The organism is Pseudomyxococcus flavus (genome assembly GCF_050038885.1).
Classification (GTDB): Bacteria; Myxococcota; Myxococcia; order Myxococcales; family Myxococcaceae; genus Myxococcus; species Myxococcus flavus.
In genome coordinates, this window is the sequence record NZ_CP143624.1 from 1,377,143 (window position 1) to 1,434,093 (window position 56,951).

Annotated in this window: 46 protein-coding genes (2 of these 46 running past the window's edge); 26 read left to right on the forward strand and 20 right to left on the reverse strand. The window is 69.9% G+C overall.

Annotation, left to right across the window (positions count from 1 at the left end):
* The 8 genes from VZL07_RS05690 to VZL07_RS05725 form a co-directional block, all read left to right on the forward strand.
* A protein-coding gene (locus tag VZL07_RS05690) for an ATP-binding protein (protein ID WP_426754316.1) crosses the window boundary here: on the forward strand, positions 1 to 589 show its 3' portion. 2,384 nt of this gene lie to the left of the window's left edge; only the last 589 of its 2,973 coding nucleotides appear in the window; its start codon lies off the left edge, out of view; the stop codon is at positions 587 to 589.
* Complete coding sequence (locus VZL07_RS05695; RefSeq protein ID WP_426754317.1) at positions 586 to 1,971, forward strand: sigma-54-dependent transcriptional regulator; 1,386 nt, start codon at positions 586 to 588, stop codon at positions 1,969 to 1,971. The genes VZL07_RS05690 and VZL07_RS05695 overlap by 4 nt, the downstream gene beginning before the upstream one ends.
* 134 nt (positions 1,972 to 2,105) lie before the next feature.
* Positions 2,106 to 2,933 (forward strand): hypothetical protein, encoded by an 828-nt coding sequence (locus tag VZL07_RS05700; protein WP_426754318.1) that lies wholly within the window; start codon positions 2,106 to 2,108, stop codon positions 2,931 to 2,933.
* 154 nt (positions 2,934 to 3,087) lie between these two features.
* Positions 3,088 to 4,194, forward strand: coding sequence for a hypothetical protein (locus VZL07_RS05705; RefSeq protein ID WP_426754319.1), 1,107 nt, complete (start codon positions 3,088 to 3,090; stop codon positions 4,192 to 4,194).
* A 27-nt stretch (positions 4,195 to 4,221) separates the two neighbouring features.
* A complete protein-coding gene (acs, locus tag VZL07_RS05710; RefSeq protein WP_426754320.1) occupies positions 4,222 to 6,186 on the forward strand; it encodes an acetate--CoA ligase in 1,965 nt (654 codons plus the stop codon).
* A gap of 16 nt (positions 6,187 to 6,202) precedes the next feature.
* Positions 6,203 to 6,487 (forward strand): DUF485 domain-containing protein, encoded by a 285-nt coding sequence (locus VZL07_RS05715; protein WP_426754321.1) that lies wholly within the window; start codon positions 6,203 to 6,205, stop codon positions 6,485 to 6,487.
* A 7-nt stretch (positions 6,488 to 6,494) separates the two neighbouring features.
* A complete protein-coding gene (locus tag VZL07_RS05720) occupies positions 6,495 to 8,123 on the forward strand; it encodes a sodium:solute symporter family transporter (RefSeq protein ID WP_426754322.1) in 1,629 nt (542 codons plus the stop codon).
* Positions 8,124 to 8,171: 48 nt separating this feature from the next.
* Positions 8,172 to 8,999: an ion transporter gene (locus tag VZL07_RS05725; protein ID WP_426754323.1), complete on the forward strand. Its 828-nt coding sequence runs from the start codon at positions 8,172 to 8,174 to the stop codon at positions 8,997 to 8,999.
* A 6-nt stretch (positions 9,000 to 9,005) separates the two neighbouring features.
* Here the strand turns inward: VZL07_RS05725 and VZL07_RS05730 are convergent, their stop codons facing one another.
* Entirely contained in the window at positions 9,006 to 9,536 is a 531-nt protein-coding gene (locus VZL07_RS05730) for a transposase (protein ID WP_426754324.1), read from the reverse strand.
* Positions 9,500 to 10,045 carry an IS630 family transposase gene (locus tag VZL07_RS05735; RefSeq protein WP_426754325.1) on the reverse strand — a complete coding sequence of 182 codons (546 nt, stop codon included), beginning with the start codon at positions 10,043 to 10,045 and terminating at the stop codon, positions 9,500 to 9,502. Before VZL07_RS05735 ends, VZL07_RS05730 begins: the two co-directional genes overlap by 37 nt.
* 227 nt (positions 10,046 to 10,272) lie before the next feature.
* On the opposite strand from VZL07_RS05735, the gene VZL07_RS05740 reads away from it, so the two are divergent.
* The 4 genes from VZL07_RS05740 (at position 10,273) to VZL07_RS05755 (ending at position 16,660) form a co-directional block, all read left to right on the forward strand.
* The gene (locus VZL07_RS05740; protein WP_426754326.1) at positions 10,273 to 10,983 is read left to right on the forward strand and encodes an MBL fold metallo-hydrolase; all 711 of its coding nucleotides are present in this window, start codon (positions 10,273 to 10,275) and stop codon (positions 10,981 to 10,983) included.
* A gap of 1,217 nt (positions 10,984 to 12,200) precedes the next feature.
* Positions 12,201 to 14,213 (forward strand): FG-GAP repeat domain-containing protein, encoded by a 2,013-nt coding sequence (locus VZL07_RS05745; protein WP_426754327.1) that lies wholly within the window; start codon positions 12,201 to 12,203, stop codon positions 14,211 to 14,213.
* A 208-nt stretch (positions 14,214 to 14,421) separates the two neighbouring features.
* Entirely contained in the window at positions 14,422 to 15,990 is a 1,569-nt protein-coding gene (locus VZL07_RS05750; protein ID WP_426754328.1) for an HsdM family class I SAM-dependent methyltransferase, read from the forward strand.
* A gap of 115 nt (positions 15,991 to 16,105) precedes the next feature.
* The gene (locus VZL07_RS05755; protein ID WP_426754329.1) at positions 16,106 to 16,660 is read left to right on the forward strand and encodes a superoxide dismutase family protein; all 555 of its coding nucleotides are present in this window, start codon (positions 16,106 to 16,108) and stop codon (positions 16,658 to 16,660) included.
* A 57-nt stretch (positions 16,661 to 16,717) separates the two neighbouring features.
* Here the strand turns inward: VZL07_RS05755 and VZL07_RS05760 are convergent, their stop codons facing one another.
* Together VZL07_RS05760 and VZL07_RS05765 are read right to left on the reverse strand one after the other, a co-directional pair.
* Complete coding sequence (locus tag VZL07_RS05760; RefSeq protein ID WP_426754330.1) at positions 16,718 to 18,997, reverse strand: glutamine amidotransferase; 2,280 nt, start codon at positions 18,995 to 18,997, stop codon at positions 16,718 to 16,720.
* Positions 18,998 to 19,024: 27 nt separating this feature from the next.
* Positions 19,025 to 19,783 carry a DUF4159 domain-containing protein gene (locus VZL07_RS05765; protein ID WP_426754331.1) on the reverse strand — a complete coding sequence of 253 codons (759 nt, stop codon included), beginning with the start codon at positions 19,781 to 19,783 and terminating at the stop codon, positions 19,025 to 19,027.
* A 57-nt stretch (positions 19,784 to 19,840) separates the two neighbouring features.
* Here VZL07_RS05765 and VZL07_RS05770 point away from each other — a divergent pair, with 57 nt between their 5' ends.
* The 4 genes from VZL07_RS05770 to VZL07_RS05785 all read left to right on the forward strand — a co-directional run bounded on the left by VZL07_RS05770 (position 19,841) and on the right by VZL07_RS05785 (position 23,942).
* On the forward strand, positions 19,841 to 20,104 hold the full coding sequence (locus VZL07_RS05770) for a molecular chaperone DnaJ (protein WP_426754332.1): 264 nt from the start codon (positions 19,841 to 19,843) through the stop codon (positions 20,102 to 20,104).
* A 32-nt stretch (positions 20,105 to 20,136) separates the two neighbouring features.
* A complete protein-coding gene (locus VZL07_RS05775) occupies positions 20,137 to 20,841 on the forward strand; it encodes a hypothetical protein (RefSeq protein WP_426754333.1) in 705 nt (234 codons plus the stop codon).
* 79 nt (positions 20,842 to 20,920) lie between these two features.
* The gene (locus tag VZL07_RS05780) at positions 20,921 to 22,354 is read left to right on the forward strand and encodes a hypothetical protein (protein WP_426754334.1); all 1,434 of its coding nucleotides are present in this window, start codon (positions 20,921 to 20,923) and stop codon (positions 22,352 to 22,354) included.
* A 19-nt stretch (positions 22,355 to 22,373) separates the two neighbouring features.
* A complete protein-coding gene (locus tag VZL07_RS05785) occupies positions 22,374 to 23,942 on the forward strand; it encodes a beta-ketoacyl synthase N-terminal-like domain-containing protein (RefSeq protein ID WP_426754335.1) in 1,569 nt (522 codons plus the stop codon).
* 18 nt (positions 23,943 to 23,960) lie between these two features.
* Here VZL07_RS05785 and VZL07_RS05790 read toward each other — a convergent pair whose 3' ends face one another.
* Entirely contained in the window at positions 23,961 to 24,512 is a 552-nt protein-coding gene (locus VZL07_RS05790) for a hypothetical protein (protein WP_426754336.1), read from the reverse strand.
* Between the two features lie 85 nt (positions 24,513 to 24,597).
* Positions 24,598 to 25,704: a sigma-70 family RNA polymerase sigma factor gene (locus VZL07_RS05795; RefSeq protein ID WP_426754337.1), complete on the reverse strand. Its 1,107-nt coding sequence runs from the start codon at positions 25,702 to 25,704 to the stop codon at positions 24,598 to 24,600.
* A 68-nt stretch (positions 25,705 to 25,772) separates the two neighbouring features.
* On the opposite strand from VZL07_RS05795, the gene VZL07_RS05800 reads away from it, so the two are divergent.
* Positions 25,773 to 28,184 carry a DEAD/DEAH box helicase gene (locus VZL07_RS05800; protein ID WP_426754338.1) on the forward strand — a complete coding sequence of 804 codons (2,412 nt, stop codon included), beginning with the start codon at positions 25,773 to 25,775 and terminating at the stop codon, positions 28,182 to 28,184.
* A 4-nt stretch (positions 28,185 to 28,188) separates the two neighbouring features.
* On the opposite strand, the gene VZL07_RS05805 is transcribed toward VZL07_RS05800, so the two are convergent.
* Positions 28,189 to 28,704 carry a helix-turn-helix domain-containing protein gene (locus VZL07_RS05805; RefSeq protein WP_426754339.1) on the reverse strand — a complete coding sequence of 172 codons (516 nt, stop codon included), beginning with the start codon at positions 28,702 to 28,704 and terminating at the stop codon, positions 28,189 to 28,191.
* Between the two features lie 71 nt (positions 28,705 to 28,775).
* Here VZL07_RS05805 and VZL07_RS05810 point away from each other — a divergent pair, with 71 nt between their 5' ends.
* From VZL07_RS05810 to VZL07_RS05825, 4 genes are all read left to right on the forward strand, one after another.
* Positions 28,776 to 30,005, forward strand: coding sequence for a Glu/Leu/Phe/Val family dehydrogenase (locus VZL07_RS05810; RefSeq protein WP_426754340.1), 1,230 nt, complete (start codon positions 28,776 to 28,778; stop codon positions 30,003 to 30,005).
* Positions 30,006 to 30,088: 83 nt separating this feature from the next.
* Entirely contained in the window at positions 30,089 to 31,306 is a 1,218-nt protein-coding gene (gene ilvA / locus VZL07_RS05815; protein WP_426754341.1) for a threonine ammonia-lyase, read from the forward strand.
* A gap of 57 nt (positions 31,307 to 31,363) precedes the next feature.
* Positions 31,364 to 32,752 (forward strand): peptidase MA family metallohydrolase, encoded by a 1,389-nt coding sequence (locus tag VZL07_RS05820; protein ID WP_426754342.1) that lies wholly within the window; start codon positions 31,364 to 31,366, stop codon positions 32,750 to 32,752.
* A 126-nt stretch (positions 32,753 to 32,878) separates the two neighbouring features.
* Complete coding sequence (locus VZL07_RS05825; protein WP_426754343.1) at positions 32,879 to 39,694, forward strand: DUF6982 domain-containing protein; 6,816 nt, start codon at positions 32,879 to 32,881, stop codon at positions 39,692 to 39,694.
* Positions 39,695 to 39,815: 121 nt separating this feature from the next.
* On the opposite strand, the gene VZL07_RS05830 is transcribed toward VZL07_RS05825, so the two are convergent.
* Together VZL07_RS05830 and VZL07_RS05835 are read right to left on the reverse strand one after the other, a co-directional pair.
* Positions 39,816 to 40,430 (reverse strand): YceI family protein, encoded by a 615-nt coding sequence (locus VZL07_RS05830; RefSeq protein ID WP_426754344.1) that lies wholly within the window; start codon positions 40,428 to 40,430, stop codon positions 39,816 to 39,818.
* Positions 40,431 to 40,461: 31 nt separating this feature from the next.
* Entirely contained in the window at positions 40,462 to 41,328 is an 867-nt protein-coding gene (locus VZL07_RS05835) for a dioxygenase (RefSeq protein ID WP_426754345.1), read from the reverse strand.
* A 142-nt stretch (positions 41,329 to 41,470) separates the two neighbouring features.
* Between VZL07_RS05835 and VZL07_RS05840 the strand changes: the two genes are divergently transcribed.
* Positions 41,471 to 43,108 (forward strand): sigma 54-interacting transcriptional regulator, encoded by a 1,638-nt coding sequence (locus tag VZL07_RS05840; protein WP_426754346.1) that lies wholly within the window; start codon positions 41,471 to 41,473, stop codon positions 43,106 to 43,108.
* Between the two features lie 18 nt (positions 43,109 to 43,126).
* Here the strand turns inward: VZL07_RS05840 and VZL07_RS05845 are convergent, their stop codons facing one another.
* The 7 genes from VZL07_RS05845 to VZL07_RS05875 all read right to left on the reverse strand — a co-directional run bounded on the left by VZL07_RS05845 (position 43,127) and on the right by VZL07_RS05875 (position 51,295).
* The gene (locus VZL07_RS05845) at positions 43,127 to 43,855 is read right to left on the reverse strand and encodes a DUF1751 domain-containing protein (RefSeq protein WP_426754347.1); all 729 of its coding nucleotides are present in this window, start codon (positions 43,853 to 43,855) and stop codon (positions 43,127 to 43,129) included.
* Positions 43,856 to 43,997: 142 nt separating this feature from the next.
* Positions 43,998 to 44,195: a hypothetical protein gene (locus VZL07_RS05850; protein ID WP_426754348.1), complete on the reverse strand. Its 198-nt coding sequence runs from the start codon at positions 44,193 to 44,195 to the stop codon at positions 43,998 to 44,000.
* 161 nt (positions 44,196 to 44,356) lie between these two features.
* Positions 44,357 to 44,572: a hypothetical protein gene (locus VZL07_RS05855; protein ID WP_002638788.1), complete on the reverse strand. Its 216-nt coding sequence runs from the start codon at positions 44,570 to 44,572 to the stop codon at positions 44,357 to 44,359.
* Positions 44,573 to 44,601: 29 nt separating this feature from the next.
* A complete protein-coding gene (locus tag VZL07_RS05860; RefSeq protein WP_426754349.1) occupies positions 44,602 to 45,798 on the reverse strand; it encodes an acetyl-CoA C-acetyltransferase in 1,197 nt (398 codons plus the stop codon).
* 75 nt (positions 45,799 to 45,873) lie between these two features.
* Positions 45,874 to 46,521, reverse strand: a complete 648-nt coding sequence (locus VZL07_RS05865) for a hypothetical protein (protein WP_426754350.1) — start codon at positions 46,519 to 46,521, stop codon at positions 45,874 to 45,876.
* Between the two features lie 123 nt (positions 46,522 to 46,644).
* A complete protein-coding gene (locus VZL07_RS05870; RefSeq protein WP_426754351.1) occupies positions 46,645 to 47,301 on the reverse strand; it encodes a 2-hydroxychromene-2-carboxylate isomerase in 657 nt (218 codons plus the stop codon).
* A 415-nt stretch (positions 47,302 to 47,716) separates the two neighbouring features.
* On the reverse strand, positions 47,717 to 51,295 hold the full coding sequence (locus tag VZL07_RS05875) for a protein kinase domain-containing protein (RefSeq protein ID WP_426757242.1): 3,579 nt from the start codon (positions 51,293 to 51,295) through the stop codon (positions 47,717 to 47,719).
* 384 nt (positions 51,296 to 51,679) lie between these two features.
* Here VZL07_RS05875 and VZL07_RS05880 point away from each other — a divergent pair, with 384 nt between their 5' ends.
* From VZL07_RS05880 to VZL07_RS05895, 4 genes are all read left to right on the forward strand, one after another.
* Positions 51,680 to 52,342: a S1 family peptidase gene (locus VZL07_RS05880; RefSeq protein ID WP_426754352.1), complete on the forward strand. Its 663-nt coding sequence runs from the start codon at positions 51,680 to 51,682 to the stop codon at positions 52,340 to 52,342.
* Positions 52,343 to 52,452: 110 nt separating this feature from the next.
* Positions 52,453 to 52,785, forward strand: coding sequence for a hypothetical protein (locus tag VZL07_RS05885; RefSeq protein WP_426754353.1), 333 nt, complete (start codon positions 52,453 to 52,455; stop codon positions 52,783 to 52,785).
* A 146-nt stretch (positions 52,786 to 52,931) separates the two neighbouring features.
* Positions 52,932 to 53,345: a response regulator gene (locus VZL07_RS05890; protein ID WP_426754354.1), complete on the forward strand. Its 414-nt coding sequence runs from the start codon at positions 52,932 to 52,934 to the stop codon at positions 53,343 to 53,345.
* A 372-nt stretch (positions 53,346 to 53,717) separates the two neighbouring features.
* Positions 53,718 to 54,128, forward strand: coding sequence for a DUF488 domain-containing protein (locus tag VZL07_RS05895; RefSeq protein ID WP_426754355.1), 411 nt, complete (start codon positions 53,718 to 53,720; stop codon positions 54,126 to 54,128).
* A 6-nt stretch (positions 54,129 to 54,134) separates the two neighbouring features.
* Here VZL07_RS05895 and uraH read toward each other — a convergent pair whose 3' ends face one another.
* The 4 genes in view from uraH to allB are tightly spaced (at most 22 nt apart) and all read right to left on the reverse strand, a layout consistent with a single transcriptional unit that may run on beyond the window.
* Positions 54,135 to 54,479, reverse strand: coding sequence for a hydroxyisourate hydrolase (gene uraH, locus VZL07_RS05900; protein ID WP_426754356.1), 345 nt, complete (start codon positions 54,477 to 54,479; stop codon positions 54,135 to 54,137).
* Positions 54,476 to 54,988, reverse strand: coding sequence for a 2-oxo-4-hydroxy-4-carboxy-5-ureidoimidazoline decarboxylase (gene uraD, locus VZL07_RS05905; RefSeq protein ID WP_426754357.1), 513 nt, complete (start codon positions 54,986 to 54,988; stop codon positions 54,476 to 54,478). The genes uraH and uraD overlap by 4 nt, the downstream gene beginning before the upstream one ends.
* On the reverse strand, positions 54,985 to 56,007 hold the full coding sequence (gene alc, locus VZL07_RS05910; RefSeq protein WP_426754358.1) for an allantoicase: 1,023 nt from the start codon (positions 56,005 to 56,007) through the stop codon (positions 54,985 to 54,987). Before alc ends, uraD begins: the two co-directional genes overlap by 4 nt.
* Positions 56,008 to 56,029: 22 nt before the next feature.
* Positions 56,030 to 56,951: the 3' portion of an allantoinase AllB gene (gene allB / locus VZL07_RS05915; protein WP_426754359.1), read on the reverse strand. Its footprint extends 449 nt past the window's final position; 922 of the gene's 1,371 nt are visible here — the last part of the coding sequence; its start codon lies off the right edge, out of view — the gene reads right to left on this strand; it ends in the stop codon at positions 56,030 to 56,032.

A 56,951-nucleotide genomic window follows, 5' to 3' on the forward strand; every position in this document is an offset into this window, starting at 1 on the left:
CGCCGGCCTCATCCTCCAACAGTGCCGGCGCATCGACGCCATCGTCCGGACGCTGGTGGGCTTCAGCCACGACGGCACGGTGGGAGGACAGGCGCGTCCCTTCACGCGGGTCGCCGTGGCGCCGCTGCTCGGCGAGGCCATGGAGCTGGCGCGGCTCGCGCGCAAGCAGCGCGGCGTGAGCTTCGAGCACCGCTGCCCGGAGGGCCTGGAGGTCCAGGGCGATGCCCAGCGGCTGGAGCAGGTGCTGGTGAATCTGCTGACGAACGCCATGGACGCGTCCCCGGAGCGCGGTGTGGTGGAGTTGGAGGCCGACCTCCATGACGGCGCGGTGCGGCTGCGCGTCATGGACCGCGGGCCTGGGATTCCCGCCGAGCTGGCGCAGCGGGTCTTCGAGCCCTTCTTCACGACGAAGGGCCCCGGCGAGGGAACGGGCCTGGGCCTGGCGCTCGCCGCGGGCATCGTCCGGGAGCACGGAGGAACGATGCAGGTGGACAGACGGCAGGGGGGCGGAACTAGCGTCGTGGTGAGCCTTCCGGAGCCACGCCGGACGGAATCGAGCGTGAAACCCGAGCGGAGGGCCCCGACATGAGCCGCATCCTGGTCATCGAAGACGAGCCCATCATCCGCACCGAGCTGCGCCGGCTGCTCGTGCGCGCGGGGCACGACGTGTCGGAGGCGGGCTCCGTGCACGAGGCGGCGAGCGACTACGCGCTGGACTCGTTCGACCTGGTGCTGTCGGACCTGCGCCTGCCGGGCGCCCCGGGGACGGACATCATCGCCATGTGTCCGGGCGTGCCCGTGCTCATCATGACCAGCTACGCCACGGTGAAGTCGGCGGTGGACGCGATGAAGCTGGGGGCGGTGGACTACATCGCCAAGCCCTTTGACCACGACGAGCTGCTGATGCAGGTGGAGCGGGTGCTGCGCGAAGGCCTGCTGACGCGGCAGAACGCGGCGCTGAAGCGCGAGGTGGAGCAAGCCCACCCTGTCAGCGGCATGGTGGGGAGCAGCCCCGCGATGCGAGAGGTATTCGAGCGCGTCCGCAAGGTGGCGCCCTCCCCGGCCACCGTGCTGGTGCTGGGCGAGTCCGGCACCGGCAAGGAGCTGGTGGCCCGGGCGCTTCACGCCCAGAGCCCCCGCGCGGAGGGCCCCCTGGTCGCGGTGAACTGCGCGGCGATTCCCGAGGGCCTGCTGGAGAGCGAGCTGTTCGGCCACGAGAAGGGGGCCTTCACTGGCGCGCAGGCCGCGCACCCGGGTTTGGTGGAGGCCGCGCACGGCGGCACCCTCTTCCTGGACGAGATTGGCGAGCTGCCCGCGCCAGCGCAGGCGCGCCTGCTGCGGATGCTCCAGGACGGCGAGGTGCGGCGGGTGGGCGCGACGCGGCCGCGCAAGGTGGACGTGCGCATCGTCGCGGCGACCCACCGGGACCTGCCACGCCGGGTGCAGGAGGGCGCCTTCCGTCAGGACCTCTACTTCCGCCTGCGCGTGGTGGAGATTCGCCTGCCCCCGCTGCGCGAGCGCACCGAGGACGTCCCCGCGCTGGCGAAGCACCTGCTGGAGAAGGCGAGCCGCAAGGTCGGACGTCCGACGCCGAGCCTCGCTCCCGAGGCCCTGGCGGCGCTGACCTCGCACCCGTGGCCAGGCAACGTGCGGGAGCTGGAGAACGCGCTGGAGCGCGCCGTCATCCTCGCGGACGGGCCCGTCGTCACGGCGGGGCTGCTCGCGCTGGAGCTGCCGGACACCTCGGACGGCTTCGGGCCTCCCTCCGAGGCCGCCGACACGAGCACTGGTGTTGGCGCTCCGGAGGAGACCACCGGCTCGCCAGACTCCATGGAGGAGTACTTCCGCCGCTTCGTCATCGAGCACCAGGAGCACATGGGCGAGACGGAGCTGGCGAAGCGGCTGGGCATCAGCCGCAAGGCGCTGTGGGAGAAGCGCCAGAAGCTGGGCATCCCCCGCACGCGCGCTTGAGGCACGCTTCCTGGGCGGCCGTCCAGTGGCCTCCAGTCCCATGCGCGCGTCCGCCAGGGGCAGCGCACCGGCACGGCGGAACGTGCGTAGCCCGCAGTGGCTAGCATTCCCTCCCTCACATCGCAGGGGGGCGCATGACCAAGAGTGTACCTGGCACTGTCGACGGCGCAGGCAAGCACGCGGGGGACGTCGTTGGGGCCATTCCTCGCGCGGAGTACGGGAGGCTGGCGGTGCTCACCACGGCCATGCCCTTGGCTGTCCTCGCCACCAACTGGTACCTGCCGCCGGGTTGGAACCTGGTGGGAACGATGGCCGTGCTCACCGGGTTTCTGCTGGTCCTGGGCAAGGCCATCTCGGGCGTGCCGCTCGCATTGCTCATCAGCGAGCGCAACCTGATGAGCCTCTCCCGGTTCCAGGCGCTCGTGTGGACCGTGGTCGTGATGGGCGGCTACCTGACGATGACGCTCACGCGCGTGAAGACCGGCGGGCAGAGCGCCGTGGGCGTCACCATCCCCCAGGAGCTCTGGATTGCCATGGGCATCTCCACCACTTCGCTGCTGGGTACCCCCCTGGTGCTGGGCGGCAAGCGCGCGCGCAGCCCAGACGAGAAGCTGGTGCAGAACACCTCTGTCCAGCTCGCCGAGCCGACCACGGACATCGATGCGCACCGCCAGGGCGTGCTCTACGCCAACCCCGACATGACCGACGCGCGCGTGGCGGACATGTTCCAGGGGGACGAGGTGGGCAACACCGCGCACATCGACCTGGCCAAGGTGCAGATGTTCTATTTCACGCTCATCGCCGCGATGGGCTACTTCATGGAGGTGGCTAAGGCGGTGCTGGGCGGCGCCACCGACAAGATGCCCGAGGTGTCAGAAGGCATGCTCGCCCTGCTGGCCATCAGCCATGGTGGATACCTGCTAGGCAAGGCGGGCGACCACTCGAACTCCAAGCCCACGTGACGCCGCGCGCGAATCGTTACGGCGCGGTGCACAAATCGTTACCGCGGTAACGCGCACGTCACCTTCGGTAACGCCCTGACGCGCCGGGCCAACCTGCAAGCTCTTGAATCTTCGAGTGCGGCGCGTTGGCAGACGCGTTGCTCTGGGGCGGGGCATGCGCACTGCCCCCGCACGCATGCTGTCGCTCATGGCCGCGCTCGCGGTCCTGCTGTCAGCCGCTCCGTCGAGCGCATTCAAGATTCCCTTCAGCGAGGAGTCCTATCTCAACGTCGCCATCCTCCTGCAGCCGCAGCTCCAGCTTGTCGACGAAGGCGCGCCGTCCGGCGGGCTTGGCACCGACATGTTCCTGCGCCGCACGCGCCTGCTCTTCTTCGGCAACATCACCAAGCGCCTGTCGTTCTTCGCCGAGACGGACCAGCCCAACTTCGGCAAGAACGGCGACTGGAACGTCGCCTTCTTCATCCAGGACGCGTTCATCTCCTACGAGGTGGCGGACAAAATCTGGATTGACGCGGGCATGCTGCTGCCGCCGCTGACGCGCCATGTCCTCCAGGGGGCCATCGCGTTGCAGGCGGTGGACTACCACTCCAACCTGGTCCGCTGGGCCCCTGGCGTGGGCAAGGTGTGGCGGGACATGGGCGTGCAGGTGCGCGGCTTCGCGGGGCCGCTGGGCTTCCGCGCCGCCATCTTCAACGGCGTCAACGGCAAGACGACCCCGGAGGGCACGGTGCTCAATCCGGACGACCTTCCCCGCGTCACCGCGATGGCGCGCTGGAACTTCTTCACGCGGGAGGAGGACCTCTTCTTCCAGGGCATCTACTTCGCCTCGGAGCCGCGCCTGTCGGTGGGCATCGGCGCCGACTACCAGCCGGACGCGGTGGCCACGGCCTCCGGGCTCCATGACTCGCTGGGCACGGCCGCGGACGTGTTCCTCGACGTGCCGCTGGCGAACGACCAGGAGCTCGTCTTCAACGCCACCCTCTTCCACTACCGCCAGGGCCTGGACAACCCGCAGAGCGGCACCGGCTTCTACGCGGAGACGGGCTGGCGCTTCGGCAAGTTCCAGCCGGTGATTTCCGGTGAGTACTTCAACGCGCGCGTGGCGGGCCAGGACCAGCTCGCGCTCAGGCCCGGCTTCAACATCTGGTTCCAGAAGCACACGTTCAACCTCCGGACCGAGGTCGCCGTCGCGTGGACGGGCGACCTCTCCCAGGCGCGCGCCTCCGTGACGGGCACGAGCCAGCTGCAGCTCTTCTACTAACCCTCCTCCACTCCAAGGATGCTGACGATGGCCCAGACGCAGGACTCGCTCATTCCCACGAAGGACGCCTTCAGCCGCAAAGCCCACGTGAAGAGCCTGGAGGACTACCAGCGGCTCTACCGGCGCAGCCTCGAGCAACCCGAGGCCTTCTGGGGCGAGATGGCCGAGCAGCTCACCTGGTTCCACAAGCCCGAGTCCATCATGAACGTGGACGCCGAGCGGGTGGACTTCTCCTGGTTCGGCGGCGGCAAGCTCAACGCGGCCTACAACTGCATCGACCGGCACGCCCGGGAGCGCCCCGGCAAGGTCGCCATCGTCTGGGCGAAGAACGAGCCGGGCGAATACGAATCCATCACCTACCGCGACCTCCAGCACCACGTGGGCCGCGTGGCCAACGTGCTCAAGGCGCACGGCGTCCGCAAGGGCGACCGTGTCTGCATCTACCTGCCCATGGTGCCGGAGCTGGCCTACACCATGCTTGCCTGCGCGCGCATCGGCGCGGTGCACTCGGTGGTGTTCGCCGGCTTCTCCTCGGAGGCCCTGCGCGAGCGCATCCTCGACTCGGGCGCCAAGGTGCTCGTCACCGCCAACGAAGGGCCACGTGGGCCCAAGTTCGTGGCCACCAAGGCCATCGCGGACGAGGCCGTGGAGGGCCTGTCGCTGGTGGAGTCCATCCTCGTCGTGCGCCGCACGGGCAAGGAAGTGCCGATGCTCGACGGCCGCGACTACTGGCTGGACGCGGAGATGGCGAAGCACCGCGGCGTCTGCCCGGCGGAGTGGATGGACTCCGAGGACCCGCTGTTCATCCTCTACACTTCCGGCTCCACGGGAAAGCCCAAGGGCGTGCTGCACACCACGGGCGGCTACCTCGTCTATGCGGCCACCACGTTCCGCTACGTCTTCGACATCCAGCCGGAGGACGTCTACTTCTGCGCGGCGGACCTGGGCTGGGTCACCGGCCACAGCTACATCCTCTACGGGCCACTGGCGAACGGCACCACCACGGTGATGTTCGAGTCCACGCCCACCTTCCCGGACGCGGGCCGCCTCTGGCGCGTGGTGGACGACCTCCAGGCCACCATCCTCTACACCGCGCCCACCGCGCTGCGCTCGCTCATCAAGGAGGGCGATGTGTGGGTGAAGAAGTCTTCGCGCCAGTCGCTGCGCCTGCTGGGCAGCGTGGGCGAGCCCATCAACCCGGAGGTCTGGCGCTGGTACCACGACGTCGTCGGCGAAGGCCGCTGCCCGGTGGTGGACACCTGGTGGCAGACGGAGACGGGCGGCATCCTGATTGCGCCGCTGCCGGGCGCCACGCCCACCAAGCCGGGCTCGGCCACCCTGCCCTTCTTCGGCGTGGAGCCGGTGTTGGTGGACGACGAGGGCCGCGTCATCGAAGGCAACGGCGTCAGCGGCAACCTGTGCATGGCGCGCTCGTGGCCGGGGCAGGCGCGCACGCTGTACGGCCACCACCAGCGCTTCAAGGAGACGTACTACGCGCGCTTCCCCAACCTCTACTTCACCGGCGACGGCTGCCGCCGTGACGAGGACGGGTACTACTGGATTACCGGCCGCGTGGACGATGTGCTCAACGTCTCCGGACATCGCCTGGGCACCGCGGAGGTGGAGAGCGCGCTGGTCGCCCACGAAGCCGTCGCGGAGGCCGCCGTGGTGGGCTTCCCGCACGACCTCAAGGGCACGGGCGTGTGCGCCTTCGTCACGGTGAAGCCGGACTGGCAGGAGTCCGGCTCCGAGCAGATGGTGGGCGCGCTCAAGGAGCAGGTCCGGCATGTCATCGGGCCCATTGCCACGCCGGACCGGGTGGTGCTGGTCAACGGCCTGCCGAAGACGCGCTCCGGGAAGATTCTGCGCCGCATGCTCCGCAAGATTGCCTCGGGCGAGGTGGAGAACCTGGGTGACGCCAGCACGCTGGCGGACCCCGCGGTGCTCGACGAGCTGCTCGCCAAGGCGACCCCCTCACAGGCGAAGCGCTGACAGGAGGAGAACCCGCATGTCCCCGAATCCGAACGAGGAAGCGCTGGAGGCACTCGCGGCGGCGCGCTGGCGCGTGGCCGGCGTGCTCACCGTGGCCACCCTGGCCGCGTACCTGGGCTTCATCCTGCTGGTGGCCTTCGACAAGCCGCTCATGGGGCAGCAGCTCGCCCCCGGCCTGTCCATCGGCATCCTGCTGGGCGCGCTGGTCATCGTCGCGGCCTGGGCGCTGACGGGCATCTACATGCTGTGGGCGAACGGGAAGTACGACCGCGCCCTGCACCAACTCCGCGGTGGGAAGTGAGGCAGGCATGAACCCGGCAGAAACGACGACGCAGCTCGGTCAGCCCAACGCGACGGCCATCTTCTTCTTCCTCGTCTTCGTGGGCATCACCCTGGCGATTACCTACTGGGCGGCGCGCAAGACGAAGACGACCTCGGAGTTCTTCGCCGCGGGCGGCGGCGTGAGCGCGGCGCAGAACGGCTTCGCGCTCGCGGGCGACTACATGAGCGCCGCCAGCTTCCTGGGCATCGCGGGCCTGGTGGCCACGTCCGGCTTCGACGGCCTCATCTACTCCGTGGGCTGGCTGGTGGGCTGGCCGGTGGTGACGTTCCTCATCGCCGAGCCCCTGCGCAATCTGGGCAAGTACACCTTCGCGGACGTGGTGGCCTACCGGCTGAAGCAGACGCCGGTGCGGCTCTCCGCCGCCGTGGGCACGCTCACGGTGGTCAGCTTCTACCTGATTGCGCAGATGGTGGGCGCCGGCAACCTCATCCACCTGCTGTTCGGCCTGTCCTACGAGACGGCGGTCGTCATCGTGGGCGCGGTGATGATTCTCTACGTGCTCTTCGGCGGGATGATTGCCACCACGTGGGTGCAGATCGTCAAGGCGGTGCTGCTGCTGGCGGGCGCGACCGGCCTCGCGGGCGCGGTGCTGTACAAGTTCGGCTTCAGCCCCCTGCGCCTCTTCAACGAGGCCGCCACCCAGTACGGCCCGGAGGTGCTGGCCCCCGGCAAGCTGGTGAACAACCCGCTGGAGGCCATCTCCCTGGGCGTGGCGCTGATGTTCGGCACCGCGGGCCTGCCGCACATCCTGATGCGCTTCTACACGGTGCCGGACGCGAAGGCGGCGCGCAGCAGCGTGTTCTACGCCACGGGCCTCATCGGCTACTTCTACCTGGTGACCTTCATCCTGGGCTTCGGCGCGTCGGTGCTGGTGGGCCGGCAGGCGATTACCGGAGTGGACAAGGGCGGCAACATGGCGGCGCCCATGCTGGCGGAGGTCGTGGGCGGCACGGGCTTCCTGGGCTTCATCTCCGCCGTCGCCTTCGCCACGATTCTGGCGGTGGTGGCCGGTCTGACGCTGTCTGGTGCGGCGGCGCTGTCGCATGACTTGTGGTCCAGCGTGGTGCGCAAGGGTCAGGCGCCCGAGCAGGAGCAGCTCAAGGTGGCCCGGCTGGCCAGCCTCTTTCTGGGCATCCTGGCCATCGTCCTGGGCGTGGCCTTCAAGGGGCAGAACGTGGCGTTCATGGTGGGGCTGGCCTTCGCCATTGCGGCGAGCGCCAACTTCCCGGCGTTGCTGCTGTCCATGGCGTGGAAGAAGTTCACCACCCAGGGCGCGGTGGCCAGCATGCTGACGGGCGCGCTCACCTCGGTGGTCTTCATCTTCCTGTCCCCGACGGTGCAGGTGGACCTGCTGGGCAACAGCTCCGCGCTGTTCCCGCTGCGCAACCCTGGCGTCGTCACCATCCCCCTGGCCTTCCTGGTGGGCGCAGTGGTGTCGCTGCTCTTCCCCGAGCAGGAGTCCGCCGCCCGCTTCGCCGAGGTGAAGCACCGGATGCACGTGGGCGCGCCTCAGCAGGCCCCGGCTGTCGTCCCGGTGCCCGCGAAGCCGGCCACGGAGCGGCCCCGGCCCACTGGCAGCGAAGCGGAGGCCTGACAGCGAGCGTTTCGTTTCCAAGGGACACGGGTCGCCTACACTGGGCCCGTGTCCAAAGTCTCAGAGCAGGGTCCCACCGAAGGCCTCCGCGGCCGACTGCACGAAATCATCTTCGAGGCCGAGACGCCCGCCGGCAAGGCGTTCGACGTGGCCCTGCTGTGGGCCATCCTCTTCAGCATCATCGCGGTGATGCTGGAGAGCGTTGCCTCGGTGCGCGCCCGCTTCGCGAGCGTGTTGCTCGGCATCGAGTGGTTCTTCACGGGCCTGTTCACCCTGGAGTACCTGCTCCGGCTCTTCTCCGTCAGCAAGCCGCTGCGCTACGCCCGCAGCTTCTTCGGGCTGGTGGACCTGCTGGCGATCCTGCCCACCTTCCTGAGCGTGCTGATTCCCGGGGCGCAGTCCCTGCTGGTGATTCGCGTGCTGCGGCTGCTGCGCGTCTTCCGCGTGCTCAAGCTGACGCACCTGCTCGGACAGGCGGAGGTGCTGCTCACCGCGCTGCGCGCCAGCCGCCCGAAGATCACCGTCTTCCTGGGCACGGTGCTGACCATCGTCGTCATCATGGGCGCGCTGATGTACGTGGTGGAGGGCCAGGAGAACGGCTTCGACAGCATCCCTCGCGCCATGTACTGGGCCATCGTCACGGTGACGACGGTGGGCTTTGGCGACATCACGCCAAAGACGGTGCCGGGACAGTTCATCGCGTCCATCCTGATGGTGATGGGCTACGGCATCATCGCGGTGCCCACGGGCATCGTCTCCGTGGAGCTGGCCGCCGCCACGCGCCATGCCGTAGACAACCGGGCGTGCCCCGCCTGTGGCCAGCAGGGGCATGATTTGGACGCCCAATTCTGCAAGCACTGCGGGCATGGGCTTTAATCCCCTTCAGGTAAGTCCGCGAAGGGATAGCCCTGCGTGGTCGAAGAAGCCACGCAGGGCCGCATGACGGCGACCGAGGCGGACAAACGCCGCGCGCACCTGCCGATGCAGGTCCGTCACCGACTCGGGCGTGGCGTTGAGCATGGAGAGCTTCACCTGGCTGTTGCAACCCTCCTCGGGATTGAGCTCTGGGGAGTAGGCGGGGAGCTCCTCCAGGACGATGTCCTCGGAGTGGGACTCGACGAAGTTCTTCACCTCATGCGAGCGGTGGACGCCGAGCCTGTCCCACACCACCACCAGCGGACGGCCCACCTTCCGGTGGAAGTAGCGCAGCGCAGTCACCACCTCGGCGCCATGCACGCTCCCCTCGAAGTGCCGCGCGTAAAGCCGAGCCCGCCGCCGCTTGGACGGGGCTACCAGCGCAACGACGCTGGATACCTCACGCCTCTTCGAGACGCGCCGGAGTTGAGGTGGATGGCCTACCGGGGCCCAGGTGGTACTCAGGCGGGCCCGAAACGTACTACTCGTCTCGTCCACGCAGGCAACGGCTGCCCCTCGGCGAGCAGCCCCCTTTCGATGCGTGGCCAGTCTCGTCTCAGCCAGGCCTCCACCAGTGCGTCGTCTCGCTCACGCGCCTTGGGCTTGGGCCGCTGGACCGACAAGCCCAGCCGGTGCAGCGGCTCGGCTAGGTAGTTGGGGTGGTAATGCACCGCGAAGCGGCGATGGATGAGTTGGGCGACTCTCTTCAGCGTCCACCGCTCAGTGGCAAAGCCTGCTGCCTTGGCCCCTGCCTCCAGCAACCGCTTCACCTCCTGCCATTGCTGGTCCGTCAACTTCGAGGGGCGCCCTGGCCGCGGCCGTGTCTTCAGGGCCTTGAGGCCCTTTTCCTTCAGGCTCCGGGCCCATTCGCACACCGTGCTCGGGCTGACGCCCAACTGGCGTGCAACCTCCGCCTGCGTGTAGCCGCCGCTCCTGAGCAGCCGGGCGGCCTCCAACCGGCGCTCCTCCAACTGCTCTGCCGTCAGCCTCCTCGGCTGCCACGCCATGAGAAGCCTCCTGCCTCCTCATGGCGTAACCTCCTTTACCCCTCGGGGACTTCCCTGAAGGGGATTAAGCTGGGAGATATTCTGGGGATCCTGGTCAGTGCCACGGCAAGGCGGGCAGGCCTCTCCGTGGCTGACCGGAGACGGAACCAGCGCTCCCTGGCGGTCGTTTCACCGGGAAGGGCGAATCTTTTCAGCGGCGCCCTGGCTCTGACGCCCTGGAGGGACGAATGCTCTTCCGACAGCTCTTCGATACGACTTCGTCGACGTACACCTATCTGCTCGGGGATACGACCAGCGGCACAGCGCTGTTGATTGATCCGGTCGCGGAAAAGCAAGAGCGCGATCTCACGCTGCTGCGGGAGCTTGGCCTCTCGCTGACCCATGTGCTCGACACGCATGTGCACGCGGACCATGTCACCGCGTCCGGGCTGCTCCGGGCTCACACGGGCGCCAAGGTGGTGGGCGGCGCGGCCGGGGCACCGTGCGCCGACATCCATGTAAGGCATGGCGACACGCTGCGCGCCGGGGCCTTCTCCTTCCAGGTGCTCGCGACACCGGGCCACACGGATGACAGCGTGAGCTACCTGCTCGGAAACCGCGTCTTCACCGGGGATGCCCTACTCATTCGAGGCAATGGTCGGACGGACTTCCAGAACGGGAACCCCGGCACACTGTATGACTCCATCACCCAGGTGCTGTTCGCGCTGCCGGACGAGACGCTCGTGTACCCCGCGCATGACTACAAGGGGATGACGCTGACGACCATCGGCGAGGAGAAGCGCCACAACCCGCGCGTCGCCGGACGGAGCCGCGAGGACTTCATCCAGCTCATGAACAACCTGGAACTGCCCAAGCCGAAGCTCATCGACGTGGCCGTTCCCGCCAACCGCGCTTGCGGACTCACGGATCCCAGTGAGTCGATCTCAACCACCCACTAGAGAGCCAACGAGCCCTCGTGGCCCATCCATTGAGCGTACTGCAACGCCGCTCCGTGACAGCGAAGGGGCGATGCCTGCACGGAGCCTTCGCACCATCAACTCCTTCCAGTTACCCGCGAAGGTTCTAGCCGCGTGCCCTGTCAATCGGCCGCACCGAAAGATTCACTTTCCACGTCAATAAGGAAGCCTATGGAGGGGGCATGCCAGCGGAGAGCCGCGCGCGATCCCCCCACCCTAGTCGAGGCCCGTCCATCTCGCTGGACGCAGGTCCTCGCCCCCGGACGCTTCCGCTCGGCTGAGGTCCCGCCGCTGCGCAAGTGAGGCGCATTCCGCCAAGAAGACGCACGAACACACGCGCATTCTTCTGGCTCTAAAGCGAGCCATGTGCGTGTTGCGCCAATCACTTCATCATCTCGCAGTACGCCCCAAGCACGGTTCTTGCAAAATAATGCGCTCCCCGGAATCCACCTACAAATCCACGGAGGAAGCACGAAGAGCCCGCGCAAAATGACAGATACGACTCCGTCCTCGGACCGTTAGAAGTTCACCACATCATCAGAACGCCGGCGACATCCCCCTAATAGATGCCAATCCCTTCACGCGATTCGCACCACCGCCTCAAGCAGGCGCAGAACCAAGAAATCCGCTCACTGCCTCACCGCAACACAAACGCAATTCCTTCATCCACCGAGGAGCGCACATTGACATTCCATCCCGCCCCTTCCGCCCACTGCCTCAGACCACTAGGGCTCCCTTCAGCATTGCTCAGATTCATTGCCTCACTGGCGACAGTGGCAAGCATGGCCCTCTCCTCGCAGGCACTCGGCGGAGAATTCACCCGAGAACTGGCGGCAGAGATTCCCACATGCAACAACTGCCTGAGTTCGAATTCTGGCTCATTAACCATTCACTACTCATGGGGATACACGAGCGAAACAAGCAGCATCACTTACACTGGATACGCCCCCACAAACGCGGTCGTTGACACGATCTATCTCGCAGGTCCGCCATCGGGCCACTCCGTACTCATCAACAGGATTGACCTCTCTCACCTGGGATGGGTCGACGAGCTTGTTGTGAGGACCTTGAATGGAACTTACTGGTATCCCACTGCAGCGACCCCGCTGACCTCCCCCTGGGCTGGCAGGCTCGTCCATAGCGGACAGTGGACAGCCCTGCTCACATACGCGGCGGCAACGCCAGACATGCGAGTCAACATGAGTCTCGTCATCGCCTGGAGCGTGCCCTCCACGGGAGGAGATGGGGGGACCGGTGGTGATGGTGGAACCGGGAACGACGGCGGCACAGGGAGCGATGGCGGCACTCCAGGAGTCGGGATACCTGAGTATCCAGATTTCAATGGGGACGATCTTACCGACCTCCTCGTTTATGCGCCGCGACACGGCACCGCCCATCTTCGCTATGGAAATACCAACCTCGGCCCGCTGACCTATGCGGCCGACTCTTTCGAGAGCTTCGACCACGGCGCCAAGTTCATTCCTGGCGACTTCAACGGCGACGGAAAGACTGACGTACTCAACTACAACACAAAAACAGGCACTCTTGGAGCAAGACGCGGCAATTCTAGCGGCAGCGCCCTTTCTCCAGTCTTTACACACACAACACTCTCCACCGATCTGGAGTTAATCCCCGGCGATTTCAACGGAGACCGAAGAACCGACATCTTTATCTATCACACGACCACAGGCGCCACCGAGATTCGATTTGGCAGCGCGGTCGCCGACTTGCCGGTCCCGTCGCTTGCCACGCAGGACCCATGGATTGCAGGACACACCCTCATTCCTGGCGACTATAACGGCGACGGAAGAACTGACATTCTCATCTACTCTAGTGCTGGCACCATCCACATTCGTTACGGCAATGCGACCGGCGGAATCCTCTCGCATGGGTCGTCCGCACCACGCACGGCGCCCCCAGGCCTCAAGCTCATTCCCGGCGACTACAACGGCGACGGCAGATCCGACATTTTCGTCTACCAGTCAAGCACTGGGGCGACGAACCTTTTATTTGGAGCGGCTTTCGGTGATTTCATCATGTCGACTGCCTATCAAGGCACGCTCCCTCTTGGAATGACACTCGTCCCTGGCGACTTCAACGGCGACGGGGAAGCAGATGTCTTCGCCTACGACATGAACAGCGGCAGCGCCGAGATTCTATACGGCAGTGTCTCTGCGGCTCCGGCGCGGTCCCCAGCAACTCAGGCCTCATGGCCCGGTGGGCTCGAGTTGATTCCAGGTGACTACAATGGAGACGGAAAGACCGATTTGCTCCTGTACCACCCAGACTCAGCTGGCGCCGAGGTCGCGCTTGGTAACTCCGCGGGAGGTGTCTTATGGTACGCCCCCAATTCTCATGAAATCTGGGCTTCCGATTTCCTGCTGATGGGAGGGTACCGACACTGGGTCACCCCACGCATCGGTATCCTGAAACAAGGCGGTTTGCTCTACGTCAAGGAAGGTCCGCTGCATGCGAACTGGAACCTCGTGGCCGAGGCCGTCTCTTCCTTCGCCTTTAGTGGCGACCGCATCGCAATCGTCAAAACCAATGGAGAGGCATATATCAAAGCAGGAGCATGGGACGCCCCATGGACATGGCTGGGCTCCAACGTCAAGGCCATCTCACTCACAGGTTACTACGCCAGCCGCATTGGCATGCTGAAGACCAACGGCGAACTCTTCATCAAAGAGGGGCGACTCAGTGAGAACTGGAATCGGGTAACCGGCGACGTCGCATCCTTCGAATTCGCAGTCGATCGCATCGCCATCGTCAAGATGGACGGCGAAGCCTACGTGAAGGCAGGCGCCTGGAACGAGGCCTGGACGTGGCTTGGGTCCAACGTCAAATCTATCTCGCTGAACATGGACTTCACGCGGCGCATCGGCCTTCTGAAAACCAATGGGGACTTCTTCGTTCAGGAAGGAGAGCTTGACGCCCCCTTGACCCTGCTAACCAGCGACGTCCAGTCCATGGACCTCGGGCGACGCCGCATCGGCATCGTGAAGACGGATGGGGAAGCCTTCATCAAGGAAGGTGATTTGGACGCGCCTTGGAACTGGCTCAGCGGAGGAGCCGAAGTGCTTCATCTACAAGGCTACGGCATTGCGGTTCTCTCGAATGCCGGCGTGGTCCACGTGAAGGAGGGCCCCGTCGATGCTCAATGGACGATGATGGGCGGTGACTGCGAGGACTTCGCCATCACGCCCAGATAGGCGCTCCCACGTAAGAGCAGGCCTCCTCCGGCGACATCCAGCCGGAGGAGGCTCCTTGCGCAGGCATCCACGATCAGCCTGTCACAGCCATGCATCTGCGACTGCAGGGCATGTACGTTGATGCCAAGCGCACAACTCGCTGAAACATCGAGCCTGAATGCGGGGTCCGGACGTTCACTCCGAACCACGCTGGGTAGGATGCGGGGCCATGCCTCGCACTGCGCACAGGCCGCTGGAAGTGGATGAGGAGAAGCTCGTCCTTCAGTTCCCCAGCCTGGATCGCAAGGCCGTGGGCGCGTTCTTCACACCAGCACCGCTGGCGGAACGCACACTCGCCCTCGCGCTCCAGCACGTGGGCGAAGGGCCGCTCACGGTGGTGGACCCCTCCTGCGGCGCAGGAGCGTTCCTCACCGCCGCCGCGCGGCTGCGGCCCGGCGTCCGGCTCTGCGGCCTGGAGCTGGACCCCGAGGTCGCCCGGCTGTGCCAGGCCCGCGTGCCCACCGCCACCGTGCACGCGGGGGACGCACTTCGCGAAGGCCTGGAGCCGCTGCTCGCCACCACGCCGCCGGACCACATGGAGCTGTGGGTGGGCAACCCGCCCTACAACGGCACCTCGTCCGTGCTGAAGGACCCCGCCACCTATGCCCGGCTGCGCGCGCTGCTCCCGCTGGCCCTGATGCCCGGCACCAGCCTGCGAGACGACTTCGCCTTCTTCCTCCTCGTGGCCGCGCACCGGCTGGCCACGCGTCCCGGCGCGCTCGCCTTCATCACCCCGGCGAGCTTCCTCGACGCCTTCATGTACGCGCCGCTACGCCAGTCGCTGCTGGAGACGCTCTCCCTGCGCGAGGTGGTGGACCTGGGCCCCGGCGCCTTCGCGGGCACGCAGGTCAGGACGTGCATCACCGTGTGGAGCTCGCTCCCGGGCCCCCACACGCCGCCTCGCTTCGAGCGGCGCGGCAACGGACAGAGCTTCGTCCCCGAGGCCCCCGAGTGGCGGCTCGCCCCCACCGCGCCCGAGGCCTCCGCCCTGGACGCCCGCTGGCGACAGAATGGCGAGCCCCTGACGCGGCTCGTCCCGGTGAGCCTGCCCGGCGTGAAGACGCGCTTCGACGAGCTGCTCGTGGACGCGGACCCGGAGCGGCTGCTCGCGCGCGTGAGGGACTTCGCCGCCACGCCCGAAGCGTCCCTGGCGGAGTTCGCGAAGGCCCACAACCTCCCCGAAGCCTTGATGCCCAAGCTGCGTGCCCTGAAGGCCGGGCCGCCGCTGGAGGTGGACCCGAAGAACGTGCGGCCCTTCTACCGCTACGGCGGCGCCCGCCACCGCGGCACCGTACCGCCCGAGGCCCGCGCGTACTGCTACCTGGACCGGCGCCTCGTGCCCCGAGGCGACCACCGGCTGCGCGGCGCCTATGACCCGCACCTGGGCGCGGTGAAGCTGCTCTTCAACGTGCGCGAGCTGCCCCTGTCCGCCGCGCTGCTGGAGGACGAGGGCTGCGTCCACGACCACCGTCACGCGCGCTTCGCCCCGCTCTACGTGCCCCAGCGCCTGCGGGACGAGGGCCTGGGCCTCACGCGCTCGGTGAAGACGCTGGACGAGCTGGGCCCGCTGGTCCCCAATCTGTCGCCGCGCGGACTGGCCTGGGCCGAGCGCCTGGGCGGCCCCCTGCCGGCCTTCCAGGCCCTGGTGCGCTTCCTCAATGGGCCGGAGGTCCAGGGCATCTGGGCCCCGGCCTTCGGTGCCTCCCGGGTGGTGCCCGTCCCCCTCACGGAGGACTGAGCGCTGCAAGGCACTTGGCTCGCATGCCCGCTTGCTTTCTTCAGCGGCGAGCACGAGCAACCGCTAGTGTCCACCTTCGCTCCGTAGCGCATTACCCAAGGAGGAAGGCACACCCATGAAGATTCGAGCCCTGCTCACCGCCGCCGCGCTGACCGCCACCCTGCCCGCCCTGGCCCAGGATGCCGCAGGGACGCCGCCCCCGGCGGAGAAGAAGACGCCTCCCAAGGGCCAGACGGCCAAGGCCCTGCTGAAGGATGCCCAGGGCAAGGACGTGGGCGAGGTCACCTTCGAGCAGACCAAGAACGGCGTGCTCATCAAGGGCAAGCTGAGCAACCTGCCGCCGGGCCAGCACGCGTTCCACGTCCATGAGGTGGGCAAGTGCGAGGCGCCCGGCTTCACCACGGCCGGCGGCCACTTCAACCCGACCAAGAAGGCCCATGGACTGCTGGCGCCGAAGGGGAAGCACCACGGCGACCTGCCCAACCTCTACGTGAGCCAGGACGGCACGGTGCAGTTCGACATCTTCTCCCAGAACGGCCTCACCGTGAAGTCCATGTTCGACAAGGACGGCTCCTCGGTGATGGTGCACGCCAAGGAGGATGACTACCACTCCGACCCGACCGGCGACGCGGGCGGCCGCATCGCCTGCGGCGTGGTGGAGAAGTCGTAGTCCGGCAGCGCGCCGGAAGCGGCAGGTGCCTCTCCCTCATCCGGGAGAGGCACCGCCTCACACGTAGCCGAAGCGGCGGCGCGCGAACCACTCCGCGCCGAGCAGCGCGATGAGCGCCACCAGGTAGTACCAGCGGTCCCACAGCGGCTGGTCCCGGGCGCGCCCCACCTCCACCACCGGCGGATCCAACAGCGGCACCTCCGGCAGGCCATCCTGCGGCAGCGAGTACGACTTGCCGCCCGTCACCTTCGCGATCTGCGCCATCAACTCCGGCCGCACCGAGGCGTCCGACAGCTCGGGCCCCACCGCGCGCACGGCCACCGCGTCCTCGCCCTTGCCCAGGTCCGTCTCGCCCTTCTTCGCGCTGGCCAGCAGCTTGTACGGCCCGGGCTCGGGGGGCTCGAACTCCAGCCGCACCACGCCGTCCGTGCCCGTGGTCCCCGTCTGCACCGCCACCGGCCGCTGCGTCGCGACGGAGAAGAGCTCCACCCGCACCTGCGCGTCCTGGGCCGGCTGGTAGTCCGCCATCCGCGCCTGGACGACGACGCCCACGGGCCGGCCCGGCTCCACCGACGGCGGGTCCGCCGTCACCTTCAGCGTCGTCAGGTCCGGGTCCCTCACCAGCCACCGCAGCGCGTTGCCCCAGAAGCGGTCATACGCGCGGCTGGGCGAGCCATCCTTGTGCGCCGCGAAGGCCCAGTACCAGGACGCATCCGTGGCCATCACCAGCGAGCGGCCCCGGCCGTAGTCCCACACCGCCACCAGCGGCGCGTTCTTCCCGCCCACCGTCAGGTGCGGATGGTCCATCAGCACCGTGGCGCCCGGGCGCGCCTGCGTGAGGTTGGCGCCGGGAATGGGCGGCAGCTCGGCCCACGCCGCCTCCGTGCTGGCCGCGCCCATGCCAATGGCCGTCACCGGGTGACGCAGGCCCTCGGGCGTCAGGCGCGGCTTGAAGGGCTCCGGGTTGGCCGGGCCCGCGGCCGCCACGGGCAGCGCCTCCATCAACGTGGGCATGGTGGCGCGGCCCTCGCCCAGCACGCTGTCGCCGCCAATCATCACGAAGGCGCCGCCGTTGTGGACGTAGCGCTCCAGGTTGCGCTCGTACTCGGCGATGGAAAGCGACGGGTCCGAGTGCCCGAAGTTCTGGAAGATGACGACGTCGAAGGTGTCCAGCTTCGTGTCGAAAATCTCCTCCATGGGGAACGGGATGAGGGACAGCTCGCGCTGGTCGTTCACCACGCCCGGGTCGTCCGACAGCGTCCGGAGGATGTAGAAGGACACCAGGTCCACGTTGGCGTCCTGGCGCAGGAGGCCGCGCAGGTAGCGCTCGTCCCAGGAAGGCCGGCCCACCACCAGCAGCACGCGCACGCGGTCCCGAATCACCTTGAGCGTGAAGGAGCGGGTGTTGTTGTCCGCCACCGCTTCGCCCGGGAAGGTGGGCACCGTCACCGTGTAGACGAAGCGCCCCGTCTGGTCCGGCGTGAAGGTGAAGGCCACGGGCTTGACGTCGTCCGCGGACTCCATCCGCACCACCTTGTTCGCGACCGTCTTGCCTTCCTGGCTGAGCACCACCGGGATGTCCTGCCCGGCGAAGCCGCGGCCGTGAATCTCCACCTCGACGGTGAGCGAGTTGCGCACGAAGGCGAAGTCATCCACCTTCAGCCCCTCCACGGCGACGTCCTTGAGCGTCTCCTGCCCCACGGTGAAGGTGGAGACGGGGACGTTCAGGTCCGCCAGCGCCGCGCGCGCCCGGCCCACCACGCCCGCCTTGAGCTCGGTGTTGTCCGCGCCGTCGCTGAACAGCAGCACGCCGGACAGCTTGCGCGAGCCCTGCCCCGCGCCCGCGGCGGCGCGCACCGCGGCGAGCAGGTCCGTGGTGCCCGCGCGCGCGGGCGTCTTCAGCGAGTCGACCGTCGCCGGAGCCAGCTCCGGGTCGAAGCCGTACACCTCCACCGTGAAGCGGTCCTGCAGCTCCGCCAGCCGCGGCGCAGCGCGCTCCAGGAAGGCGGCCACCTCCTCGGAGCGCGTGCGTCCGCCCACCTCGGCGGGGAAGCTCATGGACGCGGAGCGGTCCACCAGCACCGCCACGCGGTTCTTCATCCGCGCCACCTGCAGGTGGCGGATGCCGGGCTCCAGCAGGAAGAAGAGCGCGGCCACGCCCGCCCCGGCCCTCAGGGCCCAGAGGAGGACGCGGCGCCCGCGCGAGGGCTCGCGGCGAACGCCCCAGGCGGCCAGCGCCACGCCCAGCACCAGGCCCAGGGCGAGCAGGACCAGCGCCCACGGCGGCAATGGCGAGAGGGTGACGAGCTTCCAGGCGTTGAACGTGGGGGAGTTCATCCAGGCTTTCGGCGGAGGGCCTGTGCTTCAGCGCCGCTTGTTGAGGATGAGCGGCAGGTGGACGGCATCGTCCTTGTAGTCCAGGCAGAGGGCATACATGCAGACGTTGATGCCCAGCCGCACCGCCAGCTCGCGCTGGGGCTCGCCGCCCGGGGAGACGTCGAACTCGTAGTCGCCCGACTCGTTGCGGCTCCACGCCCCGGCCAGGTCGTTCTGCGAGTACAGCACCGCGGCGCGCTTGCCCAGGTTGCAGCCCATCAGCTGGGGCTTGTTGAGCAGCCGCCCGGGCGCCGCGTCCAGCAGGAAGAAGGACTTGAACACCACGTGCTTCGAGGGGACCTCCGCCAGCGGGCTCTGCGGCAGCACCCGCGCCATCTCCCGGCGGAAGGACGCGTCGAAGCCGGCGCCGTCGCTGGCGTCGTTGGCGTCCGCCAGCATGAAGCCGCCGTAGGTCAGGTAGCGCCGCAGGTTGGCCACCTCCGCGTCCTCCAGCGGGGGGAACTCCCCCTCGCCGCCGAAGTAGAGGAACGGGTACTCGAAGAGGTCCGGCGAGCTGAGGGGAAAGGGGCGCGCGTCCGGCACGACTTCCACGGAGGTGCGGCGCTGCAGCTCCCAGGCGATGCGGCGCAGACCGGACAGCCGCGTGTCCCAGCGGCCCTTGTGCCGGGCCACCGCGGGGATGAAGCGGTTCTTCTCACCGAAGGCATGCGCCCGCCGGGCCAGCAACGGGGCGAGCGCGGCGGTGCCGAGCAGGAGGTTTCGACGGGTCAGACGCCGCGCGGACATAGGGCGTATCTATATACCGTCGACGCAGATACGCATTCCCCGGTATAGAACCGCATCATGGCGAAAGGCGGACAAACGCCCCCGGCGCCCGGCTCGGCGGAGGTGCAGGCCGCCTGGGCCCGCAAGGAGGCCGGCGACGTGGCCGGCGCGCGGCGCGACGCCGAGCGAATCCTCGCGGGCACCCCCTCCCCCGAGGACCGCGCGGAGGCGGAGGCGCTGCTGCGGCGCACCGCCACGCCGCGCGCCCTGTACGGCTTCGCGCTCCTCGGCGCCGCCGTGTTCGTGCTGCTGCTGGTACTCGCAATCGTCCGATACGCGTAAGCTCCGGCGGACCGCATCAAGGAGAATCAGCGATGGAAGGCCTCCTCCAGGCCCTCGGGGCGTACCAGACGTTCAACCCTCCCGGCTGGGTGGCCATCTACCGGCTGCTGCCCATGTGGGCCGGCATCGTGTGTTGTGTCGTGGGCGTGACGTTGCTCGTGGCCGGCGGCGGCAGGCTGTTCCGCGTGCTGGCGGGCCCCATCGGCGCGCTGCTGGGCCTGCTGTGGACGCCCATCATCGTCCTCAAGCTGGGCCTGCCGGACGTGGCCCGGATGGCCACCATCGTCGCCGCCGTGCTGATGGCGCTGGGCTTCCTGCTGCCCACGGCCATCACCTTCCTGGGCGTGGGCGTGCCCCTGGGCCTGCTGGCCGGGCAGATTGCCGGACAGCAGGACTTCCTCCTGGGCTTCGTCCCCGGCTTCATCATCGGCGGCCTGGTGGGCGCGCTGCTGCAACGCGCCGTGGCCGCGGTGGTGGCGTCCGCGGTGGGCGGGTGGCTGCTCGTCATCGGGGCGCTCTCCGCGTTGCACCAGTTCGGCAGCGTGGTGGAGGCGGTGGCCAGCAAGCCCTGGGGCGTCATCATCGCCGCGGCCCTCTTCGCCGTGGCCGGCGCGGTGTACCAGCTGGCCGTCCGGCCTTCCCCCGAGGAAGCGGACAAGCTGCGAGCCGAGAAGGAACGGGTAAAACAGCGCCAGGCGGAGCAACATGCGCTCGAAAAGCGGTGGGGGGTCAAGTAACCCCCGTTCCCCTCTGGCCGCGCTTTACGTCCACCTGCCCGGGGCGTAGATTCCGCCGCCTTTCCCCCCGGAAGGATTGATGGGTCAGGCCAGGCGCAAGGAGAAGCAGGACCAGTCCCCCACGGAGCCCGCTCCCCGGCAGGAGCCTCCCACGGGCACCGCGTGGGTGAAGCCGAGCGGACTGACGCGCAAGGGGTGGGCCGGGCTCGTCGGCCTCATCCTCGTCATCCAGTTCCCGCTCATCCACTACGCCCTGATGCGGGGCGAGGCGAAGGTGTCGGCGAAGCTGCCCTACGCCCAGGACTTCTCCGACCCCGGCGTGGTGCGGCGCGACTTCTTCTCCACCGGAGGCTACTGGCGCGTGGTGCAGGGCGAGCTGCTGGCACCGGGCGTGAAGAACAACCCACTCTGGCTGCAGGCGCCCCTGCCGGATGACGTGGCCGTCGAGTTCGACGTGCGCTCCGAGCTCCCCGCCGGGGACATCCGGCTGGAGCTCTTCGGCAACGGCGTGGACCCGTCCTCCGGCTACATCCTGGTGCAGGGCGGGTGGAACAACTCCATGTCCGTCATCGCCCGGCGGGACATGGGCGCGCCCTCGCTGGACGTGCTCCGGCGCCGGGCCGCGCGCAAGGGCCAGGAGAACGTGGACCTGAAGTCCAGCGGCATCTTCAAGAAGGACACGAAGGTGCGGGTGGAAGCGCGGGGCATGCCGGTGCAGGCGGGCCGTACGTACCACTGGCGCGTCGAGCGCCGGGGCTCACTGCTGCGCTGGTTCGTGGACGGTGAGCTGATGCTGGAGCTGGATGACCCGTACCCGCTCAAGGGGCCGGGCCAGGACCGGCTGGGCCTGTCCGGCTTCGAGTCGCAGATCTTCTTCGACAACCTGAGGGTGGACACCCCGGACCGGCTGCCCTTCACGCCGGCGCAGCGCGCCCCCACGCCACCTCCGGGCCCCTTCGCGGACGACTTCAACCGCGACACGCTGGGCGACGCGTGGAACGTCACCAACCCCTCCGCGGTGAAGCTGGTGGACGGCGCGCTGGTGGTGGAGCTGATGCACAACCGGCCGGTGTGGCTGAAGCAGCCCATTCCCACCAACGCCGTCATCGAGTTCGACGCCTGGACGGACAGCCCGGAGGGCGACATCAAGGTGGAGGCGTGGGGTGACGGCCGCTCCTTCTACGCGGGCGACCTGCGGCTGCAGTACACCGCCACCGGCTACGTCTTCATCTTCGGTGGCTGGCGCAACAGCCAGTCCGCCATCGCCCGGCAGAACGAGCACACGAACGACCGGGCGGTGCGCGACGGCGCCGCGGTGGTGCCCGGCAAGCGCCACCACATCAAGATTACCCGCAGTGGCGGCACCCTGGCGTGGGAGCTGGACGGACAGCCCTTCCTCACGCTCAAGGACCCCGCCCCGCTGGAGGGGCCGCGCAATCAGTACTTCGGCTTCTCTGGCTGGAAGACCCGGGTCCACTTCGACAACTTGAAGATTCAGCCGCTCGCCCCCTAGCGGCGAAGGAAAGTCACACGTGCGCAGAGTAGGCATCTTCGGCTGGGGCGTCGTCGCCCCCCGGTCCAGGAACATCGAGGCGTTCGAGCGCAACCTCTCGTCCGCCGAAAGCTGGCTGTCGCCCTTCAACGGGTTCGGCCCCGACAACTTCCTCGTCGGCATGCCGGAGTTCGACCTGGCCGACTACAAGCCCTGGATTGATGCCCGCTTCCCGGGCAGCCGCTTCTCGCAGCTCGAGCGGAAGATGGGCATGCCGACGCAGTACGCCATCGGCGCCTTCATCCAGTCGCTCTCGCAGAACCCGGGGCTGGAGCAGGAGCTGCAGGCCCTGGGGCCCCGCGCCCACGCCTACGTGGGCACCGGCCTGGGGGACCTGCCCACCATCCGCTCCATCTCCCTGGACCTGTACCGCGCCCAGCGCCGCTGGGACCGCTTCTGGTCCGCGCCCGAGCGCAACAGCGCCCTGCGGCAGTGGCGCGAGACGCAGGAGCCGCTCCCCGGGCTGCCGCCCGAGCCGTCCACGGTGGACGAGGCCACGCGCGACGAGGCCGAGGACGCGTGGTGGCAGTTCTGGGCGGCGCGCTCGCCGGAGCTGCGCGAGTACCTGGCGGAGCTGCGCGAAATCGAGGCCATTGGCGTGCCGGACGACGGCGACGTGGAGTCCGCCAAGCTGGCCGTCATCAAGGAGAAGCGCACCCGCAACGCCAGGCTCCAGAAGAAGTGGATGGCGCCGGAGCCACCGTGGAACGCGGTGTCCTCCAACGTGCTGTGGAACATCCACAACACGCCCGCCTCGCAGATTTCGATGATGGGGCGCATCACCGGCATGACGTTCGCCCCGGTGGCCGCCTGCTCGTCCTTCGGCTACGGGCTGCGGCTGGCCATCAACGCCATCCAGTTGGAGCAGGCCAAGGCCGTCGTGCTGGGCATGACGGACCCGCCGCCCATGCCCCTCACGGTGGGCGGCTTCTACAACGCCCGCGTCATCTCCGCGGACGCCGCCATCTCCAAGCCCCTCACCGCGCTGCGCGGCACGCACATCGCGGGAGGCTCGGTGGTGTGGGTGCTCGGTGACCTGGAGCACTTCACGGCCAAGGGCTTCAAGCCGCTGGGCATGGAGCCCATCGCGGTGGGCGTCACCGCGGACGCGGACCACATCATCACCCCGTCCAAGGAAGGGCCCACGCTGGCCATCCGCGAGGCGCTGGCCGCGTCTGGCTGCGCCCCCGAGGACGTGGGCAGCTGGGATTTGCACGCCACCGCCACGCCGGGCGACTTCCTGGAGGTGCAGAACCTGCGCGACGTGCTGCCCGACCAGGTGCTGATTACCGCGCGCAAGGGCACCTTCGGCCACGGCATGTCCGCGGGCGGCGGCTGGGAGCTGACGGCCCAGTACCTGGGCTACGGCCAGGGCAAGGTGTTCCCCACGCCGCTGAAGGAAGCGGAGCTCAACAAGCAGATTTCCCGCGTCCACGGCCGCTTCGTCTTCGACGAGGCCGTCGCGGCGCCCGCGGGCTGCGCGGGCAAGCTGTCCATGGGCGTGGGCGGCATCAACGCCTGCGTCATCTCCCGCCCCTGGCCGAAGTAGGGGCGGCGCGCCGCGAGGTTACGGGTGGGCGGCCAGCGCTTCCGCGTCGAAGCGCGCGGCCGCCTCCGGGTCGCTGCGGCGGAGGATTTCCAGCTCGATTTCCAGGTCGCGGAAGTAGTTCTGCTGCGTCGGCAGCGTGCCGCTGGCCTGGTTGTTGGCCACGGCCTGGACATAGTCCGCGTCCGAGTTGATTTCCTTGTCCACGTAGCCCACGCCCACGTACTGGCTGAGGCGGTCGCCGCGCATCACCCGCAGCGCCGTCCCGCCGCTAGCGAGGACGATGCCCTGCACGAGGAAGCGGGACGCGGTGCCCGGCCCCAGGCTGCCACCGCCCGAGTCCAGCCACTCCGTCTCCAGCACGTAGCGGCCCGGCATCTCCTTCCAGGAGTAGCCGTGGCTGCGCAGCACCTCCTGGACGTGGGGCCACAGCTCCGCCAGCTCCTGGCGGTAGACGTGGTTGGCCGCCTTGTCGCGCAGGTAGTTCTTGCGCAGCGAGTTGGAGCAGCCAGAGAGCGCCACCAGCGTGGCGACGGCGAGACACACTCCCGCGAGGCGATGCGTGCGGTGCATGAGGGCCCCCTTCCAGGTTCGAGGAGAACGGCCGGGCTGGCGCATCATATCGCCAGTCACCGGCCGAACACCCTCCCCCCCGCCGTCAGGCCTTGGGGCTGGCCACCAGGTCGAAGTCCGGGATGTGTTCGCGCATGAACTCCCGCATCCGGTTGACGAGGGCCGCCTCGATTTGCCGGGCCCGCTCGCGGCTGACGCCGTACTTGTCGCCGATGTCCTGGAGCGTGAGGGGCTCGTCGGAGATGAGCCGGTTCTCGAAGATGAAGCGCTCCTTGCCCTCCAGCGTCCGGGCGAACTCGGACAGCTTCTCGCGGAAGAGGGCCTTGAGCTGCTCGGCGCCCAGCCGCTCGTCGGCCGGCATGGAGGTGGACGGCAGGTAGCGGTCCGCCCGGGTGGCGCGCGAGTCCTCGTCGTTGCCCAGCGGGGCGTCGATGGACATCTCGTCGTGCCCCAGCCGCTGGTCCATCTCCACCACGTCCTGCTCGGTGACGTTCAGCCGCTCGGCGAGCAGCTTCGGGCTGGGCTCGAAGCCCTGGGCGATGAGCTTCTCCTGCTCCTGGCGCAGCTTGAAGAAGAGCTTTCGCTGGGCCTCGGTGGTGCCCAGCTTCACCATCTTCCAGTTGTCCATGATGTAGCGGAGGATGTACGCGCGAATCCACCAGGCGGCGTAGCTGCTCAGCTTCACGCCGCGCTCGGGGTCGTACTTCTTCACCGCCTGCATGAGCCCGATGTTGCCCTCCTGCACCAGGTCCAGCAGGGACAGGGGGTTGCGGTGGTACTCGTGGGCCAGCTTGACGACCAGGCGCAGGTTGGACGCCACCAGGCGGTAGGCGGCATTCACGTCGCCCGACTCCCGGTAGTGCCGGGCGAGCTGGAGCTCCTCCTCCCGCGTCAGCAGGGGGTGGCGCTGAACCTCGGCCATGTAGGCCTGGAGCGGATCCCTGGGCGAGAGGCCCGCGTCACCGGCGCGAACGAGCGCCCGGGCGGGCACCAGGGGCGCGCTCAGGTCGGCCTCCGGCTCGACCTCCGCCAGCTCGGAGGCATCCGGCTCCAGGGAATCCGGGTCCGCCTGGGCCTCGGCTTCCGCCCCTTCCACCTCGGCGTCCACGACGTCGCCAGCCCCTGGCGCGGCCGGCCGTTTCACGCGGGGTCGGGGGGACGTACCTTTGGTTCTTTTCCTCCCATTCGCCATGGGGGCTCCATACAGCAAAGTGCCGCGATTGTTGCCACAGGGTAATGCAGGGGCTATGCCCATGCTTGATGAGCGACATCCAAGAGCCCAACGTGCCGGAGAGTCCGGCGCCTGACGAAGCCCCGACGCGTCCCGCCGAGTACATCGCGGACATCGGCTTCGACGACATGAACCTGTCAGAGCCCATCCGCCACGCACTGGCGGAGCGCGGTTATACCAACCCCACGCCCGTCCAGGCCCGCGCCTTCCGGCCCGCCATGGAGGGAAAGGACCTCATCGTCCGCAGCAAGACGGGCACCGGGAAGACGGCCGCGTTCGGCCTGCCCCTGCTGGAGAAGATTCCCGCCGACGAGCGCCGCGTGCGAGCGCTCATCCTCTGCCCCACCCGCGAGCTGGCCCTCCAGGTGGCGGACGAGCTGAAGATGCTCGCCAAGCACAAGGGCCTGAAAATCGCGGCCATCTACGGCGGTGCCTCCATGAAGCAGCAGGAGGACGCGCTGGAGGAAGGCACGCCCATCATCGTCGGCACGCCGGGCCGCGTGTTCGACCACATCAACCGCGGCAACCTGAAGCTCGACGCGTGTGACCACGCCGTCCTGGACGAAGCGGACGAGATGCTCAACCAGGGCTTCTACGAGGAGGTCACCCGCATCCTCGACCGCTTGCCCAAGACGCGCCAGGTGCTGCTCTTCAGCGCCACCGTCCCCACGGACATCCAGAACCTCATCGCGCGCTACACGACGAACGCGGAGACGCTGCTGCTGTCCGGCGACGTCTTCACGGTGGAGCACATCCACCACATCCGCTACGACGTGTCGGACGCCTTCCCCAAGCCGCGCAACCTCATCTACGTGCTGGAGAAGGAAGAGCCGCAGAACGCCATCATCTTCTGCAACACGCGCGACGACACCGCGCTGGTGACGGCGGTGCTCAACCGCAACGGCTTCGACGCGGAGCTGCTCAATGGCGACCTGCCGCAGAAGGAGCGCGAGCGCGTCATGGGCAAGGTGAAGCGCGGCGAGGTGGCCTTCATGGTCGCCACGGACATCGCGGCGCGCGGCATCGACATCTCCGGGCTCGAGTACGTCATCAACTACTCGCTGCCGGAGGACCCGGCGGTGTACCTGCACCGCGTGGGCCGCACCGGCCGCATCGGCAACAAGGGCACCGCCATCAACCTCTTCTCCGGGCGCGAGCTGGCGACGTACACCGCGCTGGAGAAGAAGTACGGCATCAAGTTCGACAAGCGCGAGATGCCGGCCCCGGAAGAGGCCATGCGCCTGTGGACCGAGCGCCACGTGCGCGAAATCCAGGAGGCCGCGGGCGGCTCCGTCTTCGAGGGCTTCCTGCCCCTGGCCGCGCAGCTCAAGCCGCGCGCGGACGCCGACGACCTCATCGCCTTCCTGCTGAAGTACTTCTTCAGCCACCTGCGCATGGAGAAGGCCGCGGCCGCCCTGGCGGCGGAAGGGCGCGAGCCGGCGCAGGAGCGCAAGAGCGAGGGCCGCGAGGGTGGCGGCCGGCGCGAGCGCGGCGAGAAGCGCGAGCGGCGGGAGCGCGAGGACCGGCGCGAGAAGCGCGGTGAGTCCGCGGAGCGCGAGCGCCGTCCCCGCCGTGAGGAGGCCCGGCGCGAGCGCGGCGTCGAGGGTGGCCGTGCCTCGGCGGCGGCGCTGGAGGCGGGCCCCGGTGAGTCGAAGCTGTGGGTGAACCTGGGCACGGCGGACGGCCTGGGGCCGGGCAGCATCGCCACCGCCCTGGAGGACGCGGGCGCCCCGGTGGGCAAGCTGGTCCGCGCCGAGCTGCGCCCCACCTTCGCCTATGTCTTCGTGGCGGAGGAGGACGCGGCCGCCTTCGAGGCGCTCAACGGCAAGCAGCACGGCGCCAAGACGCTGCGCGTGGAGAAGAGCAAGCCGCGCTCGGAGCGCGAGGCCACGCCCCGCCCGCCGCCGTCCCCGGACGCGGGCCCCGGCGAGGTGAAGCTGTGGGTGAACCTGGGCTCGGACGACGGCATGGACGAGGCGAAGCTGCCCGCCGCGCTGGAGGCCGCGGGCGCGCCGGCCGGCAAGGTGCTGCGCGCCCTGCTGCGCCCCACCTACGGCTACGCCTACGTGGCCGAGGAGGATGCCCCCGGCTTCGAGGCCGTCAACGGCAAGCCCCACGGCGAGAAGGCGCTGAAGGTGGAGCGTCACCGCCCGCGCGGCGCGCGCCCGGAGCGCCGTCCCCGTCAGGAGCCGCTGCCGGAGATTCCCGGGCAGACGCGCCTGTGGGTGGGCCTGGGCAAGCAGGACGGGCTGGACGAGGCGGGCGTCACCGCCGCGCTGGAGGCCGCGGGCGCGCCGGCCGGCAAGGTGCTGCGCACCGACCTGCGCCCCACCTACGCCTATGTCTTCGTCGCCGACGAGGACGTGGCGGCCTTCGAGGCGACGCATGGCAAGCCCCACGGCGAGCGGACGCTCAAGGTGGAGCAGGCCAAGCGGAAGTAGTGCCTCAGGCGCCGCCGGTCCCCGGACCGGCGGCCTTCCTGCGCCGCTCGCGGTGGTAGTGGGCGGCGCACAGGCCCCGGGCGAGCACCGGCTTGTCGCAGCCGGGCTCGCCGCAGCGGGCTGGCTCCGGCCGGGCGGGCCCTGCGTCCCCGGCACCCGCCGGGCGTGGCTCGCTGAACATCACCTCGGCCACCGTCAGCAGCCGGTCCACGTCCGCGCGCGACAGGCCTTGGGCCCGGACGAAGTCCTCCAGCCGGTGGACGCCCGCGTCCTGGGTGTCCTCCAGGCGCAGCAGCTCGTGTAGCGGGAGCTGGAGCGCGGCGGCCACCTGGAGCAGCGTCTCGTAGCTGGGGCTGCGCTCCCCCCGCTCCAGGAGGGACGCGAAGGACACGGAGATGCCGCAGCGGGCGGCGAAGTCCTCCTGGGTGAGGCCCCGCCGCTCCCTCAAGGCACGGATGCGCCGGGCCAGGCCCTGGAGGTGCCCGCTCACGGTGGAAGCATCCGGCGGTTCGGGAGGCATGGCCATTTCCTATGGTAGCGCACCCCTTCTGTTAAGGTCTCGCGCGCCGCCATCCAGGAGTTTGCCGACACATGAGCGCCGTCGAGGGTACCAACTACTACTTCCGCAAAGCCGCGCGGATCATGGACGTGGGAACCCCCATCGAAACGCTGCTCGCCACGCCGCTGCGCGAGGTGAAGGTCCAGGTCTCCATCGAGATGGACTCCGGGGAGATTCGCACCTTCCTCGGCTACCGCATCCAGCACGACAACAGCCGCGGGCCCATGAAGGGCGGGCTGCGCTACCACCCCTTGCTGGACCAGGACGAGTGCGCGTCGCTCGCGTCGCTGATGACGTGGAAGACGGCCGTGGTGAATGTCCCCTACGGCGGCGCCAAGGGCGGCATCGCCTGCGACCCGTCCCAGCTGAGCATCAAGGAGCTGGAGCGCCTCACCCGGAAGTTCGTGGACCAGGTGCAGGACGTCATCGGCCCCACGCGCGACATCCCCGCGCCCGACGTCAACACCAACCCCCAGGTGATGGCGTGGATCATGGACCAGTACTCGCGCTACCACGGCCACTCGCCGGCGGTGGTGACGGGCAAGCCGCTGGAGCTGTACGGCTCCAAGGGCCGCGAGGCGGCCACCGGCCGCGGGCTGCTCTACGTGGCGCGTGAAATCCTGAGGGACCTGGGCCTGCCGGTGAAGGGCACGCGCTTCGCGCTCCAGGGCTTCGGCAACGTGGGCAGCCACACCGCGCAGCTCCTCTGGGAGGACGGCGGCGTGGTGGTGGCCGTGGCGGACGCGCTGGGCGGCGTGCGCAACCCGCAGGGCCTGGACATCCCCTCCCTCTTCGAGCACGTGAAGCGCACCGGCACGGTGACGGGCTTCAGCGGCGGTGCTTCGTGCAGCAACGACGACGTGCTGGGCGCGGACTGCGAGGTCCTCATCCCCGCGGCGCTGGGCCACGTGCTCACCCGCGAGAATGCCCACGCGGTGCGCGCGAAGCTCATCATTGAAGGCGCCAACGGCCCCACCCAGCCGGAGGCGGACGAGGTCTTCGAGAAGCGTGGCATCTTCGTGGTGCCGGACGTGCTCGCCAGCGCCGGCGGCGTGACGGTGAGCTACTTCGAGTGGGTGCAGAACCTCCAGCACCTGTCCTGGGAAGAGGACCGCGTCAACGCCGAGCTGGAGAAGTCCATGAAGGAGGCCTACGAGCGCGTGGCCCAGGTGGCCCGCTCCCGGAAGGTGTCCATGCGCACGGCCGCTTACATCCTCGCCATTGGCCGCGTGGGCAAGGCCACCGTGCTGCGCGGCATCTGACGCGCCGCAGAAAGCACGCAACGAGACAGGCCCATCCCGCCTGTCTCTTCCGCCCGGGGCGCGCTTCCGATAGAGGCGCGCCCATGGTCACCCTCCAGGACATCCAGGCCGCGCGCGAGCGCCTCCGCTCGGCCATCCGCCCCACGCCGTGCCCGCAGTCGGACTACTTCACGGAGCGGACGGAGTGCGCCGCGGTGTTCTTCAAGCTGGAGAACCTGCAGCGCACGGGGGCCTTCAAGGAGCGCGGCGCCCTCAACAAGCTGCTGACGCTGACGGAGGACGAGAGGCGCCGGGGCGTCATCGCCGCGTCGGCCGGCAACCACGCGCAGGGCGTGGCGTACCACGCGCGGCGGTTGGGCGTGGATGCCACCATCGTCATGCCGGAGCGCACCCCGCTCATCAAGGTGTCGCGCACGAAGGACGACTACGGCGCGCGCGTGGTGCTCAAGGGCACCAACTACGACGAGGCCTACGCCGAGGCGCTGCGCATCCAGAAGACGGAGGACCGCGTCTTCATCCACCCCTTCAATGACGCGCACGTCATCGCCGGCCAGGGCACCATCGGCCTGGAGCTCTTGGAGCAGTGCCCCGACCTGGAGGTGGTGCTCGTCCCCATTGGTGGCGGCGGGCTCATCTCCGGCGTCGCGTGCGCGCTCAAGGAGACGCGGCCGAACATCCGCGTGGTGGGCGTGCAGGCGGAGACCATCGCCAGCATGAAGGCCTCGCTGGAGGCGGACGAGCGCGTCGTCCTGGCCAACGCGGGCACCACCATCGCGGACGGCATCGCCGTGAAGCGCGTGGGGGACCTCACCTTCCCCATGGTGCGCAAGTACGTGGACGACGTGGTGGCGGTGGACGAGGAGGAGATTGCCGCCGCCATCCTCACGCTCCTGGAGCAGGAGAAGAGCGTGGTGGAGGGCGCCGGCGCGGTGGGACTGGCGGCGCTGCTCAGCGGCGAGGTGCCCGCCGCGAAGGGCCGGCGCACCGCCATCCTCCTCAGCGGCGGCAACATCGACATGAACGTCATCAGCCGCATCATCGAGCGCGGCCTGGTGAAGGCCGGGCGCCTGGTGCAGCTGGAGGTACGGCTGCCGGACCGGCCCGGCATGCTCGCGAAGCTCACCACGCAGGTGGCCGACCTGCGCGCCAACGTGGTGGAAATCCATCACGAGCGCGCCTTCTCCAAGGCGGGCCTGGGGGAGGCCATGGTGGAGGTGACGCTGGAGACCACCGGCCCGGCGCAAATCGAGGAGCTGGAGCGCACGCTCCAGCGGCTCGGTTGGCAGGTGGCGCGCAAGTAACGCCGTCCGGCGGCAGGGCCTTGCGCCCGCGCGCCCGAGTCCGGCGATACTCGGGGCATGAGCCCTGCTGCCCTGCTCTCCGCCCTGCTGCTGACCGCCGCTCCTCCTTCGCCCGCGCAGAAGGCGAAGTCGCTCGCCGCCAGCCGCTCCTGGGAGGAGCTCTACCTGGCCTTCTCGGCTGGAGACGCGAAGGACGTGCCCGCCTCGCAGCGCGGCGCCGTCTCCGCCGCGCTGCACAAGGGCTGCGAGGCCCTGAAGAACGAGGACCCGGTGATGGCGTACTCGCTGGGCGAGCGCGCCGCAGTCTACGAGGCGTCCGCCGGTGCGCTGCGGTGCCTGGCCTGGACCGCGCGGAAGACGGACCAGCGGGCCGCCGCGGAGGCCGCGCTGCGCAAGGGCCTGGAGAAGCACCCCAGGGACGGCGCCTTCGGCCTGGAGCTGGGACGGCTGTTGATGGAGGAGCAGGACGCGGTGGGTGCGGTGGCGGTGCTGGAGAAGGTGCCGGCCCGCTCGAAGGAGGCCGCCGAGGCGAAGCGGCTGCTCCGGCAGGCCCGCGCCAAGGCGAGCGAAGAGGGCGCCGCGCGGCGGGAGGCGGAGCGCCTGGAGCAACGGATGAACGGCACCGCGACCGGGCGGCCCGCCATGGTGGACGTCCAGCCCGCGGTGGCCGGTGAAGGCCGGGGCTCCACGCGCTCGGCCAGCCTCAACTACGAATCGGGCACCGGGCCGGACGGCATGCGGACGCGGTCGAACAGCCGCTTCGTCATCAAGTACTTCAACAACCAGCGCGACTTCGGCCAGCGCGCGGAGTACGAGGGCCGCGTCGTCGCCGCGCTGGACGAGGCCTATGACTTCACCCGCAGCCTGCTGGGCGAGGTGCGCCAGGCGCCGGTGGATGTCGTCCTGTACACACTCGCGGAGTTCCAGACGCACTTCGGCGCGGCCCGGGCGCGCGCCGTCGCCGGGCTCTATTCCGACAACGCCATCCGCATCAACGACGCCGCGGAGCTCTCGCAGCAGACCCGGGCCACCCTGGTCCACGAGTACGTGCACGCCGCGCTGGACGACTTCTGCGGCGGCTATGGTGGCAACCTCCCCGTCTGGCTGAACGAGGGCCTGGCCGAGTACGTCGAGTGGCGCTACCTGGGGAGCGAGGACCCCGACCGGACGGTCCGCAACTACCTGGCCCAGGCCGCCAAAGCGGACAAACTGCCCAGGCTGGCGCAACTGGAAGGCCAGTCACTCATCATGCAGCGCAACCCCGCCGTGGCCTACGCCACCTCCGCCGTCGCCGTTCGCGAGCTGGTGAAGCGGGGCGGCACGGGCCGGTTCCTCACCCTTGTCCGCGAGGTGGGACAGGGAAGACCCATCGACGAGGCGCTGACGGAGCACTACGGCCGGACGCGGGCGACCCTCGACCAGGATGTCCGGGACGCTCTCCAGTAGGGGAGGCTGCCGGCCGGGCACAGGCCATTTGGTTTACCCGTTCCCGGGAGTCCCCTAGACTCGCAGCCCCCTCTATTTACGCTGCGGCAGAAGCCCGGTTGTTCGCTGTCCGCAGCAAGGTGACGGATGTCGGACACGCGCGCGGCGATGAGAGAATTCCGCTTCCTCGACGAGAAGCGGAAGCTGGGAAGCCTGTCTCCCGTGGAGGAGGCGCGCTGGAACGAGCTGCGCACGCACCTGGGCGTGGACGGCGCTCCAGTCGCAGACGCCTCCACCTGGCAGCAACAGGCAGCTCCCCAGGGCTACTACGCCGCTGATGGCCAGTGGTATCCCTACCCCGCTGGCTACGAGCAGCAGCCCCAGGGCTACTACGCCGCCGATGGCCAGTGGTATCCCTACCCCGCCGGCTACGAGCAGCAGCCCCAGGGCTACTACGCCGCTGATGGCCAGTGGTATCCCTACCCCGCTGGCTACGAGCAGCAGCCCCAGGGCTACTACGCCGCCGATGGCCAGTGGTACCCCTACCCCGCCGGCTACGACCCGAATGCCCAGGCCTACGCGCAGCAGGGTTACGACCCGAACGCTCAGGCCTACGGCTATGACCCGAACGCTCAGGCCTATGCGCAGCAGGGCTACGACCCGAACGCCCAGGGCTATGCCCAGCAGGGCTATGACCCGAACGCGCAGGCCTATGCGCAGCAGGGCACCGAGCCGAATGCACAGGGCTACGCCGGCGGCTGGCAGGCTGATCCGCAGGTGCAGCAGGCCTACCCCGCCGAGCCGGCCCCTCAGCCAGCGGTGGAGCCGGACAACCTCAGCCTGTCGGACGACATCGACATCCCCGCGCTGAGTGAGCCGGCGCCGTGGATGACGCCGGGCGGCAGCGGCCAGACCTCGGCGCAGGACGCGCTGCGGGCTCGGCCGGAGTCGGCGCCCGAGAGCACCCAGCCCGCCGAAGAAGCGGTCACGGAGCTGTCCGCTGACGATGCGATGGAGGACCCCTCCGCGTCGTTCGCGGACGTCACCGCGGACCTGCAGCAGGCCCCGCAGGCGGAAGCGGTCCCTGTCGCGGAAGATGACTTCTCGGATGTGCGCCCCGAGCCGGAGGTGCCTGCCGCCGCCGAGCCCGAGACCTCGTTGGAAGCCTCGTTCGCCGACCTGTCGATGGAGGTCGAGTCCGCGCCGGACACCCCCGTCACGGCCGGAGAGGAGCCCCCGGGTTCTGTCGAAGTGGAGGTGCCCTCCTCCGAGGTCGAGCTCCTCGACGCCTCTGCCGAGAGCGAGCCGGTGCTGGCCCAGGAGCTGGCTCCCGCGCCCATCGATGATGCCTGGGCCTCCGCCCCCCTCGCCGTTGAGGCCGAGCCGACGGAAGTCGCGGACGCAGGAGACCTCATCGACGTCGCCGCCATGGCGGAGCCTGTTTCGGCCTCCGAGGCCCCGGACGCGGAGATCGCGCTCGACGCCACCGACATGGTCGACGCCTCGGCTTCGGAGACCGAGGCGGCGCCGGATGCGTGGGATGCAGGCGCCACGGCCACCGAGGCGTCCGACGTTGCGAGCACGGCGGTGCCGTCGGGACTCGGCGCGCCGCACACGGAGAATGCGCACGCGGCCGATGCCGCCGAGGTTGCGCTCGAGGCGTCCGACGTTGTGAGCGCGGCGCCGGCGGAACCCGATGCGCTCCACACGGAGGCGTCGCATGCGACCGATGCCGCCGAGCTTCCGCTCGAGGCGTCCGACGCCGCCTCCGCCGAGCAGGAGGTGCAGTCCTCCGAGATTGCCCTGGACGTGTCCGACGTGGCCTCGGCCGAGCCCACCGAGATTGCGCTCGACGCCTCCGATATGAGCGAGGCTGCGAGCGAGCCGGTTGCCGAAGCAGCCTTCATGGCCCCCGACTCGGGCGACACGGTGCTTTCTGCCGAGCCGTCCGATGATGCAGCGCTCCACGCGTCCGATGTGGGGCATGACGCCTCCCAGCCTGCGTTCGACGCTTCGCCTGACTTCGCCACGGGGGTCGATGCCGCCGACGCGGCTGTCAGCGCTTCGGACGTCGTGAGTGCTGCTGCGCACGGCACGGCTGAGACGACGGGCGAGGCCTCTCTGGAGACGCACGCCGATCTCGCGATTGAAGGCGGCGACCTCTCCGCTGTCGAGGCCGCTCCGACGACGACCTTCGATGCGAGCAGCGCAGCGCCTGACGCCGAGCCCAGCCCTGAGGCTTCGCCTTCGGAGACGTCCACGTACGATGTCTCGGGCTTCAGCGCAGCGGCGAGCACCGAGGCGATGGTTGAAGCCTCCGATGCGCACGCCACCGAGCTGACGTTCGAGGCTGCGGGTGCCGGTGCTGCCGCGGACTCGCAGCCCGAGGAAATCGCGCTCGATGCGTCCGACGTGAGCGCGCCCGAGGAACCGCCGGAGATCGCACTCGATGCGTCCGAAGTGGCGGCCATCCCGCAGCCGACGGAAGTCGCGCTCGCCGCCGCTGGCGCCTCGGAGGCCACGACGAGCGAGCCCGCCGCGGAGATTGCCCTCGACACCGCCGACTTCGCCGATGCCGAGAGCGCGTCCCATGAGATCGCGCTCGACGCCTCCGACGTGAGCGAGGAGTCCCCCGCGCAGGGCGCAAGCGTCCCCACCCTGGAGCTGGACGCGGCCGAGGTCGCCAGCGAAACGCCTGCGCTCGAGGTCATGGACGTCGAGTCGGCCCTCGAGCACGCGGTGTCCACGACGCAGCCCGAGGGCCATGACGCACTCAGCGAGCCCCCCACGCTGGACGTGGTTGACGTCAGCGCCGACGCCGCTCCTGAAGTGGCGTTCTCGCAGGGAGCCGCGCCGTTCCCGACCTCGGACGTGTCCTCGCTCGAACTCCGTCCTGTGCAGGTGGGCCCGGACCTTCAAGCCGACACGCTCACGGTCGCGGGAGATCCACCGCATCCGTCTGCGCGCCACATCGCGACCGCGCCTTCCGCCGAGGAGATGTTCGACCTGAGCGGGAGCCCCGAAGAGGCCGTGCCTCTCGCCGCGGCAAGCGACTTCGTGGGCCAGGGGCATTTCGCTTCGGCGGATGCGCGGAGCGTTGAGCTGCCGGAAAGCGACTCGGACGCCATCGAACTGCAGGCCGACTGGGCAGAGCCCTCGAACGAGGCCCAAGCCGCATGGGTGGCGCCTGGCGAGACTGTCACGGCCACCCAGTCCGACTGGGCCGCAACGTCGGCGGATGCCACGTCCGGGGATGTCCAGGCCGAGTGGGCTCCGACCTCCACGGACGCGGCTGCTCCCGAGACGCAGGCGGCGTGGAACGCGGACACCCACGCCTCGGAGGCCCAGCCGGAATGGGCGACCGCGTCGACCGACGTTCCCGTGGAGGGCACGCAGCAGGAGTGGGCAGCCTCCACTGCGGACCATGCGTCCGACGGCGCCCAGGCTCCGTGGGCGACGACCGAAGAAGCCGCTCCAACGGAAGCACAGCCTGAATGGGTGATGCCCGCGGAGGCCACACCGGCGGAGCCCCAACCCGAGTGGGCCACCACAACGAATGGCGTTTCCGCAGACGCCCAGCCGGAGTGGGCCGCGACCGCTGAAGACGTCTCGGCCGAAGCTCAGCCCGAGTGGGCCACCACGACGGATGGCGTTTCCGCCGAAGCCCAGGCCCCGTGGGCCGCGACCACTGATGACGTCTCGGCCGAAGCTCAGCCCGAGTGGGCAGCCACTGCTGACGGCTCCTCAGCCGAAGCTCAGCCCGAGTGGGCTGCCACCGCCGACGGTTCCTCGGCCGAAGCTCAGCCCGAGTGGGCAGCCGCTGCCGACGGCGCCTCCGGCGAAGCTCAGCCCGAGTGGGCAGCCGCTGCCGATGGCGCCTCGACTGAAACTCAGCCCGAGTGGGCAGCCACCGCTGAAGGTGCCTCGACTGAAACTCAGCCCGAGTGGGCAGCCACCGCTGAAGGTGCCTCGGTAGAGACTCAGCCCGCGTGGTCGGCTACGGCTGACGGCTCCTCGGCCGAAGCTCAGCCCGAGTGGGTAGCCACTGCTGACGGCGCCTCGACCGAAGCTCAGCCCGAGTGGGCTGCCACCACGGAAGGCGTCTCCGCTGAAGCCCAGCCGGAGTGGGCTGCAACGACGGATGGCGCTTCCGCTGAAGCCCAGCCCGAGTGGTCCTCCTCCACGGAAGGTGTCTCCGCTGATGCGCAGCCTGAATGGGCCAGCACGGACGCGGCTTCCACGGAAGTGCAGGCTGAATGGTCCACGGAGGCTGCGCCCACTGAGTTCCAGGCCGAGTGGTCTGCCTCCTCGGAAGCGGCCCCCGCCGAGGCTCAGTCTGGATGGGCGCCAACCGCCGAGCCCCAGCCTGAGTGGGCTGCGCCCGAAGCCACCACGTCCGGCGACGCTCAAGCCGAGTGGGCTGCGGGCTCCGATGCCGCCGGCGCCGCTCAGCCCGAATGGGCGACGCCCGCGGATTCGGCTGAGGGAGAGGTACAACCGGAGTGGGCGACAGACACGACCGATGCCGCGCAGCCGGAGTGGGTGACGCCCATCGAGGCCACTCCCGCCGAGCCCCAGCCCGAGTGGGCCGCTGGCGCTGACGCCACGGCCGCGGTTCAGCCCGAGTGGGCTACGTCCGAAGCCACCGCGGCGATTGAGGCGCAGCCTGCGTGGTCCACGGACTCGCACGCCACGGCCGAGGTCCAGCCCGAGTGGGCTACGTCCGACGCGACACCGACGATTGAGGCCCAGCCCGAGTGGTCGGCCGGCGCTGACGCCGCGGCAGCGGTTCAACCCGAGTGGGGTGCGTCCGACGCGACACCGACGATTGAGGCCCAGCCCGACGACGGCGCCGCGTCCGAGTGGGGCGCCCCCGAAGGAACAGCGACGACCGAGCTCCAGGCCGAGTGGGCTACGCCCGATGAGGCCACCTCCGCAGACGCGCAGCCCGAGTGGGCATCTGTTGAGCCCACCCCCGCTGACGCACAGACGGAATGGACCGCGACCGAGAACGCCACCCACGCGGCACAGCCCGAGTGGGCTGCGCCCGAGGCCACTGCGTCAGCGGAGGCACAGGCGGAATGGGTCGACACCTCGGTGCAGGACTCGACCGAGGCCCAGCAGCCCGAGTGGAGCGCAGCTCCTGCCGAAGCGGCACCTGTGCAAGGCCACGGCGAGTGGTCTGCTCCCGCGGCGCCGGCGCCCGAAGCCAGCTCTGCCGAGTGGGCCCCCTCCCCCGCTGACGCCACGTCTGGCGTGACGCCGTCCGAGTGGGACGCTTCCTCCACGGAAGCCGAGGCCATCGAGGTGCAGACCGAGTGGGCCGAGCCGGCGGAGACCATCGAGGCGCAGCCGGAATGGGCCACGACGGAAGCGTCCAGCGCTGCGCCCGCGGAAGTCCCCACCCAGTGGGCGCCCTCCGCGGAGGCCGCTCCCGAGGAGGTCCACACCGAGTGGGCGGACGCCCCTATCGAAGAAGCCCCCGTGGAGGTGCAGGCGGAGTGGACTGCCCCTGCGCAGTCCGACGGCGCCGAGCCGACGGTGGAAGCCGCCTCGACCTCCGCCTGGGCCACGCCCGCGGTGGAAGGCGCGCAGGCGGCCTGGGCGGAGCCGGGCGCGGCAACTGACCAGCCGGAGTGGGCCACGACTGCGGCGAACGGCGCACAGGCCTGGGAGCCCCCCATCGAGGAGGTTGCGCCCGAGGCCGTCCAGGAAGAGTGGGCGGCCCCCATCGAAGAGGCCCAGCCGGAATGGGCTGCCTCCGAGCCCGCCGCCACGCAGTCCGAGTGGTCGGCGTCCCCTGAATCCGCGCAGCCGGAGTGGGCCGCCCACACCGAAGGCACGCAGGCTGAGTGGGCCACGCCCGAAGCCGAGGAAGTCCAGGCCGAGTGGGCGGAGCCCGCGGCCACGCCCGCAACGGAGTGGGCCTCGTCGAGCACGGCCAACGCCTCCACCGACTGGAGCGCCTCCGCGGGCGACGCCCAGGCCAACGCATGGGCCTCCGCCACGCCGGAGGCCTCCGAATGGTCCGCGCCCCACCATGCGTCCGCTGGCTGGGATGCGACTTCGGCCACGGGCGCCGAAGCCGCACCGGTGGAGCTCGAACCGGAGTGGGCCACGCCGCAGGCCGAAGCCACCCCCGAGTGGTCCGCTGAGCAGTCCTCGCCCTGGAACCCGCAGGCCACGCCCGCCGCCGCTGAGTGGGACGAGGCCTCCGTGGACGTGGAGCCGGTGATGGAGGCCGAGCCCGTCGAGGAGGCAGCCACCTGGGAAGCCGAGCCCATCGAGGACAGCGCGGCCGCTCCGGCGGCGCAGTGGTCCGCCGCGTCGAACAGCCCGTTCGGCGCGCCCATCGAAGCCGAAGAGGTCTCGGACATCGACGTCGAGGAAGAGGTCGTGGTGCCGCCGCCCGCGCCCGTGGCGGCCATCCCCGTCCCCGCCGCGCCCTTCGCGCAGGCGGCGGCGCTGAGCTCCGCGGCGCAGGCCCACCTCCCCGCCGCCGTCATGCCGGCGCAGCCGCTCAACCACCTCGCCGCCGAGCGCGAGCCCCTCTTCGACGACACCGCCATCGTCGGTGGCACGGCGCTCACCTCCTTCGTGGAAGGCGAGCACCGCGTCATCATCCACACGGTGGAAGGCCAGGTGAAGCGCGGCACCATCCGCGACGCGGACCTGCTCGACGACGTCATCTCCCTGGAGCAGCAGAGCGGCTTCGCCGCCGAGCAGATTCCCGGCAAGCGCGTGAAGGCCATCTTCTTCATGCTCCCGGCAGGCGCGCGTCAGCCACAGGCCGAGGGACAGAAGATTCGCGTCACCTTCAACGACGGCCGTCAGGTGGCCGGCTTCTCCCAGGACTTCCAGGGCAGCACGCCGGGCTTCTTCGTCATCCCCGCCGACCAGCGCACCAACACCGCGCGCATCTTCATCTACCGCTCCAGCGTGCAGGCGGTGGCCGAGGGCTGAGCAGGCACACGACGGAAGGCAGCGCGGGGCCAGAAGCCAGGCCCCGCGAACGAAAGAGGGGCCCCCACCACCGTGGGAGCCCCTTTGTCATTTCAGCCCGGCAGGTGCCGGCAAGCGCTGACTACTTCTTGTCCGCCGCGGCGGCGTCGGCCTGCTTCACCAACGACAGGTCCAGGTTCACGGTGACCTCCTCACCCACCGCCACGCCGCCGGTCTCCAGCGCCTGGTTGTAGGTCAGGCCGAAGTCCTTGCGGTTCAGCTTGGTGGTCGCCGTCACGCCCGTGCGGGTGTTGCCCCAGGGGTCCTTGGACTCCTTCGACGGGCCCGTCACGTCCAGGACGACGGGCTTGGTGACGCCGTGCATGGTCAGGTTGCCGGTGACCTTCAGCTTGCCCTGGCCCGCCTTCTGGACCTTGGTGGACTTGAAGGTGATCTCCGGGAACTTGGCGGTGTCGAAGAAGTCAGGCGCCCGCAGGTGCTCGTCGCGCTTCGCGTTGCCCGTGTTGATGCTGTTGGCGTCCAGCACCGCCTCGACGGTGGACTTGGTGATGTCCTTGTCGTCCAGGTTGACGGTGCCGCTCTTCACGTTGATGGAGCCGTTGACGTTGGAGACCATCATGTGACGGACGGAGAAGCCCGCGTTGGAGTGCGACTCATCCACCTTCCAGGAGGAGGCCAGCGCCAGGGACGGGAGGGCGAACATCAGGGCAACGGTGCTCTTCAGGGACGTCTTCATGGGGAGTGTGCTCCTTCGAGATACAGCGAAGTCAGGCGCGCAGCGCGAAGCTGCGCATGGACAAGGTTCCGTGATGGAAGCCCTCGAATACGGGGGTGAGACGGTCCTCGGGGAGGGCAGCTCCGAGGACGAAGTAGAGCGGCATCAAATGTTCGGCCCTTGGATGCGCGAGCCGCGCGTTCGGTGCATCCAGCCACGCTTGAAGGCCGGTGAAGTCTCGCGCTTCCAGCTTCCGCGCGACCCACGCGTCGAAGGCCTCGGCCCATGGCTCGACGGACGCGGCCTTCTCGTGGAAATTCAGGCGGCGCAGGTTGTGGACGATGCCGCCGCTGCCCATCAGCAGGACGCCCTGCGCACGCAGGGGGCGCAAGAGCTCGCCCATGCGCGCCACGTCCGCGGGGCTCGCCCCCAGCGGCATGGAGACCTGCACCACGGGGAGCTTCGCCTCCGGGAAGGCATGCAGCAGCGGCACCCACGCGCCGTGGTCCCAGCCCCGCTCGGCATCCGCCACCGTGGGCAGGCCGCCCGCCTTCAGCCGGGCGACCACATCCTCCGCCAGGGACGGCGCACCGGGCGCGCCATAACGGAGGCGATAGAGCGCCTCCGGGAAGCCGTAGAAGTCATGGATGAGTGACGGCTGCGCGCTCGTGGTGACGCGCACCTCACCGGGCGTCTCCCAGTGGGCGGACACCACCACCAGCGCCCGCGCCTGGGCCTCACCACCGAAGCGCCGGAGCGCCTGCGGATACGCGTCCGAGTCCAGCGCCACCATCGGCGAGCCATGGGAGATGAACACCGCTGGCGCCAGCGTTGGACCGCCTCCGCTGCCCAGCACACCCGCCACCCCGGCTGCCGCCGCGCCCTGCAGCACCACGCGTCTGTCGAGCTCGTCCGCCATGACGGCCGCCTTCTAATGCAACCGCAAGACCAGGACACCTAAAACTCCAACCTATTGGATTTGCTTCGGACCCTCATCTTCCCGTGCAACGGCACTCTCAAAACGATAGAGACTCAGCTCATTCTGGAAGGAGCCGTACAGCGTGGCTGGCCGTTTCGAGCTGGACTTGAGTGAGCTGCTGTCCTTCGAGCCTGGGGGCGGGCTCATCCACTTCGGGGGGCAGCGGGTGCTGCTGATGGACCCGGTCGCGCTGGGGCTGCTGCGCAAGGAGCTCGTCGGGCTGATGGGGATGACGGCGGCGCGCGGCACCTTCTTGCGCCTGGGCTACGCGCACGGCTGGCGCACGGCCGAGGCGATGAAGGGGGCCATCCCCTGGAAGGACGCGTCGCTGTGGCGCCGGGCGGGCGGGCGGCTGCACACGCTCCAGGGGCAGGTCCGGGTGGAGCCGGTGGAGCGCCGGGCGGACGAAGGCCCGGAGCCCTTCGCCGAGGCCCAATGGCGCGACTCCTACGAGGCCGAGCAGCACCTGCTGCACCTGGGCCAGGCCGACCAGCCGGTGTGCTGGAGCCTCACCGGCTTCGCGTCCGGCTACATGAGCTACGTCAACGGCAAGCCCATCTACGGCACGGAGCTGCGCTGCGTGGGCAAGGGCGACGCGGCCTGCCATTACGTGGGCCGGCCCGCCGAGGAGTGGAGCACCGAGTGCTCCGAGGTGCTGCGCTTCTATGAGACGCAGTGCATGGAGGGCGCGCTGGCGCAGGTGACAGAGGCGCTGCGGCAGACGGAGCGCAAGCTGCGCGCGAAGCGGCAGTCACTGGCGCGCGTGGGCGTGACGGAGGACCCGGCGGGCATGGTGGCGCGCTCGGAGGCGATGCAGCGGGTCATCAACCTGTCGCGGCGCGCCGCGAAGGTGGACTCCACGGTGCTCGTCACCGGCGAGAGCGGCGTGGGCAAGGAGCGCATCGCCCGCCTCATCCACGACGAGTCCGGCCGCGCGCACAAGGCCTTCGTCGCCGTCAACTGCGCCGCCGTCACCGAGAGCCTGCTGGAGAGCGAGCTGTTCGGCCACGTGCGAGGCGCCTTCACCGGCGCCACCAGCGACAGGGCGGGCCTCTTCGAGGCGGCCCACGGCGGCACCCTCTTCCTGGACGAGGTGGGCGAGGTGCCTCCGTCCATGCAGGCCAAGCTGCTGCGCGTGCTGCAGGAGCGCGAGGTGCGCCGCGTGGGAGAGAACACCAGCCGCAAGGTGGACGTGCGGCTGGTGGCGGCCACCAACCGGGACCTCGCGGAGGAGGTCCGCCTGGGCCGCTTCCGGCAGGACCTCTACTACCGGCTGCGCGTCATCGAGCTGAAGATTCCGCCGCTGCGCGACCGCCGCGACGACGTGCTCCCCCTGGCGCGGCTGCTGCTCGCCGAGGCCGCGGAGCGCCTGGGCCGCAGGGTGTCGGGGCTCTCCCCCGACGCGGCGGACCAGCTCCTGCGCTACGCGTGGCCCGGCAACGTGCGCGAGCTGGGCAACGCCGTGGAGCGCGCGGTCGCCCTCTGTGAGGGCGCTCGCGTGGAGCGGGAGGATCTGCCCGAGGAGGTGCGCGCCGCGCCGCCCAGCCCGGTGCCCACCGGCAACCCGCAGCGGCTGGAGGACGTGGAGAAGCACTACATCCTCGCGGTGCTGGCCCAGAATGGCGGCAACCGCGCGCGCACCGCCGAGCAGCTCGACATCGGCGTGGCGACGCTCTACCGGAAGCTCAAGCAGTATGGCCACCCGGAGGCGGCCCACTGAGACGTCAACGGCCCGGCGTCAGTTGAGGTACTGGTCGCGGTCGGGCCGGTCGTGCCGCACCACCTGCAGGTGCTTGGAGCGGCCCTTCAACTGACGCTGCAGCCGCCAGTGCTGCAGGTGCAGCCACAGCCGGCGCGGGTTGGCGCCACGCACGTAGGCGAACACCATGCACAGGCCCAGCAGGTCCGGTACCTGCGACTGCCAGCCCTGGGTAACGGCGGAGAGGACGACGAAGCCCGCGCCAATGCCGGCCAGCGCGTTGCCCGACAGCGGCAGGCCCCAGAAGTTCGTCTGGCCGCGGCCGATGGTGAGCCCGTACGCCACCCACAGCACCGACGTCATGACGTTGCCGCCCGTGTAGGCCTGCACCGTCGCGCCCGGCACGAACATGGCCAGCAGCGAAGTCACCAGGCCCGCGCTCACGGCGATGCCCAGCGCCACCATCAGCAGGCGCTTACCGCCCCAGATGGACTCCAGATAGCCGCCAATGGACCAGGTGATGATGGCGCCGAAGATGATGCCAATGGGGCTGGCCTCGATGAAGGCGTACGTCACCGGCTGCCAGAGGTAGAGCCCCCGGAAGACGAGGTCCGGGAACAGCAGCAGCAGGCCGCCGGACTGCGCCTTCGTCAGGTGGAACAGCACGGAGCCAGCCACCAGCGCCACCGCCAGCTTGGACGCCATGGTCTCCAGGCCGGGCAGCCCCATACCGCCGCCCCCGCCGCCGAAGCTCCGCATCGGTCGCATTCAGTACACCTTCCTCTCGTTGCTCAAGAGCCGTCCAAAGGTGGTGGAACACCGCTCGCTTCGCAACCCCAAACGACGAAGGGCGCCGCTCCCCGACACCGGGGAGAGCGCCCTCGAACACCCACGCTTCTTCAGCGGCGGCTCAGGCCTTCGCCTTGTAGAAGAGCGTGATGGTCAGACAGTGGAACTCCTTGTCGGAGGACTGCGTCACGACCCTGTCGACCACTTCGATGTTCGGGTTCTCCTTGAGCCACTTGGTGATGTTCTCACCCATGTTCTCGCGGTCACGCGCGAGCGTGGTGGAGAACACCTTGACGCCCGTGAAGCTTGTAACGCCCATTCCGACCCTCGTCTAAACCAGAGATTCTGGACGTTTACCCCGAGACGATTCCGCCATCAAGAATCGGGCCCGACAATCCGGCCCTTGCGCGTCCTGAACGCCCCACCCGTGGGGTGGGCCCCCGGGCCTCGCACCGAAGGCGAGGCCGGGGCCCCGGGACCTCAGCGGCCGCTGGCGGCCTTGCGCGCCAGGCAGGTGACCTCGTCCTTGCAGGCCGGGCCGATGCCTTCGGGGTGCGCTGTCAGGGGCGTCTTGTCGCTCTCCTCGACGCCACACACCACGCACTTGCGCTTGCGGTTGCGACGCTCCGCGCGGCGCTGCTCCGCGATGGCCTTGGCCCGCTCACGCGCGGTCTTCGCGTCCACCTCGTTGCTCATCTCACGTCCTGTTTGGAGGTCCTGTGCCATCAGAGCGCCTCGACGAGCACCGCGATGCCCTGGCCGCCACCGATGCAGGCGGACCCGATACCATAGCGGGCGCCGCGCCGCTTCAGCTCGTACACCAGGGTGGTGGTGATGCGCGCACCGGAGGCACCCAGCGGGTGGCCCACGGCGATGGCGCCGCCGTTGACGTTGGTGCGCTCACGCGGCAGGCCCAGTTCCTTCTCCACCGCGAGGTACTGCGGCGCGAAGGCCTCGTTGACCTCGAAGAGGTCGATGTCCGACAGCTGACACTCCGCGCGCGCCAGCAGGTTCCGGATGGCCGGCGCAGGGCCGATGCCCATGATTTTCGGGTCGCACCCGGAGATGCCCCAGTTGACGAGCCGGGCAATGGGCTTCAGGCCGTGCTGCTTCACGTAGCTGCCGGTGGCCATCACCATGGAGCCCGCGCCGTCGCAGATGCCGCTGGCCGCGCCCGCGTGCACCACGCCGTCCTTCTTGAAGACCTTGGGCAGCTTGCGCAGGCCCTCCACCGTCGTCTCCGGGCGGTTGTGCTCGTCGCGGGACACCACCGTCTCGCCCTTCTTCGTCTTCAGCGTGATGGGCGCGATTTCGTCCTGGAAGCGGCCCGCCTCCTGCGCGGCGGCGAAGCGCTTCTGGGTGAGGACGGCGTACTCGTCCACCTGGTCCTGCGTGAGCGCGTAGTCCACCGCGAGCTGCTCGGCGGTGAGCGCCATGGCCTGACCGGTGTAGCTGTCGGTGAGGGCCGTCCAGAGCATGTCCTCCAGGCTGCCCTTGCCCAGCGGCAGGCCCCAGCGGGCGCCGCGGATGACGTGGGGGGCCTGGCTCATGGACTCGGTGCCGCCCGCCAGCACGACGGAGGCCTGCTCGGTGAGCATCAGCTCGGCCGCCGTGACGAAGGCCTGGAACCCGGAGCCGCACAGCCGGTTGACGCCCAGCGCGGGCACGGGGACGGGCACGCCGGTGCGCAGGCCCACGTGGCGCGGCAGGTAGATGGCGTCAGCGCTGGTCTGCACCACGTTGCCGTAGACGACGTGCTGCACGTCCTCCGGAGACACCTTCGCCTGGGCGAGGGCCGCCTTCGCGGACTCCACGGCGAGGTCGGTGGCGCTGAGGTCCTTCAGGCTGCCCCCATAGGTACCGAACGGGGTGCGCTTGCCGGACAGGAAGTAGATTTCCTCGTTCTTGGACACGCTCTTCATGGTGGTCGTCTACCTACTCTCATGGGACGCGCGGTGCACGCGCGCCGTGACGTCGTGAGGTGTGGGACGGCGGCGTCAGGGCCCGCGCCGTCCGAAAAAGGCGCTGGCGACGATGGCAAGCGCGATGACCGTCCACAACAAACCCTGGAGGTTCTGTTTGCGGATTTCCTTGCGACCGAGCCCCTGGTACCAGGAACGCCCGGCCGCCACCCGGCCTTCCCAGGTGAAGTCACCGGTGGGCGCCAGCCCGTCGAGCCGGCGCAGGTGCGCGCGCAGCAGGCGCTCGGGCGGAGCGTCCTCCAGTGAACCGGACAGGTAGACGCCGGGGACCTCCAGCGCGGGGCGGCGGTAGTCGGCGGTGATGACGAAGCCCCCCGAGGCCAGCGGGGTGAGGAGGTACAGCCGGGGCACGCCCCCCTGCCCTGCGTAGAGCGTGGCGAAGACGCGCTCGCCAGGGTGCGCCCAGTCGTACGAGCGGGTGGCGCGCTGGAGGCGCGGCTTCTCCTCGTGGCTGCCCAGCGGCACGAAGCCCAGCGCCTGGAGCTGGTTGGCGCGGCCGGTCAGCTCCAGCGGCAGGTCCATCTGGTCGGCGGGGGCCTCGGGCTCCACCCGGACGCTGGACGGGAAGAGGAAGAGGATGCTGCGCCACAGGTTCATGGACAGCAGCACGAGCGCCAGCACCAGACCGGCGACGGCGATGCCCAGCTCGACGAGGACATTCATTCGGGGTGGACCTCCCGCTGCGCGAGGCGTCGCGAGAAGGAGGTCAACAAGGCGGGCCGACCGGAGACCATGGCTCCGGGACCCTAGCGGAAAGCGGCGCCCGCGTGCGCTGGCTTCCGCGCGTCAGCGCCGGGACGCGCTGGCCGGCAGGGTGCGCCAGCGCTCGACGGCCTCCGGGGTGAGGGGGTCCTCGCCCCGCAGGAACTGCTCCAGGTGCCCCAGCGAGTCGACACCGAAGAACAGCTCCTCGCCCGCGAGGTAGGAGGGCACGCCGAAGGCCCCCGCGGCCAGGGCCGCCTCGGTGTTGTGGCGGACCCGGTCCTTCACCTCCTGCGTCTGCGCCGCGGCGAGCAGCGCCTGGGCGTCCAGCCCCGCGGCCTGGATGGCGGCGCCGACCGTCTCGGGCGTCTCCAGCCCCGGACCGCCGCCCCAGGCGGAGGCGTACAGCGCGCTCACCAGCCGGTTCCGAGCCTCCAGGTCGTCGACCGCGGCCGTCACCCGCAGCGCGAGCAGCGGATTGAACGGGTGCGCTGGCGGCGGCCCGAAGGGCACGCCGAAGTCATGGGCGATGCGGAAGGTCTGCTTGAAGAGGTAGACGCGCTTGGGCGCCACTTCCGCGGGGCCGATGTTGCCCGTGGCATTGAGCAGGCCCGCGAGCAGCACGGGCACCGGCTCCAGGGTGCGGCCATGGCGCGCGGCGAGGGCCGGCAGGCGCGTCCAGGCCAGGTAGGCATACGGCGAGATGTAGTCCAGGAAGAAGCGAAGGGGGGCGTGGGACATGGCCCCAGTCTACCCATCCCCCACGCGCCGTCAGGGCACAGTGACAGTGCGTCACGAGGAGCACAGTGGCGCGGAATCAGGCGCCCTGTCGAAGCGTCTCCGCTGGGCGCTGGCGTGCGCCGGGAAGCCCCCGGCACCCCGCAACCGCGCAGCGTCGCGGGCACGCCTCGAACGGCCTGACGGAGCGCCTCGGACCAGGATTGGGGTGCGCCGCGAGGTCCTCGTGCCCACCTTCCGCCACGTCTGACACAGCGGCGTGAGCGCGCCTCGGCCGCCCTGGCAGGGCGCTTCGGGCCAGGGCTGGAGCGCGCCGCAAGGGGCCCGCCCCGCGCAGCGGTGGGCTTTCGACTCAAGCGCTCTGGCGGATATCCGCGGCCCGGCGCTGGAGTGCCCCGCGCAACAGTGGGCTTTCGACTCAAGCGCTCTGGCGGATATCCGCGGCCCGGCGCTGGAGCGCGCCGCGCAGCGAGCTGGCCTGCGCCAGCAGGCTGGAGGCCCGGGCGTCGGTGAAGGCCGCCTCCGCCGCCTCCAGCGCGGCCACGGTGGACTCCGCGTCCCGCGCGCGCTCCGCGAGCGCCAGCCGCACCAGTCCCACCTGGAGCACATTGCCCGTCAGCTCCGCCAGCGCGAGCGCGCGGCGCAGGTGCTGCAGGCCCTCCTCTCCGGGCAGCAGCGCGGCCAGCGCCCTGCGGGAGAGGATTTCGTCCCAGGGGTTGGCGAGCACCGGGTCCGTGGCCCGCACCAGCGCCGCCTCGGCGGCGTCCTGGGCCGCGACGAGGTTGCCCTGCTCCCGCTCGAAGCGGGACTGGTAGACGCGCAGCAGCGTCTCCATGCGGATGCCCGCCTCGCGCGCCGCCGCCAGGGCCGCCGGCAGCGACTGGCGAGCCGCCGCCGCGTCCTCGAAGAGCACATCCCGGCAGGCCTGGTACACGCGCAGGTGGCACTGGAGCCACCGGTCCTCGGGCAGCACCCGCGACAGCGCCTCGGCGCGGGCCACCACCGCGGCCACGTGCTCGTGCTCGCCGCGCTCCAGGTAGTACGGCGGCGTGAAGAGGGCCAGGTTGCGCTCCATCAGCCGGGGGTTGCCCAGCCGCCGCACCAGCTCCGTCTTCTCCGTGAAGGCCGGGACGAAGGCCGCGCCATCGCCCGTGAAGGCCGCGCGCGTCACCACCGAGAACAGATGGAAGCCCCGCACGTCCGTGAACCCGTGCGCCTCCGCCGCGGCGTACCCGTCGCGCAGCGCCTGCGCGTCCAGCGGCTCGCCGCGCAGCGCCAGGTTCAGGTTCATCATGTAGCCGCCCATGCCCAGCGCCCAGGCCAGCCGCCGGGGCAGCCGGCCCATCACCTCGCGCAGCCCGCGCAGCCGCTCCAGTTGCTCGTAGTGCGGCTCCAGCACGCCCGCGAAGCGGCCCGTGTAGGCGCACAGCTGCGCGGGCGCCAGCAGCGTCGCGGCGCGGTACGGCGACACCTCCGGCTGCTCGGCCCTCACACGCGACAGCAGCCCCGCCAGGCACTCCGTGCGCCCGACGCTGGCCAGCGCCATGGCCTGGAGGATGCGCAGCTCCGCCTGCTTCCAGAACACGTCTGCTGGCGTCGAGAACGCGTCCGCCTCACGCTCGCGGAAGAGCGCCTTCAGCGACGCGGGGCGCTCCGGCTCCGGCGCGGCGCACGCGGCCTCCAGCGCCGCCAACGCCTGCGCGCGGCCCTCGTCCAGGTTCACCGTGGCGGCCCAGTGGTCGCTCAGCCGCTGCGCGAAGGTGAGCGAGCTGGGCGGGTCGCTCGAGTAGCCCACCTCCACCATCGTCACCCAGATGCGCAGGAGCAGCCGGTCCCTGCCCGGGAAGTCCGGCGCGGCCTCCAGCAGCGCCGCCGCTTCCTTCAGCAGCAGCGTCGCCTCCAGCAGCGCCTGCGCCTCGATGGCGGCCCGGCCCGCGTCCAGCAACGGGCCGATGGCCAGCTCCGGCTCCGACGAGCGCAGGTAGTGCCACCCCACCGTGCGCGACAGCTCCGGCCGCGACGAGTGCAGCGTCTGGAGCGCCAGCGCCACGCGACCATGCGCCTCGCGCCGCTCCTCCTCCGGTGTGCTGTCGTAGACAGCCTGGTGCACGGTGTCGTGCGTGAAGACGTAGCGGCCCTCCACCTCCTGGAGGAACTGCCGCTCCACGATGCCGTCCAGCACCGCGAACAGCTCGCCCTCGGGCAGTCCCGCCAGCGCCCGGAGCATGGGCAGCTCCAGGCTGCGCCCCGCGGGCGCCAGACGGCGCAGGAGCGACACCTGCTCGGCCGGGGCGCTGCCCAGGCGCGCGAGCACCGCGTCATGGATGCTGGCGGGCAGCGGCCGCGTGTCCAACCCCTCGACGGCGCTCCACCGGCCGCCCACGCGCGTCAACGCGCCCTCCTCCACCAGCGCGCGCAGGCACTCGGTGGCGAAGAACGCGTTGCCGCCCGTCGTCTCGTGCAGCCGCGTGACGAAGGCCTCGGGCACGGCCAGGCCCGGCAGCGCCAGCTCCACCAGCGTGCGCACGTGCTCGACGGCCAGCGGCTCCAGGTCGAGGCGGGTGGTGATTTTCTCGTCCACCGTCTGGAAGGCCAGGCTCAGCCGGCTCAGCTCACCGGAGCGGAACGTGCCCACCACCATGCCGCGCGTGCCGTAGAGCGCGCGGATGAGGACGTTGAGCACCTCCAGCGTGGCGCTGTCCGCCCACTGGAGGTCCTCGAAGCACAGCACCAGCGTCATCCGCCGGCCCAGGGCCTGCACCCACTCGGCCAGCGCGCCGAAGAAGGCCAGCTTCTCCTCGCCCGCCACGGGGTGGGACTCACACGCGTCCGGCGTCAGGCCCGGGAGCAGCTGGTTCAGCTTGGGCGCCAGACGGTCCATCATCTCCGTCGGCGTCAGCGGCACCAGGCAGCGCACCGCCTGGACGATGGGCGTCAGCGGCGCCTGCCCTTCCGCGCGGCACTGACCGCGGCCGAAGGGCAGCTCCGCCAGCTTCGCCTGCAGCTCGAACTCCTGCAGCAGCCGCGTCTTGCCCACGCCCGCCGGCGCGCCGATGAGCACCGCGCGGGACTGGCCCCAGTCCGCCTCGGCCAGGCCGTTCATCAGCGCTTCCAGCTCCGCGGCCCGTCCTACCACCTCCGGTACGTGCAGGTAGCTGGAGCGCGCGGACAGCGGCTCCTCCGGCATCGGCTCGCCGCTGGCGTGGCAGAGCGCCTCCATCAGCTCGCTGGCGTCCTGGAAGCGCTCGCGCGGGTCCTTGGCCAGCAGCAGCAGGATGATTTCCTCCAGCTGAGGGTCCACCGGACAAATCGTGGACGGCCGCGGCGGCGGACGCGTCAGGTGGTCCGCCAGCAGCGCCGCCGGGGTGTTGCGCTTGAAGGGCAGCCGGCGCGTGGCCAGGTAGTAGGCCATCACGCCCAGCGAGTAGAGGTCCGCGCGCCCGTCGATGCTCGCGCCGCGCTGCCACTCCGGCGCCAAGTACTCCAGCGTGCCCTTGAGCCTGCCCGGGCTGGGCGTGCCCAGCTGGTGCATCACCCCGAAGTCCATCAGCTTCACCGCGCCGGAGCGGGTGATGCGGACGTTGCTGGCCTTGATGTCGCAGTGCACGTACAAGCGCGAGTGCAGGAAGGCCAGCACCTGGGACATCTGGATGAGCACCCGGTACAGCGTGGGCGTGTCCAGCGGCGACTCGCGCCCCAGCGAGCTCAGGTCCTGCCCGTCCACCACCTCCATGGTGATGAAGCGGTTGCCGGCCTCCGTCATGCCCCAGTCAAAAACCTTGAGCGTGCCGGGGTGCTGGAGCTTCTTCATCGCGAAGAACTCGTGCCGGAACATCAGCACCAGCTCCTCCGTCTTCCCGGCCGTCAGGCCCGCGGGGACCTGCATCTCCTTGAGCGCCACGCGGCGGTGTTCGTGCAGGTCCGACGCCAGCCAGATGCGGCCCATGCCGCCCTCGCCCAGCAGCCCTTCCACCCGGTAGCGGCCCGTCACCACCATGCCGATGGCCAGCGAGCGGCGCTCTCCGGCGCGCGCTCCCGGCAGGGTGATGGGCGTGCGGAGACGGTCCCCCCAGGAGCTCGGAGGCCGGCTGCGCTCGTCCAGGACAGCTGTCTTCTCCTCGTCGCTCACGAAGGGGAACCGGCGGGTTCAACGAAATGCGGAAGTTAATGGGATATCACGTTTCCTTGCGACAGGGACACATCATCGGTGCCAGTCCGACGTTGAGTGGAGCACCGCAGCCGGGCGCGACGTTGGCAAGCGTCAGGCAGCGGGAGCCCCGGTCGGACGTCTGCCGGGCAGCCCTGCCCGGCCCCTGGGCCGCGTGGGTGCACATCCTCCCTCGGAAACGCCGGCCGGGCCGGTCGGCCGCGAGGGTGACGGATGAAGCACGCGGGCGGGTGGAGGACGTGGTGGGTGGCCGGGGTGGGCGTGGCGGTGCTGACGGCCTGCCAGACCTCGGAGGAGGCGCCGCCTGAGCTGGAGGACGTCGCGGCGGCCACGGTGACGCTGGAGCCAGGGCACTGCGCGGGCGTGGTGGTGGAGGACGGCCGGCACGCGCTGACCGCCGCGCACTGCGTCGGGCCCGGGGACACCCGGGTGACGCTGTCTTTCCTCGACGGGCGCAGGCTGGCGGGCCGCTATGTGCACGTGGATCGCGGCCGGGACCTGGCCGTCATCCGCCTGGAGTCGCTGGCGCCGGTACGTCCGCTGGAGGTCGCCCGGGAGCTGCCCACGGCCGGAGCGCCCCTGGTGTTCGCTGGCCGCAATGACCGTCCCGGTGACCCGCAGGAGGCCCTGCTGGAGCGCCTGGGCCCATGCCCCTCGCTGCCCGAAGTGCCCGCGGCGCTCTTCACCACCGTCCGGGGCCGGCCGGGGGACTCCGGCGCGCCGCTGGTGGACTCCCGGATGCAGGTGGTGGGGCTGGTCCACGGCGGCGCGGCGTGCCGCATCGCCACGCCCACGGTGGGGATGGCCGAGGCCGTGACAACGCTCGCGCGCGGCGGGCCGGCCCTGGCGCGGCAGTCGCCGCCCCCGCCCCGCTAGCTCCCCCTCCCCTCGGAGGAGCCCGCGCCGGTTGCCCGCGGCGAAGCAGGCTCCGAACTTGTGACGGACAGGGCGCAGCGGACGCCCTCCCAACCCACGGAGACGGCACCATGGCCGGCAAGAAGGACACGGGCCCCCGGGACGAGCGCCCCAGGGACATTGGCGATGACCAGCAGGCAGGCTTCCACGCCGGGGAGAACTTCCAGCCGCGAAACCGGGGCCAGGTGGAGGATGCGCAGGACCGCGGCGCGGCGGACGTCGCGCGGCGGCTGACGCACGAGGCCGACGCCGTGCCCAATGCCGACACGCCCTGGGAAGCGCGCGTGGAGCGCGGCGAGGAGTGGACGTCGCAGGAGGTTCCAGAGCGTGAGGCGCGCGGCGACGAGGAGCCCGACTCCGCCGTCTCGCGTCAGGGCCTCGTCAGCCCACCTCCCGAGGAGTAGCCCCGTGCCGCGAGGGCCCCAACCCATGGGTGGAGGCCGCCCCCTCTTGCTCCAGGTGGCGCCTGAGGTGATGCTGGAGCCTTTCCGGGGGAGAGAGGGTGCACCGGGCACCGCCGGGCGGCTGCCTCCCTGAGAGTCGGGGTTTCGTGAAGCCGAAGGTCCTCATCGTCGAGAATTCATGGACGATGCGGGAGACGCTCCGTCTCCTGCTCTCCGGCGAGTTCGATTGCACCACGGCGGCTGACGGCGAGTCGGGGCTCCAGCTGGCCCTGGCCCACCCGCCGGACGTGCTCATCTCCGATGTGAACATGGATGGCATGGACGGATACGCGCTGTGCGGCCGGTTCCGCGCCGAGCCCACGCTCAAGCACATCCCCGTCGTCTTCGTCAGCGGCTATGCGCCTCGGACGGACGGGCCGCCCGACCAGCCCGTCCCGGATGCGTACCTCGTCAAGCCCGTGAAGCCGCCTGTGCTCATCGCCCAGATTCACGCGCTGCTGCGAAAAGAGAGGGCCGCCGCGCCGGCGCCGCCCGCCACGCAGTCCGTGTGGAAGAGCTGAGCTCCGTCTCTTCCCGCGGACCACCTCACCTCGCCCGAGGCCGCGCCTCCGTTCGCGGCGGAAGAACGGACGGCCACGTGCCACGCGGTTCGTGAGGAAGGGCTGAGCCCCGCCTCCTCCCACGGGCCAGCTCGTCCGATGCCGTGCCGCCATTCGCAGCGGAAGGACAGTCGGCCGCGTGCCACGCAGTCCGTGAGCGAGAGGTGAGCCCCCGCCTCGCTCCACGCCAGTTCGTCCGACGCCGTGCCGCCATTCGCGGCGGAAGGACGGTCGGCCGCGTGCCGGGCCCCCTTGGGTGCGGAACGGGCCGGTGGTCTCCAGCCGTTGTCACTCGAGAAGCGAGAAGCAGCCACGCGCGAGAGGCGGTGCGACATGATTCAACTCAAGCGGGCGTATGAAGCCGCGAGCAGCAAGGACGGCAGGCGCTTCCTCGTGGAGCGACTATGGCCCAGGGGAGTCCGCAAGACGGCGCTTCCCCTGGATGGGTGGCTGAAGGACGCCGCGCCCAGCCCGGAGCTGCGCAAGTGGTTTGGCCACGACCCGGCGCGGTGGTCCGAGTTCCGCCGCAGGTATGCCGCCGAGCTCGCGGCCCATCCTTCGGCCTGGCAGCCCATTCTCGAAGCCGCCAGGCATGGCACGGTGACGCTCGTCTACAGCGCCCACGACACCGAGCACAATAACGCGGCCGCCCTGCAGCAATTCCTCGAAAGCGAAGCGAGGGCCGCCCCGGCGAAGCCGACGCGAGCCTCGCGGCGGGGCCGGCAACGTCCACCGCCGCACTGACGCGGCTCAGCTCCCCCGGTACGTGGAATAGCCAAAGGGGCTCAGCAGCAGCGGGACGTGGTAGTGCTCGTCCGGCGCCGTGAGCTCGAAGACCACCGTCACCGTCGGGTAGAAGCCACGCACGCCGAGCGCGCGGAAATACGCCCCGGTGTCGAAGGTCATCCGGTAGACGCCGGGCTCCACGCGCGAGCCCTGGGGCAGGAAGTCGCGCACGCGACCGTCGTCGTTGGTGACACCGCGCGCCAGCGCCTTCCACTCCCCCGAGCCGCCTTGCAGCTCCAGGGTGATGGGGACGCCGGCCGCCGGACGGCCGCGGTGCGTGTCGAGGACATGGGTGGACAGGGTGCTCATGACGACAGCAGCTTCTCCAGTCGGATGCGGGTGATTTTCGCCTGCTCACCGGCCGCGATGCGCAGCTCCTCGTCCGGTGCGTTGTCCAGCCGCTCGCGCAGGAGCTCCAGCATCTCCGCCGCGCTCTTGCCCGTGGCGCACACCAGGAAGATGAAGCCGAAGCGGCGCTCGTACTCCGCGTTGCCGTCCGCCAGTCCCTGGAGCACGGCCTCGTCCGCGCCCTGCACCCCGCCCTGCTCCTGCGAGGACCACGCGGCGGTGGAAGCGAACTTCGCGCGCAGCTGGGACACGTCGCCAATGCGCGGGTGGTGGGTAATGGCCTCGCGCCAGTCATCCGGCCCCGTCTGCTTCCAGAGCCACGCCGATTCGGAGAAGAGGTGCTCGGCGTCGCGGAAGGGCCGCGCGCGCACCATGCCGTCCGCCCAGCGCGACGCGCCACAGCAGCGCAGCAGCTCCGCGCGGGCTTCCGACGGCAACAGCGAGTTGAGTCGCGTCAGTCCGCTGCTCATGTCGGCCGCCCGTGGACCCGCAGCCGGCTGACGCCGCCGTCGGGATAGATTTTCAGACGCACGTGGGTGAAGGGCCCCTTCGCCGCCAGCTCGGACTCGTAGAAGTGACGGTGGTCCGCCTGCAGCTTCGTGCGCGGCAGCAGCTCCGTCCATGCGATGTCATGCGCGTTGGCGAAGTCCACCACCGGCTCGCGCAGGTAGCAGCCCTCGATGGAGCACGTGTCCGGGTAGTTGCCCTTGAAGAAGGCCGTGTCCACCTCCACGCGCTGCACGGTGCCGGGGATGGCCAGCTTCACCACAATCCAGTCGAAGCCCGGCAGCACGCGCTTGCGCCGCGTCTCCCAGCCCTCGCCCATGTTGGCCGCGCGCCCCGGGAGGATGAGGTTGTCCTTGGGAGCGAAGAAGGCGTCGTTGCACGCCACCACCGTGCCGCCGTTCTCCGCCGCCGCCAGGTCCACCGTGCCATCCACACGCGACAGGCGCTCGAAATCCGGCCGCACCTCACCATGGACGCGGAAGCGGGCCACGCCGCCATCCGGGAAGATGTTGAGGCGCAGGTGTGTCCAGCGCTTGTCGCTGCCGATGGGGAACAGGTTGCGCGTGTCGCCCTGGAGCTTCAACTGCGGCAGGATGGGCGTCCACGTCGCCGCGGCCAGCGCCTCGGGCGTGGGCGAGTCCGCCATCTCCAGCGCATCCACCGAGGCGTACTCGGGGAAGTTGCCGAGGAAGTGGTTGGTGTCGATGTCCACGCCGCGCACGATGCCGGGCAGGCCGAGCTGGAGGATGCACCAGTCATGGCCTGGCACGCGCTTGCGACGCGTCTCCCAGCCGTCCATCCACTTGCCATTCTCCGTGAACTTGCCGGGGATGAAGACGCCCCGGCCCGGCTTCAGCAGGTTCTCCTTGACCGCGAAGAACTCATCGCTGGCCAGCAGCGCCCGACCTCCCACGTTCTCCGCGGCCAGGTCGATGAGCTCCGTGAAGGCAATGCGCAGCTTTCCCTCGTCGGGTGCGTGCATGATGTTTTGTCTCCAAAATGCTTCAAGCAGCGGCGCGCGTCGCCACGGGGCGGCGCACCCAGCGTCCCACCGGGCGCGGCAGCGGCTGGCCGCGCTCGAAAACCTTCGCCCCTCGCAGGAACGTCATCTCCACCACGCCCGTCAACGTCCGGCCCGCGTAGGGTGTTATCGGATGACGATGTAGCAGGCGCTGGGGCTCCACGGTGAACGAAGCGTCCGGGTCGAACACCACGAGGTCCGCGTCCGCGCCGGGCGCCAGCGTCCCCTTCACGCCGGCCAAGCCCACCAGCCGCGCGGGGGCCTCGCACATCCAGCGCACCAGGGACTCCAACCCCATCCCGCGCCGCTTCGCCTCGGTCCACACCGCCGGCAGGCTGAGCTGCAACGATGCGATGCCCCCCCACGCCGCGCCGAAGTCCCCACGCTCCAGGTGCTTCAGCGCGGGCGTGCACGGCGAGTGGTCCGACACCACCAGCTCGATGTTCCCCTCCGCCAGCCCCTGCCACAGCCGCTCGCGGTTCTCCGCCTCGCGGATGGGCGGCGCGCACTTGAAGTGGGTGGCGCCGTCCTCGATTTCCTCCGCCGTGAAGCTGAGGTAGTGCGGACACGTCTCCACCGACACGTCCAGGCCCTCGCGCCTCGCCTCGCGCAGCATGGGCAGCGCCTCCGCGGAGGACAGGTGGACGATGTGCACGCGACAGCGGTGCGCGCGCGCCAGCTCCACCATCATCCGGATGGCGTCGTTCTCCCAGCGCTTCGGGCGGGACTCCAGGTAGCCGCGGTACGTGCGCACATCGCCGCCGGGCGTGAGCCCCTCCACCGGCGACTCCAGCTCCGCGTGGACGATGAGCGGCACGCCCCGCCGCGCGAGGATGGGCATCGCCACGTCGAGCACCTCGCGCGTCGCGTGGGGGAACTCGTCCACGCCGGAGGGGCACAGGAAG

What these genes read in the sequence shown, in the direction of transcription:
- VZL07_RS05695 (WP_426754317.1), top strand. Translation starts at nt 586, where the DNA reads ATGAGCCGCATCCTGGTCATCGAAGACGAGCCCATCATCCGCACCGAG.
- VZL07_RS05700 (WP_426754318.1), top strand. Translation starts at nt 2,106, where the DNA reads ATGACCAAGAGTGTACCTGGCACTGTCGACGGCGCAGGCAAGCACGCG.
- VZL07_RS05705 (WP_426754319.1), top strand. Translation starts at nt 3,088, where the DNA reads ATGCGCACTGCCCCCGCACGCATGCTGTCGCTCATGGCCGCGCTCGCG.
- acs (WP_426754320.1), top strand. Translation starts at nt 4,222, where the DNA reads ATGGCCCAGACGCAGGACTCGCTCATTCCCACGAAGGACGCCTTCAGC.
- VZL07_RS05715 (WP_426754321.1), top strand. Translation starts at nt 6,203, where the DNA reads ATGTCCCCGAATCCGAACGAGGAAGCGCTGGAGGCACTCGCGGCGGCG.
- VZL07_RS05720 (WP_426754322.1), top strand. Translation starts at nt 6,495, where the DNA reads ATGAACCCGGCAGAAACGACGACGCAGCTCGGTCAGCCCAACGCGACG.
- VZL07_RS05735 (WP_426754325.1), bottom strand. Translation starts at nt 10,045, where the DNA reads ATGGCGTGGCAGCCGAGGAGGCTGACGGCAGAGCAGTTGGAGGAGCGC.
- VZL07_RS05740 (WP_426754326.1), top strand. Translation starts at nt 10,273, where the DNA reads ATGCTCTTCCGACAGCTCTTCGATACGACTTCGTCGACGTACACCTAT.
- VZL07_RS05745 (WP_426754327.1), top strand. Translation starts at nt 12,201, where the DNA reads ATGAGTCTCGTCATCGCCTGGAGCGTGCCCTCCACGGGAGGAGATGGG.
- VZL07_RS05750 (WP_426754328.1), top strand. Translation starts at nt 14,422, where the DNA reads ATGCCTCGCACTGCGCACAGGCCGCTGGAAGTGGATGAGGAGAAGCTC.
- VZL07_RS05755 (WP_426754329.1), top strand. Translation starts at nt 16,106, where the DNA reads ATGAAGATTCGAGCCCTGCTCACCGCCGCCGCGCTGACCGCCACCCTG.
- VZL07_RS05760 (WP_426754330.1), bottom strand. Translation starts at nt 18,997, where the DNA reads ATGAACTCCCCCACGTTCAACGCCTGGAAGCTCGTCACCCTCTCGCCA.
- VZL07_RS05765 (WP_426754331.1), bottom strand. Translation starts at nt 19,783, where the DNA reads ATGTCCGCGCGGCGTCTGACCCGTCGAAACCTCCTGCTCGGCACCGCC.
- VZL07_RS05770 (WP_426754332.1), top strand. Translation starts at nt 19,841, where the DNA reads ATGGCGAAAGGCGGACAAACGCCCCCGGCGCCCGGCTCGGCGGAGGTG.
- VZL07_RS05775 (WP_426754333.1), top strand. Translation starts at nt 20,137, where the DNA reads ATGGAAGGCCTCCTCCAGGCCCTCGGGGCGTACCAGACGTTCAACCCT.
- VZL07_RS05780 (WP_426754334.1), top strand. Translation starts at nt 20,921, where the DNA reads ATGGGTCAGGCCAGGCGCAAGGAGAAGCAGGACCAGTCCCCCACGGAG.
- VZL07_RS05790 (WP_426754336.1), bottom strand. Translation starts at nt 24,512, where the DNA reads ATGCACCGCACGCATCGCCTCGCGGGAGTGTGTCTCGCCGTCGCCACG.
- VZL07_RS05795 (WP_426754337.1), bottom strand. Translation starts at nt 25,704, where the DNA reads ATGGCGAATGGGAGGAAAAGAACCAAAGGTACGTCCCCCCGACCCCGC.
- VZL07_RS05800 (WP_426754338.1), top strand. Translation starts at nt 25,773, where the DNA reads ATGAGCGACATCCAAGAGCCCAACGTGCCGGAGAGTCCGGCGCCTGAC.
- VZL07_RS05805 (WP_426754339.1), bottom strand. Translation starts at nt 28,704, where the DNA reads ATGCCTCCCGAACCGCCGGATGCTTCCACCGTGAGCGGGCACCTCCAG.
- VZL07_RS05810 (WP_426754340.1), top strand. Translation starts at nt 28,776, where the DNA reads ATGAGCGCCGTCGAGGGTACCAACTACTACTTCCGCAAAGCCGCGCGG.
- ilvA (WP_426754341.1), top strand. Translation starts at nt 30,089, where the DNA reads ATGGTCACCCTCCAGGACATCCAGGCCGCGCGCGAGCGCCTCCGCTCG.
- VZL07_RS05820 (WP_426754342.1), top strand. Translation starts at nt 31,364, where the DNA reads ATGAGCCCTGCTGCCCTGCTCTCCGCCCTGCTGCTGACCGCCGCTCCT.
- VZL07_RS05825 (WP_426754343.1), top strand. Translation starts at nt 32,879, where the DNA reads ATGTCGGACACGCGCGCGGCGATGAGAGAATTCCGCTTCCTCGACGAG.
- VZL07_RS05830 (WP_426754344.1), bottom strand. Translation starts at nt 40,430, where the DNA reads ATGAAGACGTCCCTGAAGAGCACCGTTGCCCTGATGTTCGCCCTCCCG.
- VZL07_RS05835 (WP_426754345.1), bottom strand. Translation starts at nt 41,328, where the DNA reads ATGGCGGACGAGCTCGACAGACGCGTGGTGCTGCAGGGCGCGGCGGCA.
- VZL07_RS05845 (WP_426754347.1), bottom strand. Translation starts at nt 43,855, where the DNA reads ATGCGACCGATGCGGAGCTTCGGCGGCGGGGGCGGCGGTATGGGGCTG.
- VZL07_RS05850 (WP_426754348.1), bottom strand. Translation starts at nt 44,195, where the DNA reads ATGGGCGTTACAAGCTTCACGGGCGTCAAGGTGTTCTCCACCACGCTC.
- VZL07_RS05855 (WP_002638788.1), bottom strand. Translation starts at nt 44,572, where the DNA reads ATGAGCAACGAGGTGGACGCGAAGACCGCGCGTGAGCGGGCCAAGGCC.
- VZL07_RS05860 (WP_426754349.1), bottom strand. Translation starts at nt 45,798, where the DNA reads ATGAAGAGCGTGTCCAAGAACGAGGAAATCTACTTCCTGTCCGGCAAG.
- VZL07_RS05865 (WP_426754350.1), bottom strand. Translation starts at nt 46,521, where the DNA reads ATGAATGTCCTCGTCGAGCTGGGCATCGCCGTCGCCGGTCTGGTGCTG.
- VZL07_RS05870 (WP_426754351.1), bottom strand. Translation starts at nt 47,301, where the DNA reads ATGTCCCACGCCCCCCTTCGCTTCTTCCTGGACTACATCTCGCCGTAT.
- VZL07_RS05875 (WP_426757242.1), bottom strand. Translation starts at nt 51,295, where the DNA reads ATGGTGGTGACGGGCCGCTACCGGGTGGAAGGGCTGCTGGGCGAGGGC.
- VZL07_RS05880 (WP_426754352.1), top strand. Translation starts at nt 51,680, where the DNA reads ATGAAGCACGCGGGCGGGTGGAGGACGTGGTGGGTGGCCGGGGTGGGC.
- VZL07_RS05885 (WP_426754353.1), top strand. Translation starts at nt 52,453, where the DNA reads ATGGCCGGCAAGAAGGACACGGGCCCCCGGGACGAGCGCCCCAGGGAC.
- VZL07_RS05895 (WP_426754355.1), top strand. Translation starts at nt 53,718, where the DNA reads ATGATTCAACTCAAGCGGGCGTATGAAGCCGCGAGCAGCAAGGACGGC.
- uraH (WP_426754356.1), bottom strand. Translation starts at nt 54,479, where the DNA reads ATGAGCACCCTGTCCACCCATGTCCTCGACACGCACCGCGGCCGTCCG.
- uraD (WP_426754357.1), bottom strand. Translation starts at nt 54,988, where the DNA reads ATGAGCAGCGGACTGACGCGACTCAACTCGCTGTTGCCGTCGGAAGCC.
- alc (WP_426754358.1), bottom strand. Translation starts at nt 56,007, where the DNA reads ATGCACGCACCCGACGAGGGAAAGCTGCGCATTGCCTTCACGGAGCTC.